Source organism: Sorangium sp. So ce124 (assembly GCF_051525235.1).
Taxonomy (GTDB): Bacteria; Myxococcota_A; Polyangia; order Polyangiales; family Polyangiaceae; genus Sorangium; species Sorangium atrum.
In genome coordinates this window covers 4,400,983-4,458,653 of record NZ_CP150312.1, presented here as the reverse complement: position 1 = coordinate 4,458,653, position 57,671 = coordinate 4,400,983, and the positions used below count along the sequence as shown (strand labels likewise).

44 protein-coding genes and 1 pseudogene (2 of these 45 only partly in view) are annotated in these 57,671 nt (G+C 72.7%); 22 read left to right on the top strand and 23 right to left on the bottom strand.

Annotated features, from left to right (window positions below; all coding sequences use genetic code 11):
- From lon to WMF19_RS16815, 4 genes are all read right to left on the bottom strand, one after another.
- A protein-coding gene (lon, locus tag WMF19_RS16830; protein WP_437329614.1) for an endopeptidase La crosses the window boundary here: on the bottom strand, positions 1–215 show its start. It extends 2,203 nt beyond the left edge of the window; the window shows 215 of its 2,418 coding nt (coding positions 1–215); it begins with the start codon at positions 213–215; the stop codon falls past the left edge of the window.
- Positions 216–267: 52 nt separating this feature from the next.
- Positions 268–1,149: a hypothetical protein gene (locus WMF19_RS16825; protein WP_437900052.1), complete on the bottom strand. Its 882-nt coding sequence runs from the start codon at positions 1,147–1,149 to the stop codon at positions 268–270.
- A 76-nt stretch (positions 1,150–1,225) separates the two neighbouring features.
- Positions 1,226–3,187: a hypothetical protein gene (locus tag WMF19_RS16820; protein ID WP_437900051.1), complete on the bottom strand. Its 1,962-nt coding sequence runs from the start codon at positions 3,185–3,187 to the stop codon at positions 1,226–1,228.
- A gap of 5 nt (positions 3,188–3,192) precedes the next feature.
- Positions 3,193–4,242 (bottom strand): PEGA domain-containing protein, encoded by a 1,050-nt coding sequence (locus WMF19_RS16815; protein WP_437900050.1) that lies wholly within the window; start codon positions 4,240–4,242, stop codon positions 3,193–3,195.
- 198 nt (positions 4,243–4,440) lie between these two features.
- On the opposite strand from WMF19_RS16815, the gene WMF19_RS16810 reads away from it, so the two are divergent.
- Together WMF19_RS16810 and WMF19_RS16805 are read left to right on the top strand one after the other, a co-directional pair.
- Positions 4,441–5,655: a hypothetical protein gene (locus tag WMF19_RS16810; RefSeq protein ID WP_437900049.1), complete on the top strand. Its 1,215-nt coding sequence runs from the start codon at positions 4,441–4,443 to the stop codon at positions 5,653–5,655.
- A gap of 61 nt (positions 5,656–5,716) precedes the next feature.
- The gene (locus tag WMF19_RS16805) at positions 5,717–7,831 is read left to right on the top strand and encodes a thrombospondin type 3 repeat-containing protein (protein ID WP_437900048.1); all 2,115 of its coding nucleotides are present in this window, start codon (positions 5,717–5,719) and stop codon (positions 7,829–7,831) included.
- An 18-nt stretch (positions 7,832–7,849) separates the two neighbouring features.
- Here WMF19_RS16805 and WMF19_RS16800 read toward each other — a convergent pair whose 3' ends face one another.
- The 4 genes from WMF19_RS16800 to WMF19_RS16785 all read right to left on the bottom strand — a co-directional run bounded on the left by WMF19_RS16800 (position 7,850) and on the right by WMF19_RS16785 (position 13,083).
- Positions 7,850–8,698 carry a hypothetical protein gene (locus WMF19_RS16800; RefSeq protein ID WP_437900047.1) on the bottom strand — a complete coding sequence of 283 codons (849 nt, stop codon included), beginning with the start codon at positions 8,696–8,698 and terminating at the stop codon, positions 7,850–7,852.
- A 733-nt stretch (positions 8,699–9,431) separates the two neighbouring features.
- Entirely contained in the window at positions 9,432–10,340 is a 909-nt protein-coding gene (locus tag WMF19_RS16795; RefSeq protein WP_437900046.1) for a hypothetical protein, read from the bottom strand.
- The gene (locus WMF19_RS16790) at positions 10,337–11,473 is read right to left on the bottom strand and encodes a PEGA domain-containing protein (protein WP_437900045.1); all 1,137 of its coding nucleotides are present in this window, start codon (positions 11,471–11,473) and stop codon (positions 10,337–10,339) included. Before WMF19_RS16790 ends, WMF19_RS16795 begins: the two co-directional genes overlap by 4 nt.
- The gene (locus WMF19_RS16785; protein WP_437900044.1) at positions 11,470–13,083 is read right to left on the bottom strand and encodes a serine/threonine-protein kinase; all 1,614 of its coding nucleotides are present in this window, start codon (positions 13,081–13,083) and stop codon (positions 11,470–11,472) included. The genes WMF19_RS16790 and WMF19_RS16785 overlap by 4 nt, the downstream gene beginning before the upstream one ends.
- 178 nt (positions 13,084–13,261) lie before the next feature.
- On the opposite strand from WMF19_RS16785, the gene hisB reads away from it, so the two are divergent.
- Positions 13,262–13,849: an imidazoleglycerol-phosphate dehydratase HisB gene (gene hisB, locus WMF19_RS16780; protein ID WP_044964903.1), complete on the top strand. Its 588-nt coding sequence runs from the start codon at positions 13,262–13,264 to the stop codon at positions 13,847–13,849.
- 3 nt (positions 13,850–13,852) lie between these two features.
- Positions 13,853–14,530, top strand: coding sequence for an imidazole glycerol phosphate synthase subunit HisH (hisH, locus tag WMF19_RS16775; protein WP_437900043.1), 678 nt, complete (start codon positions 13,853–13,855; stop codon positions 14,528–14,530).
- A 10-nt stretch (positions 14,531–14,540) separates the two neighbouring features.
- Here the strand turns inward: hisH and WMF19_RS16770 are convergent, their stop codons facing one another.
- The gene (locus WMF19_RS16770) at positions 14,541–15,470 is read right to left on the bottom strand and encodes a sensor histidine kinase (protein ID WP_437900042.1); all 930 of its coding nucleotides are present in this window, start codon (positions 15,468–15,470) and stop codon (positions 14,541–14,543) included.
- Between the two features lie 380 nt (positions 15,471–15,850).
- On the opposite strand from WMF19_RS16770, the gene WMF19_RS16765 reads away from it, so the two are divergent.
- Positions 15,851–16,327: a pyridoxamine 5'-phosphate oxidase family protein gene (locus WMF19_RS16765; RefSeq protein ID WP_272098031.1), complete on the top strand. Its 477-nt coding sequence runs from the start codon at positions 15,851–15,853 to the stop codon at positions 16,325–16,327.
- An 81-nt stretch (positions 16,328–16,408) separates the two neighbouring features.
- On the opposite strand, the gene WMF19_RS16760 is transcribed toward WMF19_RS16765, so the two are convergent.
- The 4 genes from WMF19_RS16760 to WMF19_RS16745 form a co-directional block, all read right to left on the bottom strand.
- Entirely contained in the window at positions 16,409–17,161 is a 753-nt protein-coding gene (locus WMF19_RS16760) for an HAD-IB family phosphatase (protein ID WP_437900041.1), read from the bottom strand.
- 96 nt (positions 17,162–17,257) lie between these two features.
- Positions 17,258–18,295 carry an aldo/keto reductase gene (locus WMF19_RS16755; RefSeq protein WP_437900040.1) on the bottom strand — a complete coding sequence of 346 codons (1,038 nt, stop codon included), beginning with the start codon at positions 18,293–18,295 and terminating at the stop codon, positions 17,258–17,260.
- Between the two features lie 288 nt (positions 18,296–18,583).
- Positions 18,584–19,126 carry a non-canonical purine NTP pyrophosphatase gene (locus WMF19_RS16750; RefSeq protein WP_272098028.1) on the bottom strand — a complete coding sequence of 181 codons (543 nt, stop codon included), beginning with the start codon at positions 19,124–19,126 and terminating at the stop codon, positions 18,584–18,586.
- 11 nt (positions 19,127–19,137) lie between these two features.
- Complete coding sequence (locus WMF19_RS16745; protein WP_437329589.1) at positions 19,138–19,980, bottom strand: SIR2 family NAD-dependent protein deacylase; 843 nt, start codon at positions 19,978–19,980, stop codon at positions 19,138–19,140.
- A 335-nt stretch (positions 19,981–20,315) separates the two neighbouring features.
- On the opposite strand from WMF19_RS16745, the gene WMF19_RS16740 reads away from it, so the two are divergent.
- From WMF19_RS16740 to WMF19_RS16710, 7 genes are all read left to right on the top strand, one after another.
- Positions 20,316–21,434: a formylglycine-generating enzyme family protein gene (locus WMF19_RS16740; protein WP_437900039.1), complete on the top strand. Its 1,119-nt coding sequence runs from the start codon at positions 20,316–20,318 to the stop codon at positions 21,432–21,434.
- Between the two features lie 113 nt (positions 21,435–21,547).
- The gene (locus WMF19_RS16735) at positions 21,548–23,110 is read left to right on the top strand and encodes a protein kinase domain-containing protein (protein ID WP_437900038.1); all 1,563 of its coding nucleotides are present in this window, start codon (positions 21,548–21,550) and stop codon (positions 23,108–23,110) included.
- A 76-nt stretch (positions 23,111–23,186) separates the two neighbouring features.
- Positions 23,187–24,182, top strand: a complete 996-nt coding sequence (locus WMF19_RS16730) for a hypothetical protein (RefSeq protein WP_437900037.1) — start codon at positions 23,187–23,189, stop codon at positions 24,180–24,182.
- A gap of 74 nt (positions 24,183–24,256) precedes the next feature.
- Positions 24,257–24,982: a 1-(5-phosphoribosyl)-5-[(5-phosphoribosylamino)methylideneamino]imidazole-4-carboxamide isomerase gene (hisA, locus tag WMF19_RS16725; protein WP_437329585.1), complete on the top strand. Its 726-nt coding sequence runs from the start codon at positions 24,257–24,259 to the stop codon at positions 24,980–24,982.
- 37 nt (positions 24,983–25,019) lie between these two features.
- Positions 25,020–26,702, top strand: a complete 1,683-nt coding sequence (locus WMF19_RS16720) for a tetratricopeptide repeat protein (protein WP_437900036.1) — start codon at positions 25,020–25,022, stop codon at positions 26,700–26,702.
- Positions 26,692–27,348: a CDP-diacylglycerol--glycerol-3-phosphate 3-phosphatidyltransferase gene (gene pgsA, locus WMF19_RS16715; RefSeq protein WP_437299845.1), complete on the top strand. Its 657-nt coding sequence runs from the start codon at positions 26,692–26,694 to the stop codon at positions 27,346–27,348. The genes WMF19_RS16720 and pgsA overlap by 11 nt, the downstream gene beginning before the upstream one ends.
- Positions 27,349–27,392: 44 nt before the next feature.
- On the top strand, positions 27,393–27,860 hold the full coding sequence (locus tag WMF19_RS16710) for a hypothetical protein (RefSeq protein ID WP_437900035.1): 468 nt from the start codon (positions 27,393–27,395) through the stop codon (positions 27,858–27,860).
- Between the two features lie 141 nt (positions 27,861–28,001).
- Here WMF19_RS16710 and WMF19_RS16705 read toward each other — a convergent pair whose 3' ends face one another.
- Positions 28,002–30,263, bottom strand: a complete 2,262-nt coding sequence (locus WMF19_RS16705; protein ID WP_437900034.1) for an MYXO-CTERM sorting domain-containing protein — start codon at positions 30,261–30,263, stop codon at positions 28,002–28,004.
- A 364-nt stretch (positions 30,264–30,627) separates the two neighbouring features.
- Between WMF19_RS16705 and epmA the strand changes: the two genes are divergently transcribed.
- The 3 genes from epmA to WMF19_RS16690 all read left to right on the top strand — a co-directional run bounded on the left by epmA (position 30,628) and on the right by WMF19_RS16690 (position 32,823).
- Positions 30,628–31,815, top strand: coding sequence for an EF-P lysine aminoacylase EpmA (gene epmA / locus WMF19_RS16700; protein ID WP_437900033.1), 1,188 nt, complete (start codon positions 30,628–30,630; stop codon positions 31,813–31,815).
- Positions 31,812–32,363: a hypothetical protein gene (locus WMF19_RS16695; RefSeq protein WP_437900032.1), complete on the top strand. Its 552-nt coding sequence runs from the start codon at positions 31,812–31,814 to the stop codon at positions 32,361–32,363. Before epmA ends, WMF19_RS16695 begins: the two co-directional genes overlap by 4 nt.
- 67 nt (positions 32,364–32,430) lie before the next feature.
- Positions 32,431–32,823, top strand: coding sequence for a DUF423 domain-containing protein (locus WMF19_RS16690; protein ID WP_437329579.1), 393 nt, complete (start codon positions 32,431–32,433; stop codon positions 32,821–32,823).
- Positions 32,824–32,850: 27 nt separating this feature from the next.
- On the opposite strand, the gene WMF19_RS16685 is transcribed toward WMF19_RS16690, so the two are convergent.
- From WMF19_RS16685 to WMF19_RS16660, 6 genes and pseudogenes are all read right to left on the bottom strand, one after another.
- The gene (locus WMF19_RS16685) at positions 32,851–36,171 is read right to left on the bottom strand and encodes an efflux RND transporter permease subunit (RefSeq protein WP_437900031.1); all 3,321 of its coding nucleotides are present in this window, start codon (positions 36,169–36,171) and stop codon (positions 32,851–32,853) included.
- A gap of 1 nt (position 36,172) precedes the next feature.
- The gene (locus WMF19_RS16680) at positions 36,173–37,441 is read right to left on the bottom strand and encodes an efflux RND transporter periplasmic adaptor subunit (protein WP_437900030.1); all 1,269 of its coding nucleotides are present in this window, start codon (positions 37,439–37,441) and stop codon (positions 36,173–36,175) included.
- Positions 37,442–37,732: 291 nt separating this feature from the next.
- Positions 37,733–38,611, bottom strand: a complete 879-nt coding sequence (locus WMF19_RS16675) for a hypothetical protein (RefSeq protein ID WP_437900029.1) — start codon at positions 38,609–38,611, stop codon at positions 37,733–37,735.
- A 375-nt stretch (positions 38,612–38,986) separates the two neighbouring features.
- Complete coding sequence (locus tag WMF19_RS16670) at positions 38,987–43,438, bottom strand: DEAD/DEAH box helicase (protein WP_437900028.1); 4,452 nt, start codon at positions 43,436–43,438, stop codon at positions 38,987–38,989.
- Positions 43,439–43,578: 140 nt separating this feature from the next.
- Positions 43,579–43,929 carry a hypothetical protein gene (locus tag WMF19_RS16665; RefSeq protein ID WP_437901805.1) on the bottom strand — a complete coding sequence of 117 codons (351 nt, stop codon included), beginning with the start codon at positions 43,927–43,929 and terminating at the stop codon, positions 43,579–43,581.
- Positions 43,930–44,382: 453 nt separating this feature from the next.
- Positions 44,383–44,631 (bottom strand): annotated as a pseudogene (locus WMF19_RS16660) (toll/interleukin-1 receptor domain-containing protein); the annotation flags it as partial.
- Between the two features lie 439 nt (positions 44,632–45,070).
- Here WMF19_RS16660 and WMF19_RS16655 point away from each other — a divergent pair.
- Positions 45,071–46,393, top strand: a complete 1,323-nt coding sequence (locus WMF19_RS16655) for a hypothetical protein (protein WP_437900027.1) — start codon at positions 45,071–45,073, stop codon at positions 46,391–46,393.
- A gap of 405 nt (positions 46,394–46,798) precedes the next feature.
- Here the strand turns inward: WMF19_RS16655 and WMF19_RS16650 are convergent, their stop codons facing one another.
- Positions 46,799–47,542: a 2TM domain-containing protein gene (locus WMF19_RS16650; protein ID WP_437900026.1), complete on the bottom strand. Its 744-nt coding sequence runs from the start codon at positions 47,540–47,542 to the stop codon at positions 46,799–46,801.
- Between the two features lie 75 nt (positions 47,543–47,617).
- Here WMF19_RS16650 and WMF19_RS16645 point away from each other — a divergent pair, with 75 nt between their 5' ends.
- The 6 genes from WMF19_RS16645 to WMF19_RS16620 all read left to right on the top strand — a co-directional run bounded on the left by WMF19_RS16645 (position 47,618) and on the right by WMF19_RS16620 (position 54,986).
- Positions 47,618–48,805 carry a serine/threonine-protein kinase gene (locus WMF19_RS16645; RefSeq protein ID WP_437900025.1) on the top strand — a complete coding sequence of 396 codons (1,188 nt, stop codon included), beginning with the start codon at positions 47,618–47,620 and terminating at the stop codon, positions 48,803–48,805.
- An 85-nt stretch (positions 48,806–48,890) separates the two neighbouring features.
- Positions 48,891–49,649, top strand: coding sequence for a CDP-alcohol phosphatidyltransferase family protein (locus WMF19_RS16640; RefSeq protein ID WP_437329568.1), 759 nt, complete (start codon positions 48,891–48,893; stop codon positions 49,647–49,649).
- Between the two features lie 149 nt (positions 49,650–49,798).
- Entirely contained in the window at positions 49,799–50,203 is a 405-nt protein-coding gene (locus WMF19_RS16635; RefSeq protein ID WP_437900024.1) for a hypothetical protein, read from the top strand.
- A gap of 295 nt (positions 50,204–50,498) precedes the next feature.
- Complete coding sequence (locus tag WMF19_RS16630) at positions 50,499–51,737, top strand: hypothetical protein (protein ID WP_437900023.1); 1,239 nt, start codon at positions 50,499–50,501, stop codon at positions 51,735–51,737.
- Between the two features lie 77 nt (positions 51,738–51,814).
- On the top strand, positions 51,815–53,506 hold the full coding sequence (locus WMF19_RS16625; protein ID WP_437900022.1) for a L,D-transpeptidase: 1,692 nt from the start codon (positions 51,815–51,817) through the stop codon (positions 53,504–53,506).
- A 178-nt stretch (positions 53,507–53,684) separates the two neighbouring features.
- Positions 53,685–54,986, top strand: coding sequence for a UDP-glucose dehydrogenase family protein (locus tag WMF19_RS16620; protein WP_437900021.1), 1,302 nt, complete (start codon positions 53,685–53,687; stop codon positions 54,984–54,986).
- A 45-nt stretch (positions 54,987–55,031) separates the two neighbouring features.
- Here the strand turns inward: WMF19_RS16620 and WMF19_RS16615 are convergent, their stop codons facing one another.
- Positions 55,032–56,642, bottom strand: a complete 1,611-nt coding sequence (locus WMF19_RS16615; RefSeq protein ID WP_437900020.1) for a sigma-54-dependent transcriptional regulator — start codon at positions 56,640–56,642, stop codon at positions 55,032–55,034.
- On the bottom strand, positions 56,639–57,671 hold the 3' end of the coding sequence (locus tag WMF19_RS16610; protein WP_437900019.1) for an ATP-binding protein. 1,331 nt of this gene lie beyond the right edge of the window; only the last 1,033 of its 2,364 coding nucleotides appear in the window; its start codon lies off the right edge, out of view; it ends in the stop codon at positions 56,639–56,641. The genes WMF19_RS16615 and WMF19_RS16610 overlap by 4 nt, the downstream gene beginning before the upstream one ends.

Here is a 57,671-nt window from a genome sequence, read left to right as displayed (position 1 = left end):
GGCTCGTCCACGTCGGGCGACCTCTGGCTGATCACGCCGACCAGCGCGCGCTCGCGGCCGAGGAGATCCTCGACAAGGCGCACGCTCCGCGGCCGGCCGACGTTGATCGGCACGACCGACATCGGGAACAGCACCGAGTTGCGCAGCGGGAGGATCGGGACGCTATCCGCGTCGGGCGAGGGAGGCGTTCGCGAAGAAGGATCGCCGGTCGGCATGCAGACAACCCTAGTACAGCGCTCTTCTCGAAGCCATGACGCGGGCGCGCCGCTAGAAGTCCTTGATCTTCCAGACCCCGTGCTCGCGCGTGAAAGCGACCGTACCGCCGGCGCCGTAGGCCATCGACGCGCTGTCCCCCGTCTCCTCGATGGTCGCGGTCGGCAGCGCCGCCTTGATCGCCTGGACGACCCGGTTGATCTGCTCCTTCTGCGGCCCCTCCCAGGCGCTCTTCAGCTTCTCGGGCGTGAGCTGCCCGGCGTCGGCCGCGGCCTTGACCGTCCCGGGCCGACCGCCCGGCTTCTGCGCCGCGTCAGCTCTCGCGCCGGGCGGCGCGGCTCCAGGTCCGGCTCCCGCGCCGGGCGGCGCGGCTCCAGGTCCGGTGGGCTGCGCCGGGCCCTCGCCACCCCGCGCGGAGCTCGCCTCGCCGGGCGCGCCCGCCTCGTCGGGCGCAGCGCCTGCGGGCTCGACGAGGCCTTCCCGCTCGGCGTCGGGAACGTAGCGCATGATCACGTCGTAGCGCCGCCGCTCGAAGGCCCGCAGGAACCCCACCAGCGCCTGCCGGGGCGTCGCCTGACCGTAGAGATCGACCGCCGCCGCGTCGAGCCGCCAGCGGCCGCCCTCGAAGACGAGCAGGAGCTCCTCGCCGTTCGGCATGGTGACCGTCGCGGTCACCACCGGATCGGCCGCGGGCCGCGCGATGGCGCGGGCGATCTCGAGCGCGTCGTCCGGGTTGTCCCGCACCGCGCGCCGGAAGGCCTCGAGCGACATCGACCGCTTGGCCTCGTCCGAGAGCAGCCGGTACGCCGCGTCGACGCGCCCCTCCTGGAGCGCCTGCGCGTAGGCCCGGAGCGTGTCGCTCGGGCCCTGCTGTGCGTAGCTCGATCCGCACGCGGGGAGCGCGAGGGCGAGCAGGAGAAGCGCCGTGCGTTTCACGGATCGGCCCATAGCACACGCGGCGGCGAGCGCGCAGACGGCGCGGCGCCGCCCCCTGCGCACGCCGCCGCCCCCGTCACTTCGCGCGCTTCAGCACCGCCCCGTCCCTCACCGGCGCGCCGTCGCTGCCGTCCGGCGATCCCTCGTTGATCCAGTAGACGGTCGCCTCGTCCACAGCGATGTCGCCCGGCCGCGCCTGCCCCGAGGCCAGCACCTCCTGCTCGCCGCCGCCCTTCGGCATGCGCACGACCGTCCCCGCGTCGCGCCGCGTCCAGTACACGTGCCCCTCGTCCACCGCGAGGCCGTTCAGCTGGCCCTGATCCGACGCGATCTCCTCGGGCGCGCCGACCTCCGCCCCGCTCAGATCCGCCCGGAAGACGCTGCCGCCCTCGAAGCTCGCCCAGTAGACAGCCGCCGCGTTCCCCTCCCCGTCCACGTCGAGCGCGATCTCGCGCGGCGTGAGCTGCTCCGCCGCGATCGTCACCGAGGTCTCACCCACGCGGCACGCCACCGCCCCGTCGGTCCTGCCCAGCGTGCCCTGGTACGTCCAGCACACGGTGCCCCCCGCGCTGGCCACGCGGTAGGGCGACGAGAACGCCGTGCCGGTCGGCGTCAGCTCCTCCGGCGCGCCGAGCTCGACCTCCGCGCCGCTGCCGCTCAGCTGCGCCCGGAACACGCCGCCTCCCCAGAGCTCGGTCCACGAGAGCGCGCCGCCCGAGAGCGCGAGCCCCTCGGGCTGCTCCAGATCCGCGAGCAGCACCCGCGGCTCGCCGCCCGCGAGCGGGACCACCCTCAGCGTGCCGTCCTCCGCGTTCGTCCAGAAGGCCACCTGCCGCGCCTCGTCGATCGCGAGATCCCGCGGCGAGGCCTGCGTCGCGCCGAGGATCAGCGGCTCCCCGCCGTCGACGGGCGCCGTCTTCAGCTCTCCGTCCTCCTGGGCCATCCCCTCCCCGTCGAACGTGGCGCCCGCGATCCACGTCACGCCGCCCGCCGCCACCTGCAGCGACACCGGGTGGACCTGCGCCACCGCCACGGGGACGGGCGCCGACGCGTCGGGCACCGTGGACTCGCCGCCCTGCAGCGCCGACCACGGGCCGCACGTCGGCAGGTCCGTGCCCTTCCTGCGGCACTGCCCCTCGCCCGCGGCCGCGATCGCGAGCCCCGCGAGCTTGCCGCTCTGCGCGCGCCTGCACACCTCGACGGGCAGCCGGAGCACGTTGCCCTCCTCCACCCGGAAGCCCGCGTCGCTCTCCGCGTCGAGCGGGACGAAGCACGCGCTCTCGCCGCAGATGCCGCCGCCCTGCGTGAGCAGCGCGACGTTCACGTCGCCGCTCGGCGCGGCGGCCCGACAGACGGTGCCGTCCGCGGCGAACGCCTCGAGATCGACCGGCGCCGACGCGGCGGCGGCGAAGCACCGCAGGGTGTCGAAGCAGAGCCCGTCGCCGTCGCCCGATCCGCCGCCGAACACGGCCACGGCCTCGTAATCGGGCAGCTCGCGCGAGTCGACCTCGCGCGGCACGCACGAGCCCGCGACGCAGCTCTGGCCCTCGGGACAGCTGTTCTTGACGAGCACGTTGCCCTCCGCGTCGCGCAGCGCGTTGCCCTGCGCGTCGCGCTCGACCTCGGCCGAGCCGTCGCACAGGAACTGGATGGGCATGTGCAGCGTCGCCGTGCGCCCCTCGGGCACGGTCGTCAGCACCTCGCGGAGCAGGCGCACCCCGTCCTTCCCGCCGCGGCTCGCGATGACGCGCACCCGGAGCGCCTGCGACGGGTCGTCGGGCGTGAGGAAGCCCAGCGTCGCCGGCAGGCGGATCGACCCGTCGCTCCCGAGCCGCTCGAACGTCTCGTCGTAGACGACGGACCCGTCGAGCGTCGCCTCGATCCGGACCGTATCGATGTCCTTCGGCAGCGACATGTCCGTCTGGAAGACGACCATGAGCTGCCCCTTCTCCCCGCCGCAGGCCGAGAGCCCAGCCGCCGCGGCGAACGAGAGCCACACCGCCGCCGACATCGACCTGGTCCGCTTCGTCCGTTTCATCCGCATCAACGTCTCCCTCCGAAGCCCAGCGGGACCGTGCCCAGGCTGCCCTGCTCCACCGGCGTCCCCGGCTCGAAGAGCAGCGCGCCCGCGACGAGCGCGCCCGCGAAGATCGCCGCGCCGCCGCCGATCCAGAGCCACTTGCTCGCGCCGCCCCGCTGCGCGGCGCGCTCCAGCGACACGTCGATCCGGCGGCGCTGGTCGTCGCGGACCAGGATCTGCGCCTCGTGCGGCGCCATCCCCGGCGCCGTCACCCGCAGCGCGTGGGTCCCGCTCTGCACCGAGCCCTCCCAGCGGCCCTTGCCCACCACCTTGCCGTCGATCGCGATGAGATCGTCCTGCCCCGCCGCGATGGCGAGCCGCCCCCGGTGCACCGCCCGGTCGAGCCGCGCCACGAGCGCGACGCTGTCGCCGCCCACGACCTTCACCTGGCGGACGAAATCGACGAAGCCGGGCTTCGACACGCGGATGCGGCGCTCGCCGATGTCGATCGGCACGGGCGCGGCGAGCGGCGTCGTCCCGACGCGCTCGTCGTCCACGAACACCGCGGCCCCCGGCTCGCTCGCCGTGATCTCGAGGAGGGACACGAAGTTCCCGGCGGCCTTGAGCAGATCGGCGATGTCCTGCCTGTCGCGCGCCGACAGCGCGGCGCCCCCCTCGGCCTCCAGCCGGCGCAGCGTCGCGAGCATCGACGCGTAGCGCCGCAGGTTCTTCTGGCAGAGCGCGATCTTCCAGAGCAGCCGGTGATCGCGCGACAGCTCGTAGGCGCGCTCGTACCGCGCGAGCGCGCCCGCGTAGTCGCCGTCGTCGAACAGCGCCGCGCCCGCCCCGTGCTCGGCCCTGGCCATCCCGGTCAGCGACTCCGCGAGCGGCGTCTCCGCGGGCGGCGCGGGCGGCGTCGCCGCGGGCGGCGTCGCTGCGGGCGGCGCCTTTGCGGGCGGCGCCTTTGCGGGCGCGGAGCGCGCCGGCTGGGCCGCGGCCGCGCCCGCCGCGAGCCCCACGCCGAGCGCGGCCGCGACGGCGCGCCCCCAACGGCCCAGGTGCTTCCCTCGCATCGATGCTCCTTGCTGGCGGAGGCACACCGCGCGGGCCGTGCTCCGACTCTCCGATTCTCCGACTGGGATCACCGCGATTCTCCGGCTGGGATCACCGCGATGCTACCCGATGCGCGCGCCGCGCAAGCAACTGTTGGAAACGTCTCGGACAAATCGCCTTTGCTCCGCTTGCGGTGGCGGGGATACCATCCGGCGCCCATGAGAGGCCTCATCACGGTGGGCGCGGCGCTTGCGGGCGCGCTCCTCGGCATCGCCCTCGGCCCTTCCTCCGCGCGCGCGGAGGGGCCTGGCGCCGTCGCGCTCAGCCGGTTCGAGCCGACACCGGCGGGCGATCCGCTCTTCGGTGTGCCGTCGCCGTTCATCGGAGGGCACCTGGTCCCGCGCGGGCTCGCCCTGTTCGACCACGCGGAGGACCCGCTCACGCTCTCCGATGGCGCCTCGCCCGAGCGGGTGATCGTCGGCAGCCAGTCGCTCCTCCACGTCGGCGGCTCCCTCTCGCTGTGGGATCGGCTGCTCGTCTCGGCCTCGCTGCCGCTCGCGCTCGCCCAGAGCGGCGACGGCGCCGCGGCGGCGGCCGGCGCGGGCGCGCCCGAGGCTCCGTCGTCGCCTGCGCTCGGCGATCTGCGCCTCGGCGTGCGCGTCCGGCTGCTCGGCGACGACGGCGACCCCTTCCAGATCGGCACGAGCGCGTCCCTGCACCTGCCCACGGGCAGCTCGGACGCGTACATGGGCGAGGGCGCGGTCCGCGTCACGCCGCAGCTCCTGCTCGGCGGGCGGGTCGCGCGCGTCGTGTGGAGCGTCGCGGCCGGCGCGGTGATGCGGAGCTCCGAGAGCCCCTCGACGCTCGCTTATGGCGGCGGCGCGGGCGTGCTCCTCTGGGACGAGCGGCTGCAGGTCGGGCCGGAGGTGTACGCCGAGACGATGCTCCAGGGCGGCTCCCTGTCGCTCACCGCGCGCGAGCGGGTCGAGGTGGAGAGGACGACGAGCGCCGAGCTCCTGATCGGCGCCCGGCTCCGCCCTCTCGCCGGCCTCGTCGTCGGGGCGGCCGCCGGGCCGGGCATCGGCGACGCGATCGGCACGCCGTCGTTCCGCGCGATGGGCACGGTGGCGTGGGCTCCCCCGGCGCGGCCGCCCGCCGGCGCGGCGGCGGACGCCGAAGCGAACGCGGATCCGGACATGGACGGCATCCCCGGCGCGCGGGACGCGTGCCCGTACGCGCACGGCCCGGCCAGCGCCGACGCGAAGAGGAACGGCTGTCCCGTCGACGACGAGGACGAGGACGGCGTCGCCGATCAGGACGACCTCTGCCCCCGGACGGCCGCGGGCTCCGCGGGCGGCGACCCGGCGCGGCGCGGCTGCCCGGAGCAGGCGCAAGGCGAGCAGGAGCCGGCCGCGGGCGGCGCGGCGCGGTGACGAGGACGAGCGTGATCGGGCCATGCGACGCGGCCCTGCGTGGCGAGAGAGGGTGAAGAGGATGAAGCGAACCGTGATGGCCACCGCGCTCGGCGTCACGCTGGCGCTCGCTGCGGCGCCGCGTAGCGCGGCCGCGCAGTGCTCCGCCGCGGGCCCCTTGCAGGACCTCATCGATGGTCTCTCCTTCCGGTGGGACGTCGGGACGGACGGGGTGATCGGCGACGGGACGAACGACGCCTTCGACACCGGCATGATGCTGCGGGTGGACGGGAGCACCTTCCCCTCGTCGACCCGGGCCGAGGAGATGGACGGGCGGCAGCTCGTCCACGGGCCGGCGCTGATGGGCGAGCTCGAGGTCACCCGGAAGATCTACGTGCCGACCGACGAGGGCTGGGCGCGCTTCCTGGAGATCCTCCACAACCCCACCGCCAGCGAGCGGGTGACGGTCGTGCGGATCGAGACGAACGTCGGGTCCGACAACGGCACCACCATCACGCAGTCGTACACGGGCGATCTGGAGTTCACGCCGGCGGATCGATGGCTCGCCACGGACGACGCCATCGACATGGGGGGAGATCCGAGCCTCCACTTCAACTTCTACGGGCCTTCCGCGGCGATCGTGCCGGGGAGCGTCGGGATGACCACCTTCGACTGCGCCGCGACGCAAGGGCCCGTCGTCGAGTTCACCCTGAAGCTGCCGCCCGGGGCGACGCGGATCGTCATGCACTTCGGCGGCCAGCGCGCGAGCCGGGCCGATTCCCACGCGGGCGCGGCCCACCTCGACGCGCTCCCGGCGTCGGCGCTCGCCGGGATGTCGGTCCGCGAGCGGGCCTACGTCGTCAACTGGGACGCGGACGGCGACGGCGATGACGACGACGACGGCGTGAAGGACCTCGACGACAACTGCCCGTCGGCGCCGAACCCGGATCAGGCCGACGCCGACGGCGACGGCGCGGGCGACGCCTGCGATCCCGACGACGACGGCGACGGCGTGCTCGACGGCGACGACAACTGCCCGCTCACGGCGAACCCCGATCAGTCGGACCTCGAGGGCGACGGCGCGGGCGACGCCTGCGATCCCGACGACGACGGCGACGGCGTTCCCGACGACATCGACAACTGCCCGTCGACGCCCAACGCGGGGCAGGAGAACAACAAGGACGAGTCGCCGCCGGACGACAGCGGCGACGCGTGCGACGACGACGACGACAACGACGGTCTTGGCGACGAGGTCGACAACTGCCCGCTCGTCCCCAACCCCGATCAGGCCGACGGCGACTCGGACGGCCGGGGCGACGCGTGCGACCTGAACGCGCTGGACAGGGACGACGACGGCGTGGAGGACGGTGTGGACAACTGCCTCTCCGTCCCGAACCCCGACCAGTCCGATCTCGACCGCGACGGCGAGGGCGACGCGTGCGACATCGACGACGACGGCGACGGCGCGCCCGACGACGGCGACAACTGCCCGCTCGTGGCCAACCCGAGCCAGAGCGACGGCGACGGCGACGGCTACGGCGACCGGTGCGACGACGACGACGACGGCGACGGCACGCCCGACGCCGACGACAACTGCCCTTTCCTCTCGAACGAGGGGCAGGAGGACGTGAACGGCGACCACGTGGGCGACGCGTGCGACTGCAGCGCGCCGGCGAAGCCCGACGGCACGCCCTGCGACGACGGCAACCCCTGCACCCGGAACGACGCCTGTGACGGCGGCGTCTGCAAGGGCGGCGATCCGGTCGTGTGCGCGCCCTCCGGAAACGTCTGCACCTCCGCGCAGTGCCACCCGAGGCACGGCGAGTGCGCGCTCCTCCCCAAGGAGGGCGCCCGCTGCCCCGGCGGCACCTGCGTGGCCGGCGGCTGCGTGCCCGACGACGCCGGCAGCGGAGGCGGCGCGGGCGGTGAAGACGGTTCGGGCGGCGGCGACGCCGGTGCGGGCGGCGGCGACGCGGGCCCGGGCGGCGGCGGCGACGGTGCGGACGGCGGCGAAGGCCACGGCGGCGAAGGCGGCTCGGGCGGCGAGGGCGCCGCCCCCAGGCCCCTGCGCGGCGACCCCCGGGCGCACGGCAACGGCTGCGGGCTCGCGGCGGGCACCGACGGGGCGGCAGGCTCGGCGGCGGCGTGGCTCGCCGCCGCGGCGCTCCTCGCGCGGTGGCGGCGGCGGCGCGGGTGACGCCGCCGGCGGCGCGCGTCACTCCACGGGCGGGCTGACCCCGGGCGCGCCCCCGGCGGCGGCGCCCCCCTCCCCCGCTGCCGCCGGCTGGCGAGGCCCTTCGGCGCCGGCGCCCCCGGCCTTGCCGCCGGCGTAGCGCCTGCCGGCTCGCTCGGACGCCTTCAGGACGGGGCCGCGGATCGTCTCGATGGCCTCCGCCGGAGCGCTGGAGATCTCCAGGTTGGAGAGCACCGCGGCGACGACGCGGAGCCATTGATTGCGCGCCGCCAGGATCGTCGCGTTCACGACCGGCGCGGTCTTCTCCTTGGCGGCGAGCGCGTCCCGCCGGTGCTCGATCGTCGCGAGCTCCTTGCCCGACGCGATCCACCGCTGCACCGTGTGGAGCAGCGTCGCCTTGCCCGGCGCCGGGATCGCCTTGAGGAGCGCGGCGATCGAGGGCTCCTCGTCGAGGAGCCGGGCGATCCGCGCCGTGTTGCCCGACTCCGCGGTGGGCGACGCCTTGATGATGGCGAGCCCGGTCGGGAACAGCCGGCCCTGGGCCTGATCACACGCCTCCGCCCCCCCGACGTCCGGCGGCTCCTCCGCCAGACAGTGCTCCCGGTGCGCGTCGATGCCGTACGAGACCGCCTTGGCCAGGTGATCGTGGCGCTCGTCGACCTTCGCGAGCTCGTCGTTCAAGGCCGTCATCCCGGCCGACACGCCCGTCTTGCTCGGGCGAACCGCCAGCACGGCGCCGTGGACCTCGGCCACCTTGTCGTGCAGCCCGGCGATCTCCGGGATCGACAGGAACAGCCGCTTCCGCTGGGCATCCTCGATCCACGGAGCGACGAGGGCGACCATCTCTTCAATCATCAGGTGTTTCAACATGGGACAGACCTCCACGTGGGGGACAGCGCGTCGTGCCAGGGAAGCGCCGGTCTCATGTCCTGTCGATGACACCCGATTACAGGAGCAACCGCGGAGCGCGCAGCGCGGCCCCAAGGCGCGCTTCGGGGCGACCGACGTGAGGTGACGGCCCTCACAGGCGCTCGTCATGGGCCGAGGCTCACGAGAGCCGGAGGAAGGCGGCCCCGATCTGGCGCTCAGCGTAATTTTGAAGGGAAGCCCAGGTGTGGACCTGGGCACAGCGTTCGCGGCAATGTCCTGGGAAGATCGCGATCTTGCCGGCACGTCGAGCTCCGGCGCTCGGGCTGATCGCGATCTGGGCGAGCGCCTGATGACAGGCGTCGGCTCAGGTCACGTTCTCGACGGGACATCCGGGTTCAAGCGTCCTCCCAGATCGCAACCTGCCGGAACGCTCGACGACGAGCGTCGAGTCAGGTCACGCTCTCGACGGCACGTCGATATCGACCGCTTTCCCAGTTCGCGACCTGCCGGAACGCTCGACGACGAGCGTCAGGTCAGGTCACGCTCTCGACGGCACGTCGATATCGACCGCTTTCTCAGATCGCGACCTGCCGAAACGCCGGACGGCGAGCGCTCGGATGGGTGGAGGGGTACTTCGGCCAAAGGCAGGGTCTTTTGAACCGCCAAGACGCCAAAAGACGCCAAGATTTTTGTGTTTTTCTTGGCGTCTTTTGGCGTCTTGGCGGTTCCATCATCACGGCTTCGCGGAGCCCGACGCCGACCACGGCCCGCACGTCGGCAGGCCCACGGTCTTCTGGACGCACGCGGCCGTCACCGGCGACGTCACGACGGCCGCGATCTTCCCCGCGGCCACGTGCTCACACACGGCGGTCGGCAGCTGGATCCGCCCGTCGTCCTCCACCCGGAAGCCATCGGCGCTGCCGGCGTCGAGCGCCACAAGGCAACGGTCGGCGTCATCGCAGATCCCGTCGCCCGCGGCGGTCTCCAGCGCCACGTTGAGCGGGACCCCGGCCTCGCCAGCGATCGAGCACGCCGCGTCGACCTCCGCAGGCGCCGTGCCCTGGAAGCAGGCCGTCACGTCGAAGCAATCGCCGTCGCCGTCTCCATCGCCGCCGCCATAGACGTCCCCGGGCGCGTAGTCGGGGAGCGCGCCCGCATCGACCTCGCTCGACACACACGCCCCGGCGACGCAGGTCTGCCCTTCCGAGCAGTGCTTGTTCACCACGTCGCCGCTCTCGTCGATCTCGCCCGAGTCGTCGCAGAGGAAGTTGAGCGGCAGCGTCAGCAGCGCGACGCGGTTCTTCGGGATCCTCGTGACCGCCTCGCGCAGGACGCGCACCGCGCCGAGCTCGTCCCCGATGCGGGCGCTGACCTTGATCCGGATCGAGTCGCCGCCGCCGCTCGCGGAGAAGAAGCCGATCGTCGCCGGCAGGCGCGCGGCGGCGTCGGACTCGCCGAGCCGCTCGTAGGACGCCGAGAACTTGGGCGTGCCGCCCTCGAACACCTGCACCTGGAGGGCGCTGAAGTCGTCGGGCATGGCGAGATCCGTCGAGACGGCGAGCATGATCTCGTCCGGCGGAGAGCACCCGCAGGCCGCGACAGCGACGAGCGCGGCGAGCGCCGCCCGGGCGACGGCGCTCATCGGCCACCTCCGAAGGGGATCGTGAACGTGGCGACGCCCTTCCGGGACAGGGCGACCGAGCCGGGCGACGTGCGGCCCTCGACCGGCGGCTCCGGCCCGAAGACCCCCGTGGCGACGAGGACCGCGCCCGCGGCCACCAGCACGCCGCCGCCGATCCAGAGCCAGGTCTCGACGTTCCCTTGCTTGGGCTGCGGCACCAGCGTGACCTGCACGCGGCGCGTCTGGTCGTCCTGGATCATCACCTCGGACTGGTGCGACACCATCCCGGACGCCGTGACGCGGAGCGCGTGACCGCCGCTCGGCACGGGCCCGTCGTAGCCGCCGCGGCCGACCACGCGGCCGTCGATGGAGATGACCGCGTCCGGCGCCGCCGTGACGATGAGGCGCCCCTGGTGGACCTCCTTCTCCAGCGTGGCCGTGACCGTGACGTCACCGCCGCCCGTCACCTGCTGGGAGACCTCGACGTCCTTGAAGCCCTTCTTGGTCACCCGGATCTTCCGGGTGCCGACGTCGAGCAGCACGGGCTCGCTCAGCGGCGTCTGGCCGACCTCCTCGCCGTCGACGAAGACCGTGGCCCCCGCCTCGCTGGCCTTCAGATCGAGCCGGCTCACGTAGGCCTTCGTCGCCTCGATGAGCGCGGCGGCGTCCTTGCGATCCTGCTCCCCGAGCTGGGGGCCGGCGTCCCTGAGGAGCTTCTCGACCGTCCCGAGGAGGCGCGCGTAGCGCTTCAGGTTCTTCTGGCAGAGGGCGATGTTCCAGAGCAGCCGCGGGTCGCCGGAGAGCTCGAAGGAACGCTCGAACTTGATGATGGCGTTGCGGTAGTCGCCGTCGTTGAAGAGGATCCGCGCGGCCTCGTACTCGGCCTTCGCCTCACCGGTGAGCGTCGCGGACAGCGGCCCCTGGACAGCAGGAGCGGCCGCGCCCGCGGCCGGCGCGCCAGCGGCAGGAGCGGGCTGCGCCGCCACCGGCGCCGGCTGCGCTCCCGCGGGCGCCGGCTTCGCCGCCGCAGGCGCCGGCTGCGCTCCCGCGGGCGCGACGGCCGTCAGCACGGCGCCGCCGATCGCGACCGCGGCGCCGACGCGCAGGCTCCTGCTGCTCCACAGCGGGAGCCGTTCGCTTCCTGGCCAACTCATCTGGGCTTACCTTTGTCGTTCAGCACATCGAAAATGCTCCCCGGCTGCGCGGCGGTCGCGGTCGCGGTCGGCGCGGCGGTCGCGGCCGGCGCGGCCGAGGGCGCGGCGGTGGGCTTCGGCCGAGGCCCCGTGGCGACCGGCGTCGCGCTCGCCGGCGCCTTCGGCCCGGCGGTCGACAGCGGCGCCGCGGTGGCCACCGGCGCGGCGGTCGCCACCGGGGACACGGTCGCCGACGGCGCCGCGGTCGCCGGCGGCTGCGGCTCCGCGGTCACCTCCGGAGGTGCGACAGGAGGGGGAGCCGGCGTCGCGGGCGCCGAGGGCTCGGCGGAGGCGGTCGCCGCCACGGCCGACGGGTCGGCGGGAGGAGCGTCCGCGCCGCCATGGAACGTGACGAAGCGCAGGATCCCGCCGATCACCACGGCGGCGCCCACCACGGCCAGCGCGAGCACGACGCCGCTCCGCGAGCGCGCCCCGGGCGCGGCGCCCCCGGCCGCCCAGCCGGGCGCGGTGCCCGCCGGGCCTGCCGTGTGGCCGGCCGCGCCGCCCGCCGTCGCGCCGGCAGGCGGCGCCGCGCTGTGCCGCGCTGTCGCCGCGGGGACGCCGCTCGCGCGGTCCTGCGACGTCTGCCAGGCGGGCGGCGTGCTCATGCGCTCGCGCACGGAGCTCGCCCGGTCCCGGAACGAGACCGCGGGGACGAGCCCCAGCGTCCGCTCGATCCGCTCCAGCGAGGCCAGCGCGAGCGGAGGCCCGAAATCGACGATGGCGCCCGCGAGCTCGGCGACCGACTTGAAGCGCTTCGCGACGTCCTTCTCGAGGCAGCGCAGGATCGCCGCCTCGAGGCCCGGCGGCAGGTCGCGCCGGAACGTCGTCGGGGGCGGCGGCGGCTCGGTGTTGATCATCAGGATGAGCTCGGACAGCGAGCTCGCGTCGAAGGGGACACGCGCGGTGAGCAGCTGGTAGAGGATGGCGCCGAGCGACCAGATGTCCGCGCGCGCGTCGACCGAGCGCGCCGAGCGCATCTGCTCGGGCGCCATGTAGAGCGGCGAGCCGAGCACCATCGACGTCTTCGTCAGCCCGAGCTCCGGCTCGGCCCCGGCCGTCGACGGGTCCGCCAGCGCCTTGGAGATGCCGAAATCGAGCACCTTCACCATGCCGCTGCCGTCCGCCGCGCGCGTGAGGAAGAGGTTCGCCGGCTTGAGATCGCGGTGGATGATGCCGGCCGCGTGCGCCTCGGCGATGGCCTCGCAGGCCTCGAGCACGTAGCCCACGGCCTCCTCCAGCTCGAGCGGGCCGCTCCGCCGCAGCGTCTCCTGGAGGTCGCTGCCCTCCAGGTACTCCATCACCATGAACGGCGCGCCCGTCTCGAGCGTCCCGACGTCGAGCACGCGCGCGACGTGCTCGCTCTTCAGGCGCACCGCCGCGCGCGCCTCGCGCACGAAGCGCTCCACCATCTCGTCGTTGGCGCCGGGGTGGAGCAGCTTGATGGCGACCCGCTGGTGGAGCTGCTCGTGCAGCGCGGCGACGACGACGCCCATGCCCCCTTGCCCGAGGATGCGCTCGACCCGGTATTTTCCCGATAGAATTTGACCTTCGGTGACCGGTGAGCTCACGGACGCTCCTGCGCTGGGGCTGCCTTCAGGGCGCCACCACCGCCACGTTATTCAGGGGGCCACCTTATGCGATCCGACGCTCGCATCCAAGGCCATTGCCGCGTTACCTGCCGCGTCATCGGGAGTCATCGGGATCACGCCGCTTCCCTTGCCGCCAAGCGCGACTACCCTACGCGCCATGCCCCGCATCGCCAACGTCGAGCGCAAGACGCGCGAGACCGACATCCGCATCGAGATCGATCTCGACGGCCAGGGCCGCTCGGAGATCAAGACGCCGCTCCCCTTCCTCACGCACATGCTCGATCAGATCGCCCGCCACGGCCTGTTCGACCTCACCATCCACGCCGAGGGCGACGTCGAGATCGACGGCCACCACACGACCGAGGACTGCGGCATCACCCTGGGCACGGCCGTGCAGAAGGCGCTCGGCGACAAGGCGGGCATCGCCCGCTACGGCGAGGCGACGCTCCCCATGGATGAGGCGCTCGCGCAGTGCGCGCTGGACCTCTCCGGCAGGCCGTACTTCGTCTGGCGCGTGCCGCTGCCCAAGGCGAAGCTCGGCACCTGGGACGTCGAGCTGGCCCCTGTGTTCTTCGAGGGCTTCGCGCGCGGCGTCGGCGCGAACCTCCACGTCCGCCTCATCGAGGGGGACAACCTGCACCACATCGTCGAGATCTGCTTCAAGTCGTTCGCCAAGGCGCTGATGAAGGCGACCCGGATCGAGCCGCGCGTCGCCGGCATCCCGTCCACCAAGGGGAGCCTCTGAGCCATGCAAGCCATCGCGCTCGTCGATTTCGGGATGGGCAACCTGCGCTCCGTGGAGCGGGCGCTCCTCCAGGCCGCCGAGGACTCCGGCGCGCCGTGCGCGGTGACGCGCACGGGCGACCCGGAGATCATCGGCCGGGCCGACAAGGTGGTGGTGCCCGGCCAGGGCGCCTTCCGCGACTGCGCCGCGGCGCTGCAGAGCGGCATCGGCGAGGCGCTGCGCGCCCAGATCCGGAAGGGGACGCCCTACCTCGGCATCTGCCTCGGCATGCAGGCGCTCTTCGACGGGAGCGAGGAGGCGGAGGGCGCGCGCGGGCTCGGCGTGTTCTCCGGCACCGTCAAGCGCCTCACGCCTCAGCCGAGCGCGGCCGAGGCGGACGCGGTCGCAGGCCAGCCGTGGGTCGGGATCAAGATCCCCCACATGGGCTGGAACCGCATCGCGTTCGCGCGCGAGGTGGCGGGCCCGCTCGGCGTGTTCGCGGGCGAGCGCCCCTTCGTCTACTTCGTCCACAGCTACCACGCCGTCCCGCTCGACCCCGCGCTGGTCGCGGCGACGACGGAGCACGGCCCGCACCGCATCACCGCCGCGATCGAGCGGGACAACGTCACCGCGACGCAGTTCCACCCCGAGAAGAGCCAGGCCGCCGGCCTGCGCCTGCTCGCCCGCTTCCTCCACGGCTGACCGGCGAGCGTCAGTGCGGGCGCAGCAGGCGCTGGTGCACCTGCTTGACCTGCGCGAGCTTGAGGCGCGCCCCCCGGGGAAGCTCGGGCGCGCGCGCCGCGCCCGCGCCGCGCCGCGCCCGCGCCGGGCGTGAGGGGGGAATCGGCGAGGAGGACGAGGAGCGCCGCGCCGCCCTCACCCGCTGCGACCGCCGCGGGGCGAGCGGGAGATCGACGATGAACGCCGCGCCGCAGCCGAGCTCGCTCTCGACGCGGATCGCGCCGCCGTGCGCGCGCGCCGCGACGTGCGCGATGTACAGGCCGAGCCCCAGGCCCCCGAAGCGCTCCACCGGGACGGCCCGCTCGAAGCGCGCGAAGATCCGCTCGTGGTCCTCCCGGGCGATCCCCATGCCGTGGTCGCGCACGATGAGCCGCGCCCGCGCGCGCGTGGCGCGCACCTCGATCGCGATCGGCTTGCCCTCGCCGAAGGTGATCGCGTTCTTGATCAGGTGGAACGTCATGCGCTCGATCTGGGACCGATCCCACCAGCCGATCACCGAGCCCTCGGCCGCGACCGAGATGGCGCCGCACGCGGCCGGCCGATGCGCGACAGCCGTCGCGACCACCTCGCGGATGAGCCCGACGAGATCGAGCGGCTGGCGGGTCGGGGCGCCGTGGGCCAGGCCGCCGTGCCTCGCCTGGAACATGTCGTCGCAGAGCCGGGCGAGGCGGCCGAGCTGACGGTCGAAGACGGCCAGCATCGCCGCCGCCCACGCCGGGGTCTTCTCCGGCTCCTGCTCGCTCATCCGCTTCGTCAGCTGGAGCTGCAGGAGGAGCGAGGTCACGGGCGTCCTGATCTCGTGCGCGGCGAGCACGAGGAAGTCCTCCCGGATCCGGGCGGTGTCGTCCCGGATCGGGACGGCGGGGATACGAGGGTCGAAGTCGTCCAAAAACGCGGTCATGGCAGAGCCTGCTGGGCGGTGTTGTGGTGTGCCCCCGCGCCGGCAAACGCATGGAGTGTGCCACCCCCGTAGGGCTCGCGGATTGGCACTTCTGGCGGCAGGAGAACGCCACGTCTGCCGAGCGGACGCGCGTCAAGGCGTCGCATTGCGCCGTCCACTGCGCAAAACCCCGCGAGGCGAGCCGAGCCGCCTGGACCGTGAGCCAGGGGCGGCGCCTCGGGTCGCGCCGGAGCGCCGCCAGGCTGCAGCGGTACACGGGTAAGGGCGCACCCCTGCTTGCGGGCCAGGGTCCGCGGAGCAGCTTTGTCCGCATGCAACACCAGAGTGAAGAGCAACACCGGAGTGTGGAGCCGGGTGCCAAGGCTCAGGTCCGTGGATCGATGAGCGAGCTGCACGCGCTCCTCAGGGAGTTCGACACTGCCATGCTCGTCACGATGACCCCGGAGGGGCTGATGCGAGGGCGGCCCATGGAGATCCAGGAGCCGGCCGAGCTGATGGATTGCGATCTCTGGTTCGTGACGGAGGACGAGGCGGCGAAGACAGGCGAGATCACCCGCGAGCACCAGGTGGCGGTCTGCTGCTACAGGCCGCGGGACCGGGCGTACATCTCGATCTCGGCGCGCGCGACGGTCGAGAGGAACGAGGAGAAGATCCGGAGCCTCTGGAAGCCCTCGTGGAAGGCGTGGCTGCCGGCCGGCCCCACCCACCCTCACGCCGCCTTCCTGAAGCTCTATGTCGAGCGCGCCGAGTACTGGGAGCCCGAGGGCGGCCGGCTGCGGGTCCTCTACGAGAAGGCCAAGGCGCTCGTCCAGCGGAGATCGGCGGAAGACAAGCTGAACCCGCCGAAGCACATCTGAGCCGCGCCGCCCCTGCGGCGGCGATCGAGGTGGCGTGACCCGGGGCGAGATGGCCCCTGGGCTGGATGAACCCCGGATGGATCAGCCGGCTGTCGGCGTGGCGCCGGCCGCGCGCCGTGCGCGCTCCCCATCGGGGGTGCCGCCGCCCTCGAGCGCCGCGCAGATCTCGGCGAAGCTGTCGAAGGGGGTGTACGGTATCCCGTCGCGGGCGCAGAGCGCGTCGAGGGCGCTGTCCCGCACCGCGAACACGTGATCGCAGCACCGCGCCGCGGGGTAGTCCAGCCGGCCGTCGCCGATGTAGACCGTGGAGGTCTCGCCGGTGGCCGCCTTCAGCTGATCGAGCACGCGGATCTTGAAGTCCTCGCCGGGGCCGAGCGGCACCGCCTCCGGCACGGTCACGCGCCAGCGCCCATCGAAGACGGCATCGAAGCAGGAGAACGCGGTGCCCGGCGGCAGGAACTCGCGGATGTAGAACGGCAGGCCGTGGCTGATCACGTGGAACACCCACGCCCGGTGGGCGCACAGGGCCAGGAGATCCTCGAAGCCCGACCGCAGCCCGGCGTGCGGGCGCAGCTCGGCCAGGAGCTCGGCGGCCGGGCGATCCACGTCGGCGTAGCCGCGGCGGAGGAGCTCGAACGGCGTGAGCTCGCCGCCGACGGCAGGCGCGAGCAGCACTTGCCGCCAGTCATAACGAAGGTGGGCGTCCCAGACCCGGTTCGTCAGGTCGTCGCGGGTGATGGTCCCGTCGAAGTCGCAAAGAATGAGCACGACCGCTGATTTGCACGCCGCCACGCCGGACGCCACCGCCGCGCTGCCCTGACCTGCCCTCGCCACGGGATCGCCTTCCACGGCGAGGGTTGGCCGCCCCGTGCCGGGCCTCCGCGCAGGATCAGGCGCCGTCAGGCTCCGGTCGCGGCCGGGGCGCGACCGTCACAGCGCGACAGGGAACGGATTGCGCTCGTCGAAGCCGGCCTGGTGGAAGTAGGGATACGGCAGCTTCGTCTTGCTCGCAGCGTCCAGCTTCGCGATGTGCTCTGGCGCGAGGGTCCAGCCGACGGCCCCGAGGTTCTGCCGGAGCTGCTCCTCGTTGCGAGCGCCGATGATCACGTTCGCGACGCTCGGCCGCTGCAGCAGCCAGTTGAGCGCGATCTGCGGGACGGTCTTGCCCGTCTCCTTCGCCACCGCGTCGAGCGCGTCGACGACACCATAGAGGTACTCGTCGTCGATCTGCGGCCCCCCCTCGACAGACAGCTTGTTCCGGAGCCGGCTGACCTCCGGCAACGGCTGCCCGCGCCGGATCTTCCCCGTGAGCCGCCCCCAGCCCAGCGGGCTCCAGACCACCGCGCCGACCTTCTGATCGAGCGCCAGCGGCATCAGCTCCCACTCGTAGTCGCGCGCCACCAGCGAATAATACGCCTGGTGCGCCACGTACCGAGAGAGGCCATACTTCTCCGACACCGCGAGCGACTTCATCAGGTGCCAGCCGGAGAAATTCGAACAGCCGAGGTAGCGGATCTTCCCCGCTCGCACGAGATCGTCCAGCGTGCCGAGCGTCTCCTCGAGCGGCGTGACCGCGTCGAAGCCGTGCAGCTGAAAGAGATCGATATAATCCGTCTGCAGCCGGCGCAGGCTCCCCTCGATCGACCGGATCAGGTGATACCGCGACGAGCCGACGTCGTTGGGGCCCGGGCCGCTCCGGAACGTCGCCTTGGTGGAGATGATGACCTTGTCGCGCCTGCCCTTGATCGCATGGCCGAGGATCTCCTCGGCCATCCCGTCGGAGTAGATGTCGGCCGAGTCGAACATGTTCATCCCGGCCTCGAGCGAGACGTCGACCAGCCGAGTCGCCTCGGCCACGTCGCTCGCGCCCCACCCCCGGAAGAACTCGTTGGAGCCACCGAACGTCCCCGTCCCGAGACTCAGCACCGGTACCTTGAACCCTGACCCGCCGAGCTGTCTGAACTCCATGAATCGCCTCCGCGCCAAATGGGGACAACCTCTGAGCGCGGGGGAGCGGAGCGCCGGACACCAGGATCTCGCCCCCTTGCCGCGGTCGTGGACGGTTAGGAACTCCAAAGCGATCCGGAAGTCAAGCCCCGCCGCGTCCAGCACACGGCGGTGCAGGGCGCGCCGCGGGGGCCTGCCAGCACGGCCCGTCCGGCGCGAGGTCCCGGCGACGTGAGGAGGAGCCGGCGCCGCGGGAGGCGGCGTCGCGGCCGCGCGCGTCTCGGCGAGCGCGAGCGCCGCGCTCCGCGATCACAGCCCGAGATCGAACCGGAACGCCCGCAGCGCCTCCGCGCTCGCAGAGCACCGGAGACGCTCGTCACGAGGCATCTGCCCGAGCGTGCGCGTGTGCCCGGCCGGGATGAACATCGGCTCCCAGTGGATGCCCTCGTCTCCCCGCCGCTCGCAGGCGATCTCGCCGAGGACGCTGCCCGTGTAAACACGGAGCGTCCGGCCGTCGCAATAACACACCTTCTGGACGACGTGCGCTGCGCGCGACTGCCCAGGAGGGATGAGGGAGCAAATCCGGTCCTGCAGCCGCTCCCAGAACGGCATCACGAGCGGGCCCGGAAAGCCGTTCAGGTGCTCGATGAAGAGCCCGCCGTGCTCGACGAAGAGCGGAACGAGGGAGAGCCGGTAGGCGGCGAGGGCCTCCTCGCGTACGACGGTGTCGAGATCCGACGAGAGGATCTGGGGCACGTCGAGCCGGAGGACGCGGAGCGGCGTCGGGGCGTCCTTCCATATATAGGTCATGTCCGCGAGCTTGCGGTGGTTCGAGGAGACGAAATAGACCATGACCACCGCCCTCACCCGCCCAGCGAATCGAGCAAGTCCACGACGCTCTTCGTCTTGTCGTTCGGGTCGAGCTCGATGACGTCGATGTGCCAGTCCTCGAGCAGCGCAGGCTGGACGAGCCCGGCGCCGAAGGTCGCCCAGTAGCCGCGGCGGTTCGACGCGCGCTTCGCGAGCTGCGGGCTGCCCTCGATGCGCATCTGCTCCATGCGGTACCAGATGTACCGGATGTCGACGTCGCCGAAGCTGTAGCCGAGGAAGAGGAAGCTGTTGCTGAGCAGATCGGCCCGCAGGCGCTGATCGGGCGCCGCCTCGAGCCGGAGGCGGCTGAAGTACTGGGATTCGGTGAGCACCACCGTCTCGGGCCAGTCGAGATCGCCATGAAACTTGATGACGTGGCACGCCCCCTGCGCCGGGCACCGCGCGAAGTCGTCGAACCTGGCGAGCGCCACGGCCTCCTTGCCCGCGTCCCGCAGCGCCTCCTCGATGTGGTGCTCGAAGTTGGTCGTGTAGATGGTCGAGAATTCGCGGCGCGCCAGGGCCTTGTGCTGGCACGAGCTCCTGCGCCGCTCGTCGACCTCCCGCGCGTGGAAGCGCGCGCGCATCTCGGCGATGAAGCTGTCGAGGCCGCCCGCGCACTCCCGGGCGAAGAAGCCGGCGAGCTGCGGGGGCAGGCCGTGCAGCTCGAAGAGCGCTGGCTCGAAGCCGAGCGCGGCGCCCATCCACCCCACCAGCTCCTTCCACATCGGGAGCTGGAGCGGGGCAGAGAAGCCCGCGCCCAGAAAGGGAATGAGGCGGCCTTCCCGGTACGCCTGTCGGAGCGGGATCGCCGCTTGCTCGAGCGTCAGTACAGCCATCTTCAGCGAGCGATGGTATCCGCCCGCCGACCTCGCGCAACCAGCGCCCGCCGGGCCGGAACGACTCGCCCCGAGCGGATGTCGGCGCGGACGTCGGCCGGCGCTCATGGACAGAAGCCGCGATGAGCCAGGACACACGCGGCAGAGCCCGGCGCTGCGGAGGAGGGCGCCGGTCGCACCTCGCTCCCCACGGCGGCAGAGCGGCGTCGAGCGGGTCCTCTCGCGAGCCGAAATGTCAGTAGAATCCTGCGCATGGCGATTCTTGGGACGGTGGCTCGGCGGCCGCTGCGCGCGGCGCGGTCCGCGCCGGTCGAGCGCCTCGGAGCGCGGCGCTGATGCAGATCGCGGCGGCTGCGGTGGCGATGTGGACGGGGGCATGCCTCGTGATCGGGGGCTGCACGGCGATCGTGGGTGTGGACAAGCCGTACCACCTGGCGGGCGGCGGAAGCGGCGGTGGGGACGTCGAGACGTGCACGCCGGACGAGGTGCGGTGCGCGCAGAACAGGCCGCAGACGTGCGACGAAGCCGGAGCGTGGCAGGACGAAGCCGAGTGCCCGGCGGAGGCGCCCTCGTGTGATGACGGGCGCTGCACCGTCCCTCGGAGCTGCGAGAAGATGGACGCGATCTGCGGGCCGCGCGGAGACGAGGGCTGCTGCGGGAGCCCCGTGGTGCCCGGAGGCACGTTCGATCGGGGCGACGCCGAGCCGCGCCTGGCGACGGTGAGCGACTTCCGGCTGGATCGATTCGAGGTGACGGTGGGGCGGTTCCGGGCGTTCCTGTCGGAGTACCCGGCGAGCTGGCCGGCGGTGGGCGCGGGAGCGCACCCGAAGATTCCGGACAGCGGGTGGCGCGCTGCGTGGGACGCCGACCTGCCCGTGGACCGGGCGGCGCTGTCGGCTTCGCTGCACTGCGAGGATCCCTATTTTTCATGGACCGACGAGGTGGGCGAGCACGAGCTCCTGCCCGTGGCCTGCGTGAGCTGGTACGTGGCGTTCGCGTTCTGCGCGTGGGACGGCGGTCGGCTGCCCACGGCAGCGGAGCGGCGGTACGCGGCCGCCGGCGGGGAGGAGCAGCGAACGTATCCATGGTCGGGCCCGGAGAGCGCCCCGGAGCCCGACGAGAGCTACGCGGTGTACGGGTGCGGCCTCGATGGGTCGTGCGAGATCGCGGACCTCCAGCCGGGCGGGTCGAGGTCGCCGCGGGGAGACGGGCGGTGGGGACAGGCGGACCTGGGGGGAAACGTGTGGGAGTGGGTGCTGGATTCGTTCGCGACGAACGACGCGCTCCCGCTCGACTGCGAGGATTGCGCCGTCATCACGCCCGACACGAACCACATGATCTGGGGCGGGGGCTGGCGCAGCGAGGAAGCTACATTGCTCACCTCGGCCTTCCAGGAGCGCTCGCCGGCCGGCCACTTCGCCGGCGCGGGGCTGCGGTGCGCGCGAGCGCGGTGATGCGCGCGGTCGCGCGGTCACGCGTCGGGGCCGCCGCTCCGCGCAGCGCGCGCCGTCCCTGGCGGGGTCCCGGGATCCTTGACGCGACAGCCGCCGCGCGCGACCCTCCCGCCGTGTCGGGCACGCTCGCGGACGGAACGATCTTCGCGCACCGCTATCGCGTGGCGCGCCTCCTCGCCGTGGGCGCGATGGGGTCCGTCTACGAGGTGGTGCACATCGAGACGAACCGCCGCCGGGCGCTGAAGGTGATGCACGCGTACCTCTTCCAGAGCGAGGAGATGCGCAGCCGCTTCAAGCGCGAGGCGCAGATCACGGCGGACATCGAGAGCGAGTACATCGTCGACGTCTTCGACGCGGGCATCGATGAGCCGACAGGCATGCCGTTCCTCGTGATGGAGCTGCTCCGCGGCGAGGAGCTCGGCCAGCGCCTCAAGCGCCTCGGCAGGCTGCCTCCCGGCGAGGTCGCGACGTACCTCCAGCAGACCGCGTCGGCCCTCGACCGGACCCACGCGGCGTCCATCATCCACCGGGATCTCAAGCCCGAGAACCTGTTCGTCACGCAGCGCGACGACGGGACGCCCCGCATGAAGATCCTCGATTTCGGCGTGGCGAAGCTGCTCGCCGAGGGCGGGACGGCGGCCGGCATCACGCGGAGCCTCGGGACGCCCATCTACATGGCGCCCGAGCAGTTCCGCACCGACACGAAGCTCACCAGCGCCGTGGACATCTACGCGCTCGGGATGATCGCGTACACGCTGCTCGTGGGGACGCCGTACTGGAGCCCGGAGGCGCTCAGCGCGAACGACGTGATCGCGTTCGCGCTCGTGGTCGTCCACGGGCCGCAGGAGCCGCCGGTCCACCGGGCGATGTCGCAGCGGGTGGTGCTGCCGCCGAGCTTCGATGGCTGGTTCGCCCGGGCCACGGCCGTCGATCCGGCGGCGCGGTTCCGCCTGGCGAGCGAGGCGGCGCAGGCGCTCTCCGAGCTGCTCGGCCTCGCGCCGGCCAGCAGCGGGCGTTCCCCCCGCCCGACCACGCCGCCCTGGGCCATGGCGAACCCCTCGGCGCACGCGCTCGCCACGCCGGCGCCCGCGATCAGCGCATCCGCGATCACCGCGCCCGCGATCACCGCGCCCGCGATCACCGCGCCCGCGATGATGCCACCGGTGGCGACGAGCATCGGCCCGATGGGGCCCGAGCACCCGTCTCGCGCTCCGGCCGCGCCCCTCGCGGCGACGATGGAGACGTCGGTGACGTCCGTCCCCTCGGGGAACATCGCACCGATAGCGCCGAACCGAGCCCCGCTCGTCGCCGCCGCGGTCGTCTTCGGCCTCGGGGTGCTTGGCGCAGGGACCTGGCTCCTGATCCGCGCCGGATCCCAGGCCGAGCCCGCGGCGGCCGCGCCGTCGGAGAGCCCTGCGCTGGACGCCGGCTCGTCGAGCGCCGCCGCCACCGCCGCGCCGAGCGCGACGACGCCGGCAGAGCCGTCGGCGCCGGCGCCCAGCGCCTCCGCGCCGGCGATCGCCGCGGCCCAGCCCGCGCCCAGCGCGAGCGCCAGCGCGGGGCCGGCCGCGCGCGGGGCGGCGGGCGCTGCCCCGAAGGCGACGCCGAGGCCCGCTTCGAGCGAGCGAAGAGGCTCCCCCGCTCGCCCCAAAGTCCCTTTGCTCGGACGAGATTGAGGCCGATGTCCGCCTGGCTGCCGGTCCGATCCTCGCCGACACCGCTCGACACCTTCTCTCGTGGATGCCCCAGAACATGACACGTCGCCTGCGCCGGTTGGCCCCTCTCGCTCTCGTCCTCTGGCCGCTCGCCGCCTCGACGCCCGCCGCGGCGCAGGACAGCGCGACCGCGGAAGCCCTGTTCAACCGGGGCCTCGCCGAGATGGAGGCAGGCCGGTACGAGGCGGGCTGCAACGCGATCGCCGAGAGCCACCGGATCGAGCCCAAGCCGGGGGCGCTCTTCACGCTGGCCATCTGCGAGTCGAGGTGGGGCCACGTCGCGACCGCGTTCGCGCACTTCGGGGAGTACCTCGCGCTCCACGAGCAGCTGACGCCGGAGCAGAAGCGCCGGCAAGGAGAGCGGCCCAAGGTCGCCAGGGAGGAGCGCGAGAAGCTGGCCCCGCTCGTGCCGGAGCTCGCGCTCTCCCTCCCGCCGGGAGCCCCCGCAGGGACGGTGGTGAAGCGCGACGGTCGCGCGGTGGACAGCGCCGCGCTCGGCGCGAGCGTGCCGGTGGATCCGGGAGAGCACGTCGTGTCGACGCAGGCGCCGGGAGGGCCTCTCCAGGAGACGCGGATCCACCTCGCTCACGGCGAGAAGAAGCGCGTCGAGCTGCAGGTGAGCGGCGCCGCGGCGCCGCCCGCCGACAGCAGCCCTCCGGGCCGACGGGCGGCCGTGTACGTGGCCGGCGGCGTCGGCGTCGCGGGGCTCGTGCTCGGCGGGGTGACGGGCGCGCTCACGCTCGGCAAGAAGAGCGTCGTCCGCGAGCACTGCGGCAGCGGGATCGGCCTGAGCGACCCGACGGCCTGCGACCAGACGGGCCTCGACGCGGCGGAGAGCGCGAGCACCACCGGGCTCGTGAGCACGATCGGCTTCGGCGTGGGGCTGGCCGGGCTCGGGGCGGCGGCGATCCTCTACCTGACCGAGCCGACGCAGAGCGACATGACCGCCGGCGCGACGTCAAGGCGGATCCGCGCAGGGGTGCTCGCGGCAGGCCCGGAAGGGGTCGTGCTCGGGGCGAGCGGGTCGTGGTGACGCGGCGGCGCCGCGGACCTTCGCCGCCTTCGCCGCCTCTACCCGCCGGCGCAGAGGCGCGCTAGACCCGCCGCGTGCAGCTCATCCCCGCCATCGATCTCCTCGGAGGCCAGGCCGTGCGCCTCCATCAAGGGCGCTACGATCAGGTCACCGTCTACGACAAGGACCCGGCGGCGCTCGCCGCTCGCCTCCGCCGTGCCTGCGCTCGGCTGCACGTGGTCGACCTGGAAGGGGCCCGCGCCGGCCTGCCCGTCCAGGCCGACGCCGTCCGCGCCGTCATCGCGGCCTTCGGCGTGGAGGGCGGCAGCGTGCAGGTGGGCGGCGGCATCCGCTCCGCCGCCGCGGCCGAGAGCTACCTCGCGCTGGGCGCCGATCGCATCGTGCTCGGGACCGCCGCTGTGAACGATCCCGCGCTCGTGCGCGATCTCGCCGGCCGCTTCCCGGGGCGCGTGGTGGTCGCCGTCGACGCCAAGGACGGGCGCGTGGCCGTGCAGGGCTGGGAGCAGGTCTCCTCCGTCACCGCCCTCGACGTCGCCCGCGCGCTCGCCGGCGCCCCGGTCGCGGCGCTCCTCTACACCGACGTGTCCCGCGACGGCACGCAGGTGGGCCCCAACCTGGAAGCCACCCGCGAGCTCGCCGCCTCCTGCGGCTTCCCCGTCCTGGCCTCCGGCGGAGTCGGAGCGCTCGCTCACCTGCGCGCGCTCGCCCAGATCCCCGGCGTCAGCGGCGTCATCGTGGGCCGCGCGCTCTACGAGGGGGCCTTCACGCTCGCCGAGGCGATCGAGGCGGCGAGCGCCTGACGGCGTGTGTGCGTTTTCGTGTACGATCCATCCGACGATGCACGAGCGCGACGACCCACGGCCCTCCACACGCGAAGTCGCGGCGGAGGAGTTCCTGTTCCACCTGCACCGGGGCAGCGAGCTCCTGCAGGACAACCGGGTCCACGCCGCGAAGGCGGAGCTCGAGCGCGCGCTGTCGCTCCAGCCGAGCGATCCCAAGGGGCAAGACCTGCTCGGGATCGTCTACTTCCGGCTGGGGCTCTACCCGCGGGCGATCGCGATCTATGAGCGGCTGATCCAGGCCCACCCGGAGGCGGTCGAGCCGCGCATCAACCTCGCGCTCTCGTACCTCAAGACCGGACAGCCGGCGCAGGCGCGGTCCGAGCTCGAGAAGGCGCTCGAGCAGAACCCGAAGCACCAGCGCGCGTGGGGCTACCTGGGGCTCGCGTTCCAGCGCATGGGCGATTACGAGCGCGCGAGCCACGCGTTCGCGGCGGGCGGCCACGACGCGATGGCGCGCCGCCTGCTCGACATGACGGGCGGCGCCACGGGCCGGTACTCGATGGAGCCGCCCGACACCGAGGATCAGCCGCCGATCGAGGCCAAGGCCGAGGTGCAGCGCGCTGCAGGCGAGGCGGTGCAGGCGCTCGATCGCGCGGGCGCGGGCTTCCGGCACGACTCGGATCTGCCGCGCATCCCGTCGGGGACATGGTCGGCCATCGAGCCTGGCCGCGAGATGATGCCGACCATCCCGGCGCCGCCGTCGTTCAAGAGCCTCGGGGCGGACCGCGCGGGAGGCGCGACGAGCGCGCCCGGCGCGAGCAGGGCTCCCGGTCCGAGGGTCGGCGCGGCGCCGACGGTCCCGTCGATGCCCGCCGTGCAGGCGCCGCCCGGAGGGAGCGTGGCCCCGACCGTGCGCCGCAGCACGATGGCGCCCGAGGAGCCCTCCGCGACGGGCCGCTTCGCGATCGCCGTCCCCGCGGCGGCGGACGCTGCGGCGGCGAGCAGGAAGGCGGCGGGGCGACCGTCGTCGTCCTCGCTGCCGCCTCCCACGGCGGCGCCCGCCGCGCCGCCGCCGGCCGCGACGCCGTCGGCGGCGCAGCCGCTGGAGACGCTCTCGGCGCTCGCGCGCGAGCGGCTGCTCGTCTTCCCGCGCGAGGCCGCGGTCACGCGGCACCCGACCGGCGTCGTGCTCGTGCAGGCAGCGAAGGGCTTCGTCGCCCGGCTCGACGCGCTGCGCACGATGAGCGTGCACTCCGGGACCGCCACGCACGTGCTGAAGCGGCAGGCGCGCGGGCGCATCTTCGACGAGCCGCTCGGCGGGCCGAGCACGCCCTTCGTCGAGATCGGCGGGCGCTGCGAGCTCGTGCTCGGCGCGCCGGAGGGGCGGCGGCTCCACCCGGTGACGCTCGGGGAAGAGCCCATCTACCTGCGCGAGGATGTCCTCGTCGGCTTCGATCTGCCGATCGGCTACGAGAACGGCCGCCTGCCGGCCGGCGAGGGCGAGGCGGTCGCGATGGTGCAGCTCCGCGGCCGCGGCCACATGGTCCTGTCGGTGCCCGAGCGCGCCGCCGCGCTGGAGATCACCCCGTCGCGGCCGACGTCGACGCGCGCGACCGCGGTGCTCGGGTGGATGGGCCGGCTCCTGCCGCGCACGCTTCCCGCCTCCGAGGCGCCTGGAGGGATGCAGGGCTTCGTGACGTTCGGCGGAGAGGGGATGGTCCTCGTCGATGGTCGCTAGCGCGGGCACGTCCCTGCGGGGCATCAAGGCGCAGCGGCGGCGCACGCTCTGGGAAGACGCGCGGAACCTCCCGAACCTGCTCACGTTCGCCCGGATCCTCATGATCCCGGCCGTCCTCTTGCTGCTGTCGAGGGGCGCGCCGCGCGACTGCTTCTGGGCCGCGGGCGTCTACTCGCTCGCGGCGATCACGGACATGCTCGACGGCTACCTGGCGCGGCGGCAGGGCCTCGTGAGCGTGCTCGGCAAGTTCCTCGATCCGCTCGCCGACAAGCTCATCGTCGCCGCCACGCTCGTGTGGCTCGTGCCGATGGGCCGGATCCCGGCGTGGGCGGTGGTGCTGCTCATCTCGCGCGAGATCACGATCACGGCGCTCCGCTCGATCGCCTCGACCGAGGGGCTCGTCATCGCGGCGGGCGACGGCGGGAAGATCAAGACAGCGCTGCAGATGATCGGGATCGTCTGCCTGATCCTCGGCTACCCGTACCACATCCACCTCGGCGTCGACTTCGGAGAGGTCGACGTGGTGCACGTCGGACGGCTGCTCATCTATCTATCGCTCGTCTTCTCGATCACGAGCGCCGCGCAGTACATGGGCCTGTTCATCGACGCCATCGACGCCAAGAACCGGCCTACCCCTCCGCAGTAGATGGGCAATAGGCAAGCCCGCGTGGTTCTGCTAGACCAGCGCGCGTGAAAGCCCCGAAGACATCGCGCAACGCCTTGCGCCCCGCGCTCCTCCTGGCCGCGCTCGCCGCGGCGATCGTCGCCTCCACCGCGAGCTGCAGCCGGCAGCAAGAGGGCGAGCCCTGCGAAATCGCGAACGGCAACGATGACTGCGCCGATGGCCTCGAGTGCATGGGCATCGGTCAGCAGCAGCAACAACATCGTTGCTGCAGACCGGATGTGACCACGCAGGTCTGCGATCCGAACCAGAACCCGACGACGGGCAGCACGAGCAGCACGAGCGGCAGCGGCGGTGGCACCGGCGGCGACGGGACGGCCGGAGGCGGCGGTGCGGGCGAGGGCGGAAGCGGCGGCGGTACGGGTGGCGCCGGTGGCACGGGTGGCGCCGGCGGTGCGGGTGGCGCCGGTGGCGACACCGGCGGTGCGGGCGGTACCGGCGGCGCGGGTGGCACAGGCGGCGCGGGCGGGCGCTAGCGCAGCGAAAGCGGCCCCGTATCCCACTCAGAGCAGCGACACGCGCGAGCGCTCCGAGCCTCGCGCTCGCGTAGAGGGCAGGCGCCACGGCGGCGCGCGTCGATGCGTCGCCCGCCGCGTGGCGCCAGCGGCCTCAGCCCCTCAGGCCTTCACTTCACGACGCGCCCGCGCACGCCGCCTCAGCACGGCAGCTCCGGCGAGCGCGACCCCGGCGAGCGCCGTCCACGGCGCGACGGGCGCGCTCGGCTCGGCGGCGCGGCAAGCGCACCCCACGACCGTCTCCGGTTCGGGATCCTCGATCGGATCGGTCGGGTCCGGCGTCGCGCCGCCCGTGGAGCCGGCGGGCTCCGGCTCGACGGGATCCGTCGGATCGACCGGCGGCTCCACCCCGAGATCTTCGCTCTCCACCGTCACGGACGAGGACGGGCAGTTCTTGTGACCGATCACCAGGTAGTACGTCTGCGTGGGATCGAACGGCGGATCGGAGCTCTCGTCGATGACGAGCTCACCGCTCGTCTCCGTGATCCCCTCGACGCTGTAATCGTAGTTCGTGGCCTCCGGCAGGAGCTCGCCCAGCCTGAAGCCGACGTGCCGGCCGGTCCTCACATAGATGCTCCACTCGACGTCGTGGCCGCGGTCGGGATCGACCTGCACGGTGAAGCGGACGCCCTTCGCGGCCCGATCCGGCTTGCTCTTGAAGTGGAAGAGGCTCTGCAGGCTGAGCTGCGAGCGGTAATCCGCGCACGACGCCCCGGTGCCGAAGACCAGCGAGTCGATCCCGAGCATGTTCGTCGTCTGCGACTTGCCCCCGGTCAGATCGAGCACCTCCTCGCAGTCATTCAGGCCCCGGCTCTCGATCAGCGCGTCGACGGCGCCGGCGTCCGCCTCCGTGAGCTCACCGGCGGTCACCAGCTTGTCGGTCGCCCTCTTCAGCGCCTTGGCGAAATCGCCGAACGAGGCGTTGGGGGTCAGCAGCGTCACCGCGCCCCAGACGAGCCTGTCGCCCACCTTGGCCCCGAATTTCTCGCGCAAGGACCACGCGAGGCTGCCGATCAGCTCGCCGTCCTCGTGCACCTCGCCCACCAGATCGCCGGGGCACGTCTTGGTGTCCTTCGCGAGGTCGCGCGCCGCGCCGAACGGCGCCAGCGTCGCCTCGCCGAGCGTGGAGTCGCCGTTCACGGTGCAGGCGAAATAGTCCGCGATGCCCTCGTCGATGCTGCCGGCCCAGGGGGAGAGCCCGTATTCGTTGATCGCGAACTGGCCCCCATTGTAGCCGACCGCGTTGGCGGAGACGTAATGGGTGAACTCGTGGAGGAACACGTCGGAGTCGTCCGAGAAATCGAAGAACGAGCCCTGGCCGATGGCGATGAGGTTCGGCGCGCGAAAGGGCTCGCCCACGCCCTCTCCCGAGAAGAACGCGTTGTCCATCGGCCGGCCCGCCTCCAGCATGTTGGCGACCGCGACGAGCTTCCAGCTGGGCGCCCCCATGTCGATGTGGTGGGTCGACACGAAGTAATCGCGCATCCGGGTGAGGTGGTAATAGATGCCGACCTGCGCGAACTGGTCGTGCGCGTCCTCCGCGCTCGTGGGCGGGTCATAGAGGAAGTCCTCCCCTGCGTTCGGCCCGACGCTCTGCTCCAGGGTGAGCGGGACGCCGGCGGCGAGGTCGCCGTCCACGTAATTCACCACCTTGAAGTTGCCGTTCCAGCCGCTCAAGGTCTGGGGATCTGCCGCGTCGAGGCTGCTGAGCTCGAGATCCTGCACCTCGGGCGTGACCGCCGAGCTGATGGGATAAACGCGCCCTCGCGCGTGCACGGCCAGCGAGCGCCTGTGGACGAGCTTGCCTGTGTGCGCGTCGACGAGGTAGCGCTCCCCGCCGCGATCCGACCGGACATCGACCACCCAGACGAGCTTGCCGCCCGTCTCGGCCTCGGGAAACACCGCGAGCGCCGCGTTCGGCCGCTCCGAGAGCGTCATCCCATACGTCGCCTCGACCGCGCGCCGCGCGGCCTCCTCCCCGTGAGTCGGCGTCGTCGCGACCGACACGTCCCGCGCCACGTTGAGCACCACGACCTCGGCGCGGTTCTCCCGAGTGACGTCGATCGCCACCGCGGCGCCGAGCACGGGCAGTCCGGCGTGGACCTGCGCAAACCGGACGGTGCGGTGATCGCCATCGACGAGCTCGCTCTGGTAACGCAGCGAGACGCCCTGGAGGCGGAGCTCTGAAGCGGCGTGCTTCAGGGCCGCCTCCGCCGCGCCCCGCGCGCCATCCGCGCCGCGGAAGGACAGGTCCGCTGCCGGCGAGCCCTTCCGCAGCGTGTGCCACTCGGACGCGGCGGCGGGCCCCGCAGCGGCCAAGGCTGCGAGTGCGGTCAACGGAAGCAAGAGCGGCAGTCGTCTCATGGGTTCTTCTCTCCGGCTGGATTTCTGCTGGCTTTCTGCAAGCAGCGCTCGCGTGAGGCGCGGCAGGGCCGGACCGACGAGCGCGACCAACGTAACGAGTTGCGTTGGCTCATCAAGGAGAAGCGACGCGGCGTCCTCGCTGAAAATCAAGGAGTTGTGGCCGCGATTGCCTCGTTACGTGACCTCCCTGGTCAACCTGCGTGGTATGTCTCCGGCACCTTCAACGCAGGCTCCCGTGGCTCTCTCTGAAACAAACACCTCCATTGGATTCCCGGCGACGTTCGCCCCGAGCGACATCGTCTCCGCCTGTTCCCCGTGTCCCGCCGGTGCGCCGCTGCCCGGAAGGGTTCGCGTCGGCGGCCGCGTGCTCGAGGTCGCGGAGGGCGCGGTCATCCTCGGCGACGCGTTCAGCGCGTTGCGCGTCGCGCTCGAGGGCGCGCCCGCGCCGCCGCTCGAGGTCGGCGATCTCGCGATCGTCGAGGGCGCGCCGGCGCCGGCGCCGACCGACTGCGCGCTCGCGTCCGCGCGGATCGTCGAGCGGATCGCGCCCCGGAGGCCGCCGCGGGCACGCGCGGGCGCCGCGGCGCCGCCGTCGAGCGAGACGGAGCGCGCGATCCATCGCGGGCGCGGCGCGGCGCTCGCGCAGCGCGCGGCGGCGCTCGCCGCGGTGCGGGCGCTGTTCGCCGAGCGCGGCTTCCTCGAGGTGGAGACGCCGAGCATGGTCCCCTCCCCCGGGCTCGACCTGCACCTCGACGCGTTCGCGGTGCAGGCGGCGCGCCCGACGTTCCTGATCACGAGCCCGGAGTACCAGATGAAGCGGCTGCTCTCGGGAGGCGTCCCGCGCTGCTTCCAGCTCGCGCGTTGCTTCCGGCGCGGGGAGCTCGGGGACAGGCACAACCCGGAGTTCACGATGCTCGAATGGTACCGCGCCTTCGCCGGCGTGGACGAGGTGATGGCCGACACCGAGGCGATCGTGCAGCGCGTCGCGGGCGCGCTCGGCGCGGATGGCACGATCTCGACGTCGGGCAAGCAGGTACGTTTGGAGCGGCCGTTCCCGCGGATCTCGATCGGCGAGGCGTTCGCGCGCTGGGCGGGCGTGCCCGCGGACGACGCGATCGCGCTCGCGTCGAGCGACGAGGAGCGGTTCTTCCGCCTGCTCGTGGACGCGGTGGAGCCGGCGATCGCCGCGCTGCCCCACCCGGTGTTCCTCGTCGATTTCCCCGCGCCGCTCGCGTCGCTCGCGCGGCTCAAGCCGAGCGATCCGCGGGTCTGCGAGAGGTTCGAGCTGTATGTCGCGGGCGTCGAGCTCTGCAATGGCTTCGGCGAGCTGACCGACCCGGTCGAGCAGCGCGCGCGGCTCCTCGCCGATCAGGCGGCGCGGGCCGCCCAGGGCAAGCCGGTCTATCCGATCGACGAGCGCTTCCTCGACGCGCTCGAGGAGGGCATGCCGCCCGCGGCGGGAAACGCGCTCGGGGTCGATCGCCTCGTCGCGCTGTGCCTCGGCGCCGCGTCGATCGGCGACGTCCTCGCGTTCCCCCACGGCTGGCTGTGACCGGCGCGGTGGAGCCCGGCGGCGACACGCGCCTCTCACCGGAGGTCCTGTCGCAGCTCGCCCGCAAGTACCTCACGCTCGCCGAGCTCCGGCGCGCGCGGGCGGCCGGGGAGCCGATCCCCGGCAAGGAGGTGTTCCGCGCGCTCGCGGGGGAGTTCCCCGGCGCGCTGAACGAGCTCGACAACCTGCCCTTCGACGAGATCGAGCGGCGCCACGGCGCGCTCTCACGGGCCCTCGCCGGGGGCCCGGAGGAGCGCTGGATGGCGTGGATGCACGGCTACCACACGCTGATGCGGGCGGCGCTCTACGTGAAGATCCGCGTGGCACGGCGAGAGGAGCTGTCCGACGCCGCCGCGGCGGCGCTCGCGGAGCGGGCGGCGAGGCACGCCGGCACGCCGATCGACGCCGCGTTCGTGATCGCGGTCAAGGCGCCGCCGGACGGCCGGCTGAACCGCCTCGTCCTCGGCCGGCTCGCGGCGACGTTCGGCGCGTCGATGGCGGAGATCCGGGGGACGATCTTCCCGCGGCGGCGGGCGGAGGGAGGCTGACGCGCGCCGCACCCCAGCCAAGCGCCCCTCGTGACGAGCTCCGGGCATGGACTAAGCTCCGCGCCCGATGGAACGTCTCTTCTTCCTGCTCTCGGGCGTTTACGGGTTCCTCGCGGTGGCGCTCGGCGCGTTCGGCGCCCACGGGCTCAAGTCGACGCTCGACGCACAGGCGGACGGCGCGCTGCGCCTCTCCTGGTGGCAAACGGGCGCCCAGTACCACCTCGCCCACGCGCTCGCGCTGGCGCTCGCCGCCCACCTCGCCGCGCGCACCGGCGGCGTTGCGGCGACGGTCGCCGGCTTCTGCTTCGCGGGCGGCGTGCTCCTCTTCTCCGGCAGCCTCTATGCGATGACCCTGACCGGCGTCCGCGTCCTCGGCGCCGTCACGCCCTTCGGCGGGCTGCTCCTGCTCGCGGGCTGGGGCGCGGTGGCCGTGGCCGCGCTCGGGATGGCGAAGGGCTGAGGCGCGCGGCAGCGGGCGCCGCCGCGCCTACGTCGTCCTGCGCGCGAAGAGACGGCCGAACCGCGCGGAAGCGCGCTCTCGGAGGGAGGCCACGCGGGACCGGACCCGCCCCCAGCGCTCGCTGCGCGCGAGATCGTCGAGCAGCGAGTACGAGACCGGCGTGACGATCAGGGTGAGCAGCAGGCTCAACGACTGGCCGCCGATGACCACGACGGCGATCGTCTGACGCTCCTCGGCCCCGGGCCCCGTGCCCAGCCAGAGCGGGAGCATGCCCGCGACAAGGGCCAGCGTTGTCATCAGGATGGGCCGCAGCCGATCGCGGTTCGCCTGGAGGATCGCCTCCTCGCGCGGCATGCCCTCGCTCCGCAGCTTGTTCATGTGGTCGACCTGGAGGATCGAGTTCTTCTTCACCACGCCGAACAGCACGAGGAAGCCGAGCGCAGAGTACAGGTTCAGGGTGTTCCCGGTCGCCCACAGGCTGAGCAGCGCGAACGGCACCGAAAGCGGCAGCGAGAGCAGGATCGTCACCGGGTGCACAAGGCTCTCGAACTGCGACGCCAGGATCATGTACATGAGCACGATCGACAGGAGGAACGCCCAGATGAACTCGCCGAACGTGCGCTCGAGCTCCGCGCCGCGGCCGCGCACGCTGGTCGTGTACGCCGCGGGCATGTCCATCTCCCGGGCGGCGCCGCGCAGCGCCTCCAGGCGGTCGGCCAGCGCATAGCCCGGGGCGACGCCGGCGCGCAGGCTCGACACCCGCTGGCGATCGAGCCGGTCGATGCGCGACGGGCTCCTCGCCTCCTCGATGCGCACAAGGTTGTCGAGGCGCACAAGGTCGCCCCGGAGCAGCGGCGTCCCGGCCGGGGGCGCCGTCGCGCCGCCGGCGCCGCCCGGCGACGGCGCGGCCGACGCGCGCGCCGTCCGGGGCACGTACAGGCGGCGGACGGCCGCCACCCGATCGCGGTCCTCCTCGATGAGGCGCAGCTGCACGTCGTAGTTCTCGTTCTCGGCCTCGTCCCGGAAGCGCGAGACCGCCTGATCTCCGCCCACCATCAGCCGCAGCGCGGTCGCGATGTCCTGCGTCCGGACCCCGAGCTGCGCCGCGCGATCGCGCTCGATGAGCACCCGGAGCTCCGGCCTGTCGATCTTCAGCGTCACGTCGGCGTCCACGATGCCGCCGAGGTGCGCGGAGCGCTCGCGGAGCTCGTTCGCATAACGCTCGAGCTGCTCGATGTCGGGGCCCTGGATCGCGAAGTCGATCTCGAAGTTCCCGCCGCCGATGTTGAACGACGGCACGTTGCGCACCGAGATCCGGAGATCGGAGTATTTGCGCAGCTTGCGCCGCACCTCCTGCATCACTTCCTTCTGCGAGTAATTGTCCTTGAAGGCGCGCCATGGATGGGCGGAGAGCGTCTCCCGGAGCAGCCGCGTCAGGGAGAACGTGCGCTCGTCGTGCGGGGCGATCCGCACGAAGGCCTCGCCCGCGCTGACGCCGCCCACGAAGCCGCCGCCCGCGGTGGCGAGCACGCTCCGCACCCCGCGCACCCCGCGGACGTCATCGCTGATCTGCCGCATCACGTCGTCCATCGCGCCGATGCTCGCGCTGAGCGGGGCCGTGACGCGGATCTCGAACTCCGCGTCGTCCGCGCCCGAGGGGATGTACTCCTGCTTCACGAGCCCGTAGAGCGGCACGGCCGACGCCATCACGAACGCCCCCGAGACGGCGACGAGCGCCCGGTGCCGCATCGCGAACGCGAGGGCGCGCGTGTACCTGGCCTCGAGCCTCCCGTAGAAGCCCTCTCGCGTCGCCGCCTCGCTCCCGCCGCCGTGCGCGCCCGCCTCGCCCGCCGCGTGCGCGCGGGCGCCCTCCTCGCGGAGCAGGCGCGCGCTCATCATCGGGGTCAGCGTGAAGCTGACGAGCAGGCTCACGAGGATCGCGACCGTGGCCGTGATCCCGAACTGGAACAGGAACCGCCCCGAGATCGACGACATGAACGACACGGGGACGAAGATGACGACGAGCGACAGCGTCGTCGCGAGCACGGCGAGCCCGATCTCCTGCGTCGCCGCCCTGGCCGCCTCGAAGGAGTCCATCTTCTTCTCCTCGACGAAGCGGAAGATGTTCTCGAGGACGACGATGGCGTCGTCGATGACGATGCCCACCATCAGCACGAGCGCCAGCATCGTCACGCTGTTCAGCGTGAAGTCGAGCAGCCACATCATGCCGAACGTCGCCACGACCGACGTCGGGATGGCGACGCCCGCGATGATCGTGGACCGCCACGACCGCATGAAGAGCAGGACGACCGCGCACGCGAGGAGGCTGCCGAGGACGAGGTGCACGTTGATCTCGTGCAGCGCCGTGTAGATGTAGCCCGACTGGTCGCGGATCACCTCTAGTCGCACGTCCCCGGGCATCTGCTCGGAGAGCTTCGCCAGGTTGGCCTTCACGGCCTCGATCACCGCGACGGTGTTGGCGCCCGACTGCCGCACGACGTCGAGGACGACGGTGGGCTTGCCGTCGAGGCGGGCCAGCGAGCGCTGCTCGTAGGTGCCGTCCTCGGCGCGGCCGATGTCGCGCACTCGGACGGGCCGCCCGTCGACCGTGGCGACGACCAGATCGTTGAACGCGCCCGCGTCCTCGATGCGGCCCATCGTGCGCAGCGTCCGCTCCTCCTCCTTCCCCGTGACGTTCCCCGCGGGGATGTTCGCGTTCTGCTGCACGATCGCGTCGCGGACGGCGGTGATCGGGAGGCCGTACGCGGCGAGGCGATCGGCGTTCAGCCAGATCTTGATGGCGCGCTCCTGCCCCCCCACGACGCGCACCTCGCCGACGCCCGACGAGCGCTCGAGCTGCACCCGCACGAGCTTGTCGGCCACCTCGGTGAGCTCCCGGATCGATCGATCGGCCGAGAGGGCGATCGACATCACCGGGGTCGAGTCGTTGTCCTGCTTCGCGATGACGGGCGGCTCGGTGCCCACGGGGAGGCGGCGCAGCGCCGCCTGCACGCGATCGCGGACGTCCTGAGCCGCCGAGTCGATGTCCCGGTCGAGGTTGAACGTGGCGACGACGACGGAGGTGCCGCTCGTCGAGATCGAGCGGAGCTCGGTGATCCCCTCGACGGTGTTGACCGCCTCCTCGATCTCCTCGGAGATCTCCGACTCGACGTCCTCGGGCGCGCCGCCGGGGAGCGAGGTGCGGACCGAGACCGTCGGCAGGTCGACGGCGGGGAAGCGATCCACGCCCAGCTTGAAGTACGCCACGGCGCCGACCACCACGAGGGCGAGCGTGAGCATGGCGGCGAACACGGGCCGCTGGATGCAGATCCTGGCGAGCGCTTGCACCCTAGCCCCCTTCCACCACGCGCACCGGCTGCCCTTGCTGGAGCGACCCGGGCCGGGCGACGACGGACTCCCCCACCGCGACGCCGGACACGATCTCGACCCGATCCCCCGACGTCCTTCCCGTGGTGACCTGCTTCTCCTTCGCCTTGCCCTCCTCGACCGTGATGACCTTCGCGAGGCCGGCGAACCGGACGACGGCGGTCGCCGGCACGGTCGGCACCGGCCTCGAGCTCACGACGATCTGCGCGCTGACGAGGCTGCCGGGCCGCAGGTGGCCTGGGTTCTTGATGTCGCTCTCCACGAGCAGGGTGCGGCTCTGCGGGTCGAGCGCGGGCGCGAGGCGCGCGACCGTCCCCGGATAGGTGGCGCCGTCCCCCTGGAGGGTCACGCGCACGGGCTGGCCTGCGCGCACGGCGGCCGCCTCGAGCTCGGGGATGGCCACGCGCAGCCGCAGCGGGTCGATCCGGACGACATCCACGATCGGCGCCCCCGCGGCGAGGTACTGGCCGACGTTCGCTCGCCGCACCTGGACGACGCCATCGAGCGGCGATCGCACCATCGTGTCGGTGAGCTGCTGCCGCGCCATGCGCAGCTCGGAGCGCCGCTGGCGGACCGCGGCCTCGCGGATGCGCACCTCCTCCCGCGCCGACTGCACGGCGGTCTCCGCGCGGACCGCCGCCGCCTCGGCCGCGTCGAGGTCCATGCCCGACATCAACCCTTCCCTGGCGAGCCCCCGCGCCCGGACCTGGTTGGCCTGCGCTTCCTTGAACGTCGCGAGGGCCTGCCTCACGATCGCCGTGCCCTCGATATCGAGCTCGCTGTCAGGCCCGTCCGGGGGCAAGCCGAGCTGGGCGCGGCTCTGCGCCAGCGCGGCCGTGGCCTGCTCGATGCGCAGCTCGTAGTCCCGCGCCTCCAGCTGAGCGATGACCTGATCTCGCTGGACCGGGCTCGCCAGGTCGACCGAGATCGAGGCGAGGCGTCCGGCCACCTTGGCCCCGAGCGTCACCTGCTCGTCGGCGTCGAGGGTCCCCGAGATGTCGACGGCCTGTTCCATGACGAGCTCCGTCACGGGGGCGAGCGTCACCTCCTTGACGCTGGCCGCGGGCTTCTCCGCCTTCGCGCCGCCTGGCTGAGACGCTCCCTGGTTGCATGCGAGGCACTGCAGAGCGGCCGCGAACGCGACCGGCAATGTCCAGAGCCCCCTTGGCGGGCCGGAGGCGCGGTGACGGGAGTTGGCAGGCTGGCGAAGCTCGGGAAGGACAGTCCACATGGCGGCGGCCTCAGATGACCAGGAACGCCCCCCCGAGCGCGTGTTCGCCGCACGATATTGACGCATCAGGGTTGGAGCGCAACGTGCGCTCGAGCACGCCGCAGCGGTGTCCGCTTCACGAAAGCGGCTTGGATAGGGCTCTCGACGTGTCGGATCGCCCTGCGATCCTATCGGATTGGGCCGCACCCGTGTCCGATCGCGTTCCCGGCGTGTCCGATCGCGCTCTTGCCATGTCGGATCGGGCTCCCTGCATGTCCGATCGCGCTGCCGACGCGTCGGATTGCGCTGCCGTCAGGTCGATTCAGGCTCAGGCGCTGCCGGTGTCGGGCTCGATCCAGTCGTCTCGGGCTCATCCTGCTTCACTGCGCGCCGACGCGCGCGGGCACGCGCGCTCGATGTGCGGAAGAGCGCGAGCACCTTGCGCTCGTCGCGGTAGACATAGCGGCCTGCGGCGCGGATGTCGTCCATGGCCTCGCGCAGCCACCAGAAGGCGCGATTCCGGAGTGCCATCGCGGCGTTGCCCTGGGGATCGACGGCGCGCTCCGCCGCGCCGCTGCTGAGCGCCGCGGCGAGCTCACGGGCGCGCTCCGGGGCGCGCTTCGGAAGATCGGCCCTGGCCAGCGCGTCGCGGTGCTGCTCGAGCAGCTCCGCGAGCTGGCTCAGATCGCTCACCAGATCGGCGACGCCGGTGCCAAGGACGATCCCGTCGACGCGCCGCTCCACCTCCTCGTCCGCCGCGAGGAAGTAGCGGAGCGCCGCGATGGCGTCGCGCTTGAGGGCCTCCGCGTCCTTGCGCTGCGCGCGCAGGTCGGAGGAGAGCGGGAGCGTGCGGACCTCGGTCCAGGCGGACTCGGCGGCGGCGAGCAGGTCGCGCCGGGCAGAGATCGAGGTGCCGACCTCCTTCGAGAGCCTGCTCTTCTTGTAGATCTCCTTGCCGAGCTTGCTCAAGGCGACCTCGAGCTCCCGCGCCTCCTGCAACGTATCGGAGACGGGGTGGTCGATCGGCGCCTCGTAGGCGGGATCGAGATCGAGCAGCTCCTGCCGCTGGGCGGCCGTGAGGGCCGCTTTCTTCTTGCCGCCGCGCGGCGGCTCGGCAGAGGGCTTCTCGCCCTGCGTGTCCGTCTCCGAGGCGGCCTCGGTTCGTGATTTCTTCTTCTTTTCTCTGGTCATCGGCGTGAGAGTACGGCAGCTCGCGCCATGCGGTCGAGCGTCAAGGACGCCTGCGGCCCGGCGGCCTTTGGGGCCCTTGGTGTCATGGCGGTTCTCTTCGCCGCCGGCCTCGCGCGGGAGCGGTGGCTGGTCCGGATAGAAGGGAGTTCCCTGGCGTCGTCGATCGAGAGGTGAACGAGCTGCCCCGCAACCAGCGATTCGCCCTCGGGCACGAGCCCGCGGAGGAGCGCCGATATGCGCTCCGCGTCAGCCACCCTCTCTCAGCCGATCGCCCAGCCCAGGGCCAGACCATCGAAGACGAACGCGTTGATCGTCTGCGTCAATCTCGAGGCCATCCCAGGCTTCCTCGACCGAGACGACAGGACTGGGTCGCCCTCACATCGCTGCTCCCGGGGCAACGGCCATCGCCCGTCCCAGCCCGCCCGGCGCGGCCGCGGCCACGGGCAGGAGCGGCACGCCGTCGCGGTAGATGACCACGTTCCCGAGCGCGGCCGGCACCCGGGGCCCCGGCGTGACGATGCCGACCAGGTTCAGCGGGTCGCACGCCGAGAGCTGCACGATCTCGCCGGACAGGGGCTCTCGCCGGACGGCGCGGAGCGCGTCGAGCGCCTCGGGCAGCGCGAAATGCTCCCCCACGAAGCCGGCGACGAGGTGCCCGCCCCGGAGCTGGCCCGCCATCTCGAGCCGCCGGTAGACCCGGAGGAGGTCGCGCCACGCGGGCGGCCGCGGCTCGCGCGCGAGCAGCTCGCGACAGACCACGCCGTAGCGGCGCAGGTACTGGTGCGCGAGCGCCTCGACGGCATCGGGGCCCTCGGCGCCCTCGCCGACGTCGCCGGCAGCGGGCGCGAACGCGTCCGGGCGCGATCGAAGGAGCGACCACCTGCCCGACGCGACGGGGCCGCCTCGGCGCGCCCCGCCGCGCAGGCGGCCCGCGCCCAGCGCGACGGGCGCGCCGCCGCCGCCGAGCAGCGAGCGCAGCGCCGCGAAGCCGTCGCCGGTCACGAGCCCCGCGGCGACGAGCTCCCAGAGCGCCTCCTCGACCTCGTCCCGGGCGCGGCCCGCGCCGCCCGCGCCGACAACGAGGTCGTCGAAGAACGACGCGCCCGCGCGCGTCAGGAACGACAGCACGCCCTGCGCCGCCTCGGAGAGCGACGCCGGCGGCGGCGCGCCCTCGGCCTCCCGCGGCGCGAGGAGCCACGGGAGATCGCGGCGCAGCGCCAGCGTGATCGGCGCCGCGCGCGTGGGCGCCGCCGCGTCGCGCGGGACCACGCGGCCCCACGCCACCTCGCCGGACAGGCAGAGCGCGTCGAGCAGCCCCTCGTCGTAGCCGGCCACGCGCGCGGGCAGCACCGCCTGCTCCCACGCGCCGGCGGCGAGCTCGAAGCCCTGCAGCTGCTCGATCACCCGCCCGAGGCCCCCCGGCCCGCGCGCCTGCGTGCCCGGCCGCACGCCCTGCCACGCAAGGAGGAACCGGAGGAGCTCCGCCGCGGTCGCGGGCTCGATCGCCTTGCGCAGGCCGGTGACGGTGCGGCGGTGGATGCGGGCGAGGAGATGGCGGTCGCACCACTCGATCGACGGGTCGCTCGGGCCCGCGGCGGCCTGCGCCGGCCGCGACGGCGCGCTCGGCAGGAAGCGCCCGCGCAGCGCGCCGCCGGCGAGCTCGATCCGCGCGAGGGCGGACAGCGCCTCGTACGCGGGCACGTCGAGCCGCGACGCGAGATCCTCGGTCGAGATCGGCCCCGCGGCGCTCAGGAAGCCGCGGACGAGCGCCGTGATCGCGGCGCCGCGATCGACCGCCCCGGCGGCCCCGCGCACCGCGGGCGGCACCGCGACGTCGGGCGCAAACACCGCCTCCGGCCAGATCACCTCGACAAGCGGCCGCCGCTCGGTCGCCACCCAGCGCGGCGCGCGCGGCGCGCGCGGCGCGCCGACGCCCGCGCCCGGAGCAGCGCCGACCTCGGCCGCGCGCCCCGCGGCGCAGAGCGCCTCGAAGTGCCTCGCGAGGCCGCTCCGGATCCCCTCCTCCGCGGGGAGCGCGACCCTGTCGAGCAGGAGCTCGTGCAGCTCGTCCGCGTCGCGCACGTCCGGCCGCGCCTCGGCGACCACCTCGGCGACGACCGCCGGATCGAGCCCGCCCAGCCGCTCGGCGACCTCCGCCGGGAGCCCGCGCCGCACGCGGACCGCCCTCGCGCGGCGCTCCTCCAGCGGGGCGTCGTCGAGGAACGCGTAGGGGTTCGCGTTCAGGATCTCGTGCGAGAAGACGCTCGGCTCCGGCGTGTCGAGCGCGACGACCCGGATCGCCCCGCTGCGCAGGCCGACGAGCAGCGCGCGCAGCCCCTCGACATCCATCAGCTCGGTCAGGCAGTCGCGCAGCGCTTCGCGGACGAGCGGATGATCCGGCGGCTCGACGTGCGCGAAGAGCCCATGGTTGTCCTGGCAGCCCTGCTGCTCGGGGAAGATCGAGAGCAGGAGGTCGTCGGCGCGCATGCGCTGGAGCGCAGGCGGCACCCGCCGGCCCCCGCGGAACCGGAGCAGCGCGAGCGCGCGGGACGCGGCCCAGCGGAAGCGCGTGCGGAACATCGGGCCCTGGAGAGCCGCCTGGACGAGCACCTCCTCGAGGCCCTCGGGGCGGACCAGATCGAGCACCTCGTCGATCGGGATCCCGTGCTCCGCCGACAGCGAGAGCAGCACGCCGTCGTCGGTCGCCGCCGCCTGGAGCTCGAAGTCGAACGACCGGCAGAAGCGCTTGCGCAGCGCGAGCCCGAGCGCGCGGTTCACGCGGCCGCCGAGCGGCGTGTGGACGACGATCTGCTGCCCCCCGGCCTCGTCGAAGAAGCGCTCGACCACGACGGTCGCGCCGCCCGGGACCGCGCCGAGCGCCGCGCGCCCCGCCTCGATGTAGTCGCGCACGAGCAGCGCCCCGCGCGCGTCGAGCGCGCACGCCTCCATGAGCCAGCGCGCCGCCCGGGACCGCGCCGCCCGCGCCTCCTCGCCGCCCTGGCCCCGCTCGGCCGCCGGCCGCGCCCCATCGGCCCGCTCCTCGTCGAGGCGCGCCGCGATCTCGGCGCGGAGCGCGGCGACCTCGGCGGAGAGCTCCGGCGTGCGCGCCGGCGCCTCCCCTAGCCAGAACGGCACCGTGGGCGCGGCGCCGTGGGCGTCCTCGACCCACATCTGGCCGCCCTCCAGCCGGAGCACGCGCCAGGAGGTGTTGCCCAGCAGGAAGACGTCGCCGCCGGACGACTCGATCGCGAAATCCTCGTCGAGCGTGCCGACCTTGGTGCCGTCGGGCTGGAGCACCACGTCGACGGCCGCGATGTCGGGGATCGCCCCGCCCGAGGTGAGCGCCGCGAGCCGCGCGCCGCGCCGCCCGCGCAGCCGGCCGCCGATCGCGTCGCGGTAGACGAGCGACCCGGCCCGCTGCCGCGCGCCGCGGGCGGCGGACGCGCCGTCGTCCGCCGCGGCGGCGCCGCCCGAGACCATGGCCACCACCGCGTCGAAGTCGCGGCGCGAGAGGCCTTCGTAAGGCGCGGCCCGGCGGACGAGCGCGTAGAGCCCCTCCTCGTCCCGCTCCTCGCACGCGCACGCGGCGATGATCTGCTGCGCGAGCACGTCGAGCGGCCCCTCGCGCGACGCCATCCGATCGAGCTCGCCGCGGCGCGCTGCGCGCACGATCGCCGCGCACTCGACGAGCTGGTCGCGCGTCAGCGGGAAGAGCCGCCCGCGCGGCGTCGCGGCGAGGGCGTGGCCCGAGCGGCCGATGCGCTGGAGGGCGACGTTGATCGACCGCGGCGAGCCGACGAGGCAGGCGAGGTCGACCGCGCCGACGTCGATGCCGAGCTCGAGCGACGCTGTCGCGACGACGACGCGGAGCTCCCCGGCCTTGAGGCGCCGCTCCGCCGAGAGCCGCCGGGCCCGCGAGAGGCTGCCGTGGTGGGCGGCCACGACGTCCTCGCCGAGCCGCGCGCCGAGCGCGTGCGCGACCCGCTCGACGAGGCGGCGCGTGTTGACGAACACCAGGGTCGACCGCGCCCCCTCCGCGAGCGCCGCGATGCGGTCGTAGATCTCGGTCCACTGCTCGTGCGTACAGACAGCGCCGAGCTCGTCGCGGGGCACCTCGATGGCGAGATCGAGGTCCCGCCGCTGCCCGACGTCGACGATCTGGGGCAGCTCGCGCGCGCCGGCGACGAGCCGGGCGGCGATCTCGATGGGGCGGACCGTGGCGCTGAGGCCGACGCGCTGCGGGCGGGCGCCGCCCTGGCCGACCACGAGGTCCTCGAGCCGCTCGAGCGAGAGCGCGAGGTGGGCGCCGCGCTTGTCGCCGGCGATCGCGTGGACCTCGTCGAGGATCACCGTGCGCACCCCGGAGAGCGCGCGTCGCCCCGACGCGCTGGTCAGCAGGATGAACGCGGACTCCGGCGTGGTGACGAGCACGTGCGGCGGCCGAGCCGCCATGGCGCGCCGCTCCTGCGCGGGGCTGTCGCCGGTCCGCACGACGGCCCGGATGCCCGGCGCGGGCAGGCCCGCCGCCTCCATGGCCGCCGAGATCTCGGCGATCGGCTGCTCGAGGTTGCGGTGGACGTCGTGGGAGAGCGCCTTCAGCGGAGAGATGTAAAGGACGTCCGTGCGGTCCTCGAGGGCGCCTCGCGCCGCGTCACGGACGAGCCGGTCGAGGCAGAAGAGGAAGGCGGCGAGCGTCTTGCCGGCGCCTGTCGGCGCGCTGATCAGCGCGTCGCGGCCGGCGGCGATGACCGGCCAGGCGCGCTCCTGCGCCGGGGCGGGGGCGCCGAAGCGGTCACGAAACCACCGGTCGACGACGGGGTGAAACATCCCGTCGAGGGTAGCCCGCCGGGGGGAGAGGCGGAAGCGAGAGGGGCGGGCGCGTGGGGCGAAGGCCGCCCCCGCCATGGCGCCGTCTTTCACGGGGAGGGCGTGCAGGATCTACACCCTGCGAGGCGCCCGGTGGGACGTCACCGTCCAACAGCTCGATAGGTCCCGTTCTCGTCCCTGGTCCACCAGCGCCCTCCCTCGTCCAGGCAGACCGTGGCAGAGCGCGCTTCGAGCGTCTGCGCGTCGTACAGACGCAGGCAGCCATCCTTCGAGCGCGTTTCATGCTGATAGCCCACCGCGACCAGGACACGTCGGTCTCCCACCGTCGTGTACAGCAGCCAGTTGTCTTTTCCCGCGGAGCTCGCCGCGTCCAGCCGCGCATCGACAGGCAGACCGGCGAAGCCCCGCACTTCTGCGCTCTTCAGGAGGTTGAGCTGGGCTTGCAGCCACGGGAGGCCACGAAGATCGCTGCACTGTCGATAGCCGACCATGGGCTGCTTCTGACCGCAGTCCGCTGGAGCCCACAGGAGATGGCTCAGCCTCATGGTGTCACGTGGCTCGGGCGCCCTCACGCTGTCAGCTGGCTCGGGCGCCCTCACGCTGTCACGTGGCTCGGGCTCCAAACGGAGATACAGGAGGGTCGCTCCGGCAGCGGCGAGAGCCAGCGCCAGCGCCGTAGCACCGAGCGTGCGGCTCGCCGGCGTCTCCCTGCGAGGGCGGCCTGGCGTGCTCTCACCGGCGATGGCGAGCCGCGATGAAGGGCGCACGACCATGGACCGGAGCTCGCGCGCGACCTGCTCCCAGGCCTCGTCGTGGTCCGGATGACGCGTGATGGCTCGCCCGTCCGGAGGAAGTTGGCTCAGCGCCGCAAACGGAGCGCCGCGCCAGTCGACAGGGCGCACCAGGATGGGCACCACGCGCGCCGCGCCGAGGCGATGGCGCACCATCGCCTGGGCCGCCTGCTCGTTGCACTCGTCCGATGCCACGAAATCCGGGGTGACCAGCAGCAGGACGACATCGGAAGCCTCCATCTGCCTGCGGATCGCCGCTCGCGCATCCTCGCCTGGATGGACCATGCGGTGATGCCAGAGCGTGATCAGATGCTCGCGGCAGAGCGACGCCAGATGGCGCTCCAGGAGCTGGCAATGCGATGAATCCGCAGCGGCGTGGCTGATGAAGATCCTCGACGGCACGCTGTTCCCTCCGCCTGGCGCTCACCTCGCGCTGCCTGCCGGAAGCCTCCGCTTCGATCTCGCCGGCGAGGTACCGGGAGCGCCCTGGTGCAGGCCCATTCGGCGGCCATGGTGCCCCGGTTGCCGGCAGCGGTCACCAGGATCGGTCGAAACCGGCCACGCGCGCTCCTGCGCGGGGGCGGGGGCGCCGAAGCGGTTACGGGATCACCGATCGACGACGGGGTGAACCATCCCGTCGACGGTAGCCGGCCGGGGGGGGGTGAGCCAGACGCGAGAGGGATCGACCGTCGGGCGGTGCGGGGCGCGGGGCGAAGGCCCGCGGCGACCTGGGTGACAGCCCACGGCGACCTGGACGAGCTCCTGAAGAAAAAATCGACCGACCCCCGTCGGGTTCTTCTCTGACCTTTCGGATGAAGGAGTGAAGCGCGCGGAGGGCGGGGTGAGACGCACCCCGATACCGCTCATGCTGCCGGAGCGAGGCTCACACAACGCCTCTCTCCAACCCCGAGAGGAGAACCTCGATGCCTACCCCACCACCGCCGAAGTGAAGCTCCCCAACATTCAACCCCAGCGCACCGAGGCCATGTACCTCGCAGCTGACGAGTCGCTGATGCAGTTCGTCGTCGACTACTACTACCGGCGTTATGACGAATTCTTCGAGCAGGAGGGCACGCTCCCGGACCTCGGCGTGAGCTATCTTTACTCCATCCCGGAGTCGCCGATGCTCAACCTCGCGCCGCTGCCGCCTCAGGTCCAGGCCGGCAGGTCCAACACGCTCTGCACGGTGGACACGATCCACCTTGCCCTCACCTTCCCGGGCCGAAAGCTGCAGTTCATCGCCAGGGCCGACATCCTGGCGACGTGCGCTGTGGCCGGTCCGCGGCTGATCATGAAGGTGGACAAGGCCGTGGCCACCACGCAGGGCGAGGTGGATCCCGTCGCGACCCAGGTGCTCGACAGGGTGGTGGTGCCGGCCCTGGTCAAGTGGCTTGAGCGCCTCCTGATCCCCGAGCTGACGCAGGGGCTCGGCGACATCCGGGCGACCTTGATCAGCGCCCAGGTGGAGGACGATCAGATCAACGGATATGCACGGGTCTTCGGCGGGAACCAGGCCACGGCGCCAGGCGCGGCGATCCCGCGCACGGACCTCACGCCGATCGAGGGGGCCGGGCGCGTTCGGCTCGTCGCCCGCGAGGACGCCATCAACATGGCCTTCGAGGGGCTGGTCCAGGATCCCTCCTGGAAGGAGAAGGAGAAGGCCAGCTACTCGGTCTTCTCGGGCGAGGCCGAGGTGAAGGCGACAGTCTATTCCCCCAACCTCGAGATCTCCGAGGGGAAAGTCACGTGTACGATGCGCGTCAAGGCGTACGCCAAGGTCTCGGGAAAGGTGGCTGGAATCGGCGAGTCCATCAAGCTGGACGGGGAGTGTGTGCTCAAGCCCGTCGTGCGGTTAGAGCGCCTGGACGGCGACGCGAGGGCGGCCATCAACCTCGACGTGAAGCGCTCGGACGTCGATATCAAGCTCGAGGGGAGCTGGGGCCCGCTCGACTTCGCCCGCAAGTCGCTCAACAAGACAGTCGGCGCCCTGCTGGACGCGGTGCTGGACCAGGTGGCGCGCTACGCCTCCAACATCCAGCTCGTCGCGTTCGACATGAACAAGCTCGCGAAGTCGGCCGGCCTGGACGTGGCCATCGGCCTGGACGAGCTGAGCTTCAAGAAAGAGATGCTGTGCTGGCAGTTCACCCTGCGCGAGCGTTCCTGAGGCGACCAGGGCTCCGCTCGTACACTCCTATGCAGCCCCGCCGACCCTCCTGTGCAGCCCCGCGCCCCGCCTCTGCAGCCCCGCCGCCCCTCCTATGCAGCCCCGCCGACCCTCCTGTGCAGCCCCGCGCCCCGCCTCTGCAGCCCCGCCGCCCCTCCTATGCAGCCCCGCCGACCCTCCTGTGCAGCCCCGCCGACCCTCCTGTGCAGCCCCGCCGACCCTGCTGCACACCCATTTTCGTGTCCTACGCCACAATTGCACGGCTCCAGCACAGCCTCGACGCCCTTCCTGCGCGCCCATGTTTGTGTCCTGCGCAACCATGAATCAGCGCCAGCGCCGCCCCGCCACCCTCCTGCGCCGCCCGTTCTGTATCCTGCGCAACACTTCCCCCCTCCTGCGCCCCTCTCAGCGCTCGCCGCGGCCTCGTCGGGCCGCGCGATCCGCCTCTTCCTCGCCGAGCGCCTCCGACTCGTCCTCGTCCGCATCGAGCGGCGCGATCCGCGACCTCTTCGACGCTCCTTCGGCCGGCGCCGGCGCCGGCGCCGGCGGCGGCGCGCTGCCGCGGATCTCCTGCGCGATCCGCGAGAGCACCGTCGCGACGCCCTCCTCGACGGCGTGCCCGAAATCCTCCGCGCTCTGCTCGAGGCGCTGCTTGCGCTCGAGGCGCTCGGCCCTGCGCTGCTCCTTCAGCCGCCGGTGCTGCTCTTTCCGCGCCTGCGCGGCGCTGCGCTCGAGCTCCCGGTGGATCTGCCGCGGGGACACCTCGCTGGAGAGCGCTCCGAGCGCGTGGAAGGCGAGCCCCAGGCCGCACCCGAGCAGCGGCCAGAAGAACCACCACGGCCCGTCCGTGAGCGCGTTCACAGCGAAGAGGAACGCGTTCACGAGGAGGAACGAGAACAGGTGCGTGCGGAAACCCTTGCGCCGGCGCGCGAGGATGGCCTCGCGCGCCGCCTCCTCGCCCCGGACATGCTCGATGTCGCGCGACGCGGCCTCGATGACGCCCCGCGAGATGCCGATCTCGTCGGCCGCCGCGACCAGCTCGTCATGGCTCACGCCGCGCGCCTGCGTGTCCCGGAGGGCGCGCTCCAGGATGGCCCGCACCTCGGCCTCTGTGTACTGCCGCCCGCTCTGCTTGCCCGGTCTCGTCATCGCTCTCCTCGCGACCGCGCGGAGCATACGCTTGACCGCGTGCGGCCGCGCCGCTTCCATGAACGCAAGGACCCCATGAGCAGCGAAACCGCCTCACACCGCGTGGGGACCACGATCCGCAACAAGTGGACGCTGGAGCGGCTGCTCGGCGCCGGCGGCATGGCCGCCGTCTACGTCGGCGTCCACCGGATCGGCCGCCGGGACGCGCTCAAGATCCTGCACCCGCAGGCCGCGCAGTCGAAGGAGATCTGCGACCGGTTCGAGCGCGAGGCCCAGGCCGCGAACCGCTTCCGCCACCCGGGCGCCGTCGAGATCCGCGACATCGACGTCGCCGAGGACGGGGCGCCGTTCCTGGTGATGGAGCTGCTCGAGGGCGAGTCGCTCGCCCAGCGCGAGCGCCGCCTCGGCGGCCTCCCGCTGGCCGAGGTGCTCCGCTTCACCGCGCAGGTGCTCGACACCCTCGCCGCGGCGCACGCGCAGGGGATCATCCACCGCGACATCAAGCCGCCCAACCTGTACGTCGTCGGCGACGGCGCGGGGGACACGCCCGCGCAAGGCGGCGGCCCGCGCATCAAGGTCCTCGATTTCGGGCTCGCGCGGATCCGCCAGGACTCGAGCCTCCAGGGGGAGCTCACGCGGATGGGCCTGGTGCTCGGCACGACGCCGTACATGCCGCCGGAGCAGGCGAAGGGCCGCGACATCGACGCCCGCGCCGACCTGTTCGCGGTCGGCGCCACCATGTTCCGGCTGATCGCCGGCCGCCACGTCCACGAGGCGAGCACCGACTTCGACCTCCTGCTGAAGATGGGCAGGGAGCCGGCGCCGCCGCTCGCGCAGCGCGCGCCGTACGCGCCGCGCGACGTGTGCCTCGTCGTCGATCGCGCGCTCGCCTTCGACCGCGATCAGCGCTACCCCGACGCGCGCCAGATGCTGGAGGACGTGCGCGCCCTCCTGCGCAGCGAGCCGCCGCCGTGCGCGTCGCGGTTCGCGCACGCGCTCGCTCCGGACGCGATCACGCTGCGAGAGCAGCCGTCGCCCCGAGGCGCCGCGGACGAGGGCGGGCCCGCCACGATCGCGGTGCACCCCGCGAGCGTCTCGACCTCCATCGCCGTCGACTGGAGCGACGAGCCTCCCGTGAGCGGCGGCTCCATCACCAAGGAGTGGGTGCGCCCCGACGCCGCCAAGGAGGACTCGATCGCCGTCGACTGGAGCGACGAGCCGCTCGACGCGGCCGCGCCCGCCTCGCGCCCGGCGCGGCGCTGACCGGGCGGCGGGCGGTCCGTCAGCCGGCGGCGAAGGCGCCGCCGCCCGAGCAAGACGCGAGCCGCTCGGCTAGGATGCGCCGGCCATGCTCGGCGAAGCGAAGCGGATCTACCTGGCCACGCGGAAGAAGCACGATCAGCTCTTCAACACGTACCTGATGCGTCCGCTCGCCGGCGGCGTGGTCGCGCTGCTCGCGCGGACCTCGATCACGCCGAACCAGGTGACGCTGCTCAACCTCGCCGTGTTCGTGGTCGCGGCGGCGCTGCTCGTCGCGCTGCCCACGGCGGCGGGGGGCCTCGTCGCCATCGCCGTGCTCGAGCTGAGCTACCTGCTCGACTGCGCCGACGGGATGCTGGCGCGGCACAAGCAACTCGCGTCGAAGGAGGGCCACCTCTTCGACTTCTTCACGGACGAGCTCAAGGCGGTGCTCCTCTCGGGGGCCCTCTCGATGCGCCTCTTCAGCGCCGGCGGCCTCGGGCTCGACGGCGGCCGCTGGCCCGGCGGAGACCCGCGCTTCCTGCTCGCCGGCGTCGTCGGGGTCGCGGTGATCGCCTCGGCGATCTCGCTGACGAACTTCGTCCGCCGCCCGGAGATCAGCGGCAAGGAGACGTCGGTCTCCGCCTATTACGAGACCGCCACGGAGGAGCGGCCCCGGTCGCCCGCCGCCCGGGCGGCGGCGCTGGTGATGACGTTCCTGCGCTTCCTGAACCACTACCCGAGCCACATCTGGGCGTTCGCGCTCGCGGACCGGCTCGACGTGTTCTTCTGGATGTATGTGCTGATCAACCTCCTTTACCTCGCGAAGGGCTGGCTCGGGCTGCTGCTCAGGTTCGGACGGTCGTAGTCTCTCATCGCCCCCCGCCGTAGGGCCATGTCATAGGGTCAATGCATCGAGGCGCCCCACCCCGCGTTCGTGTGCGGGATAACCGAGCAGCGTGACCCGCCTCGACGGACCGATGGATGTCTTGAGCCCGGTTGCGGTATGAACGCACGATGGAGATCCAAGAACTTTCCGACTTCCTGCGCGCCGATCCTCGCTTCACCACCCGTCGCAAATGGCTGATCCTGAGCGAGTTCGTGTACACTTCCACGGGTGAGAAGGTGGAAGAAGGCTTCCGCTACTTCACCTGCCCGATCGGAGCGCTCACCACCGCCCTGGAGAGGCGGGACTTCGCCGCCATCGCGAAGCTCCCCTTCGCCCTCGACGAGGACGGCGACCCGGACACCTCCGCGGTGCGCCTGGATCTCGCCTACACCGCGTCCGGTGCGCTCGCCGCCTTCCAGCCCGTGGAGTTTCGCGACCACGCGCCCACGCCCCTGTCAGCGCCCGTGTTCCTCGAGCGTGCCGAGGCCCAGGCGCTCCGCGACACGGTGCGAGAGCTCGACCAGTCTGCCTAGCACTGCAGCCGCGGTTGGAGGGCAGCACCTTTGGCACGCACGCAGCCGGGTGCTGCTCCCTCGCGCCACGCGGCCATGCTGGCAGCCGCTCCTTGCATCCTTGCAAGCTCCCCGGAGGCTCGGTTAAAGCGCCTCGATGCGGAGATCCCTTTCCTGGCTGGCTTGCTTCACCCTCGGCCTCGGGCCTGTCGGCTGCGGCACAGAGGGGGATGACACGACCCCGGCCACACCTGCGGAGTACAAGCACCCTTTGGCGGAAGGCGAGAGCATCTGTGGGCGAGCCGACTTCGAGGAGATGTTTCCTTTCTCCCTTCGATCCTCGACGCTCCCGGTGCTCGTCCATCATTACAAGGCGGAAGAGCGCGACACCGCGCGCCAGGTCCTCGCGTTCGTCGAGGAGGGCTGGGACTATCATGTGAACCAGATCGGCATGCGCCCGCCGATCGGCGATGGTGGAGAGTGCGGACCGGACGACGCGTTCGACGTGTTCGTGTGGAGAGGCCACCGCAGCTGCCTCGTCGACGTCCTCGGAGGCGAGCCGTCGACCTCGTGGGACGACCGGCATCCCACCATGATCGTCGATCCGTGGGGGCCTTACGGCGGCTCCGCGCTCGAGGAGACCGTGGTGCACGAGATGGCGCACGCCTCGCAGGCCGCCGACGACTGGAGCGAGAGCCCCGTCGTCTTCGAGATGTCGGCGTTGTTCCTCGACCAGGTCCGCGCGGATCACTACGCGGGCGAGAGCCTGGCCGATTTCCAGAGACACCCGGACTGGGCCATCGACCACAACGATCATTACGAGACATGGTCCATGTACGGCGCCTCCATGGTGCTGCTCTACCTCAAGGATCGGTTCTTCGACGGCGATCCGCGGTTCGTCTCGCGCATGTGGCTCGGGTCGCGCGACGCTGCCGGCCCAGGCGGCGGCGCGCAGCCCAACGAGCCTGACTTCGTCGATGCGCTCGATGCGATGCTCCGAGAGGCGGCGGGCACAAGCTATGTCGAGGCCGTCCCCGAGCTCGCGCGCTGGCGCTGGTACACCGGCGATCACATCGACGATCGCCATTTCCGGCACTTCGCGGGCGGCCTGGAGAACCTCGCGGCGGCCAAGCTCTCGCTGGCGGCCCAGGTCGAGGCGAGGCCGGGCAGGATCGACATCCGCGAGCGCGCGCCGATGTTGCTCGGCACCAGCTATATCGAGCTCTCGGCAGGAGTGGACACGCCTCGACCGCTCCGGGTGTCGCTCGAGGCGCCCGACGACGCGAGGCGCCGCTTCGTCGTCCAGGCCGTCCCCGGTCTGACGCCCGACTCGGACGGCGAGATCCTGGATCTGTCGTCCGGCTCCGCGGATCTGGAGCTCGCGGCGGACGGGAAACGAACCCTCGTGGTGACCGCGCTGCCCACCGGGGCCTACGATCCCGATACGAGAGGTGAAGAGCGGTATCCGTTCACCCTGATCGTGCACCACGACGCGGCCGCCGTCGCCGACGTCGAGGCGCTTCGAGGGCGGCTCTCGGCGCCCGATCCGAGGTGAGGCGCCGAGAGCCCACCTCCATCCGCCTGCCGAAAACTGGCCCTCCTCCCCCTCCTGTGCACTACGGTCGGCGCGCCATGGACACGCCGCCTCGAACGCGCGCCGCAGCCACGCTCGCGGCGAGCCGCCATGCGCTCGCCCTCCTCGCGCTCGCCGCGTCCCTCTCGGCCTGCGGCCGCTCCGGGGGCGCCGCCGACGCGCCCATCGAGCTGCCCGGGGCCGCCGGAAGCCAGAAGGCCCAGGGCGCCTCCGCCGCCGCCCTCGCCTCCCCTGCGGCCGTCGCCTCGTCCGCCCCGGCCGAGGACGAGCCGCCGCCCGGCCTGCCCGAGGGCCCGCCGATCGTCTCGCTCGGCGGCGTCGCCACCCCGCCGGCGCCGATCCCCGAGGGCCGCCCGCGGCTCGCCAGCACCTCGATGCTCACCCGCGTCCTTGCGCGGCCCAGCGCCGACGCGAAGCCCGTCGGCTTCCTGCGCGCCGGCGCGGTCGTGGAGATGGATCCCGAGCCCGCCGGCACGTCCGGCTGCCCCGGGGGCTTCCGCAAGATCAAGCCGTTCGGCTACGTGTGCGTCGGCCCCGATGCGACGCTCGACCTCGACGACGAGATCGTCCGCGCTGCGGCCCGCCGCCCCGACGTCACCCACAAGCTCCCGTACATGTACGGGACCGTCACGCGCGGCGGCCCCGCCTACGCGCGCATCCCGACCGAGGAAGACCTCGCGCGCTTCGAGCCCAACCTCAAGAAGCACCTCGATCGCTGGGCCAAGGACGAGGAGAGCGGCGCCACCTACGGCCTCGACGTCTGGCTCAAATGGAGCGCCGAGCCCGCCCCGCCCGCGCTCGACGCGCTCGCGCAGCGCATCACCGATCGCGAGATCCCCTGGTACCTGCGCGACGGCCGGCGCGCCCCCAACCTCTCCGGCCTCATCAAGACCAACGACGCCGTGAAGATCGACGAGGTCTCGCGGCGCAACGGGATGGCCTTCCTCGAGTCGTTCCTCCACGAGGGCCGGCGCTACAACGTCACCACCGATCTGCGCGTCATCCCGGCCGACAGGTTCCGCCCCATCCGCGGCTCCGAGTTCCACGGCGTCGAGATCGGCAAGGACGTCGACTTCCCGTTCGCGCTCGTGCGCCGCGCCGGGGGCAAGCGGTGGCGCGTCGTCGGCAAGAAGCTCGTCGACGGCGGGGAGCTCGAGTGGCGATCCGCCGTGCCCCTCACCGGCAAGCAGCAGTTCTTCGGCGGCAAGCTGCACTACGAGACGAAGGACGGCGACTGGGTCGACGACCGCCACGCCGGCCGCATCGACCCTGCCAAGAAGATGCCTGCCTGGGGAAAGAACGGCGAGAAGTGGCTCGACGTCAACATCACGAAGCAGGTGCTCGTCGCCTACGAGGGCACGAAGCCCGTCTATGCGACGTTGATCTCGAGCGGTGAGGCAGGGCTCGATGATCACGAGTCCAGCACCGCGACCAAGCGCGGGATCTTCCGTATCCACACGAAGTTCGTCACGAGCACCATGGACTCGGACACCGTCGGCGAGGAGTTCGAGCTGCGCGACGTGCCCTATGTGCAGTACTTCGAGGAGGGGTATGCGCTGCACGGCGCGTACTGGCACGACAAGTTCGGCCGGCCCAAGAGCCACGGCTGCATCAACCTGTCTCCAGAGGACGCCCGCCGCCTGTTCTTCTGGACCGAGCCGGCCGTCCCGCCGGGATGGCACGGCGCAGCGCGCTCGCTGACCGGCACCGTGGTGTTCGTCCACCCCTGAGCCGCGCGGCGCCTCTGCCGTGGAGCGCCCGGCAGCCCCCTCTGCTCAGGGAGGGCAAGGGCAGCACGAACGCTCGGCGCGCGCGCGCACGCGAGAGGAGTAGGACAGATCGATCGAGGGTCACAGTCCGTGCGACTGCCGGCTCGAACGGCGCCGGGGTCGTGGTAGCGTCCCGCCCATGCAGCTTGCCGTCGTGGGAACAGGGTATGTCGGCCTCGTCGCCGGCGCGGGGTTCGCGGATTTCGGGAATGACGTGGCGTGCGTCGACGTGTCCGCTGCCAAGATCGAGATGCTGAAGCGCGGAGAGGTGCCGATCTACGAGCCCGGCCTCGACGTGCTGATCGCGAAGAACACGCGCGACGGCAGGCTCCGGTTCTCCACCGACGTCGCCAGCGCCATCCGCGACGCCGAGATCGTCTTCATCGCCGTCGGGACGCCCCAGGCGGACGACGGCTCCGCCGACCTCTCCGCCGTCGAGGCCGTCGGCGAGACGATCGGCAAGAACCTGAACAATTTCAAGGTGATCGCCACGAAGAGCACGGTCCCCGTCGGGACGGCGGACCGGCTCCGGCAGATCATCGGCGCGAACGCCACCCAGCCGTTCGCTGTCGCGTCGAACCCGGAGTTCCTCAAGGAGGGCGACGCGGTGAACGACTTCATGAAGCCCGACCGCGTGATCATCGGCTCGGACGACCCGAAGGCCCGCGAGATCCTGCGCCACCTCTACAACCCGTTCGTGCGGGCGAGCGACCGCATCCAGCTCATGGACGCGCGCTCGGCCGAGCTCACCAAGTACGCCGCGAACGCGCTGCTCGCCTCGCGCATCTCGTTCATGAACGACCTGGCCGTGCTCGCGGAGAAAGTCGGCGCGGACATCGAGCTCGTGCGCAAGGGCGTCGGGGCCGACCCGCGCATCGGCACGAAGTTCCTGTTCGCCGGCCCGGGGTTCGGCGGCTCGTGCTTCCCCAAGGACCTCTCGGCCATCCTCTACACAGCGGGCTCCGTCGGGCACGATCTGGAGATCGTCCGGGCGACGGAGCGGATCAACGCGCGGCAGAAGCGGCTGCTCGCCGGCAAGGTGAGCGCCCACTTCGACGGCGCGCTGAAGGGGAAGACGATCGCGGTCTGGGGGCTCGCGTTCAAGCCGCAGACGGACGACATCCGCGAGGCGCCGGCGCTCACGCTCATCGACGCGCTGCTCGAGGCGGGCGCGACGGTCCAGGCGCACGACCCGCAGGCGATGCCGAACGTGCGCGCCATCTACGGGAGCCGCATCCTCCTGAGCGACGGCATGTACGGCGCGGCCGAGGGCGCGGACGCGCTGGTCGTCGTCACCGAGTGGCACGAGTACCGGCGCCCGGACTTCCACCGGCTGAAGCGCATCCTGAGCTCCCCGACGCTCTTCGACGGGCGCAACATCTGGGAGCCGGACGAGCTCCGCGGCATGGGGTTCGTTTACACGGGCATCGGCAGGAAGTAGCGCGCCCCAGCCCGATAGCGCGGCGCACCGGCGGCGCCGCGCCGCTCAGGCGTCGTCGTGGCCTGGCGGCAGCACCTGGCGGCGGGTGGTCGGCGCTTCCTCGCCGACGTACCGCGGCACGTTCGCGGGCGTCTGGCTGCGGTTGCCCGACAGCTCCTCGCCGAGGTGCCGCGTCCCGTTCGCGGGCGTGTGCCGCCGGCTGCTCGGCGGCTCCTCGCCGAGGTGCCGCGCGGCGAGCGGCGTCGGCATCGACATCCGCCGGCTGCTCGGCGGCTCCTCGCCGGTGTGCCGATCCCAGCGCCGCTCGAGCATCTTCCGATCGACGCCGATGAGGCGCGCCGCCGCCGCCTTGTTGCCGCCGCAGCTCTCGATCGCGTGGTGCAGGACGGCGCGCTCGATCACGCGGAGCTTCGATCCCAGCCGCTCGGGCAGCGCGAGCAGGGCGCGCGCCAGCCGGTCGATCTCCGCGGTGGCGTCCACGACCGGCCGCTCGCGCGCGAGCTCCTCGAGCGTGGGGACGTCGATGAGGTCGTCGTCCGCGAGCAGCCCCAGCCGCTCGACGACGTTCCGGAGCTCGCGCACGTTGCCGGGCCAGGGCCGCCGGACAAGCCACGCGATCGCGTCGTCGGTGTAGCGCAGCTTGCGCGGTAGCTCCGCGCTGAACGCGAGCAGGAGCTCGATGAGATCGGCGTCGCGCTCGGCGAGCGACGGGACGTGCACCGTGACGACGTTGAGCCTGTAGAAGAGGTCCTCCCGGAAGCGCCCCTCGCTGATGCGCTTCTCCAGGTCGACGTGGGTCGCGGCGAGGACGCGGGCGCGCAGCGGGATCTCCGACTCGGCGCCGAGGGGGCGGAAGCGGCGATCCTCGACGACGCGGAGGAGCTTCGCCTGCAGCTCGCCGGGCATCTCGGCGATCTCGTCGAGCAGGATGGTGCCGGCGCCCGCGAGCTCGAGCTGGCCGCGCATGCGCTTCTCGGCGCCGGTGAAGGCGCCGCGCTCGTGCCCGAAGATGAGCGACTCGATGAGCGTCCCCGGCAGCGCCGAGCAGTTGACCGCGACGAACGGCTCGCCGCGGCGCGAGCTCATCTCGTGCAGCGCGCGGGCGACCATCTCCTTGCCGCTGCCGGTCTCGCCGCGGATGAGCACCGTCTTGTTCGACTCGGCGACCCGCTCGATGATCCGGCGGACGCGCTCCATCCCCGCGGACGAGCCGAGGAGCGCCTTCGTGCCGAACGTGCGGTCGACCCGCTCGCGGAGCCGCACCACCTCGCCCTTCAGGAGCAGCCGCTCGCGCTGGCCCTCGATGATCGGCAGGAGCATCTCCGGGCAGAGCTCGTCCTTCAGCACGTAGTCCTGCGCGCCGAGCCGCATGGCCTCCCGGATCTCGGAGAGCTCGCTGACCGACGTGACCATCAGCGCGGGCGTGCTCCGCCCCGAGGCCCGCACGCGCCGCAGGATCTCCAGGCCGCCGCGATCGCGCGGATCGTCCGACAGGCGCACGTCGAGGAGCAGGAGGTCCGGCGCGCTCCGCTCCACGGCGGCCATCGCGTCGTCCAGGCCGACCGCCTCGATCACCTCGACCTCGTCGAGCGCGGCCAGGATCTGCCGGAGCGTGCGGCGGCCGCTCCGCTGATCATCGACGATCAGGATCTTCACGCGACCTCGTCCTCCGCGGTCATGGAGACGTCGGCGGCGGGGATCGAGATCACGAACCGCGTCGTGCCGTCGCGCCGCTCCGGCTCGATCAACCACCCGTGGGCCCGGACGATGCGGTGCGTGATGGCGAGCCCGAGCCCGGTCCCGCGCGGCTTCGTCGTGTACCAGGGCGCGAAGAGGCGCGACGCGTCCCCCGAGATGCCGGGCCCCGTGTCCCACACGACGAGCTCGGCGCCGCTCTCGGTGGTCTCCCAGACGACGCCGATCGTCCCCTTGTCGCCGGCCGCGTCGAGGCCGTTCGAGAGGAGGTTCACGAGCACCTGCGTGGCCTGATCGGGATCGCAGCGGAGCCTCGATCCGGCGCTCACGCGCGCCTCGATCCGCCGCTTGCCGAGCTGATCGCGCAGGAGCATCTCCGCCCGGCTGACGAGCTCCTCGACCGCGAGGCGGCGGCGCTCGAGCTTCCTGTGCGTCACCCGGCGCAGCCCCATCACGAGGCGCTCGAGGCGCTCGACCTCCTCGCAGCCGATCTCGACCTCCTCGGCGTCCAGGCTCTGGTTGCTCGATCCGCGCTTGAACACGGAGCGGAAGAAGTTGATCGGGTAGCGCACCTCGTGGGTGATCTCGGCCGCGAGCGTCTCGATGAGCGCCGCGCGCTCGTCGCGCCACGCGGCGGCCTGCTCACGGCGCCGCCGCTCCAGCTCCGCGTAGCTGTGGGCGTGCGCCATGGCGAGCGCGGCCTGGTTGCCGATCGTGCGGAGCAGGTCGAGATCCTCGCTCGTGAACAGGGCGCCGCCGCGCTTCTTGCCCACCTCGAGGACGCCGAGCAGCCGGCCGCGGAACATGACGGTCAGCGAGAGCTCGCTCGCGCTCGCGCTCGCGTCGGGCGGCTCGACCTCGATGACCCGCTCGCCGCTCGACTCGTCCGCCCTCGGCGCCGGCTCGCCGGGCGCGGCGCCGGCGTTGCCCGCGCTCGCGCCGTCGGCCGCGTCGACCGCGATGCGACGGAAGGTGACCCGCTCGCAGGAG

Coding starts and splice junctions, on each gene's coding strand:
- WMF19_RS16620 (WP_437900021.1), top strand. CDS start 53,685: ATGCAGCTTGCCGTCGTGGGAACAGGGTATGTCGGCCTCGTCGCCGGC.
- WMF19_RS16705 (WP_437900034.1), bottom strand. CDS start 30,263: ATGAGACGACTGCCGCTCTTGCTTCCGTTGACCGCACTCGCAGCCTTG.
- hisH (WP_437900043.1), top strand. CDS start 13,853: ATGCAAGCCATCGCGCTCGTCGATTTCGGGATGGGCAACCTGCGCTCC.
- WMF19_RS16665 (WP_437901805.1), bottom strand. CDS start 43,929: ATGGTCGGCTATCGACAGTGCAGCGATCTTCGTGGCCTCCCGTGGCTG.
- pgsA (WP_437299845.1), top strand. CDS start 26,692: ATGGTCGCTAGCGCGGGCACGTCCCTGCGGGGCATCAAGGCGCAGCGG.
- WMF19_RS16730 (WP_437900037.1), top strand. CDS start 23,187: ATGACACGTCGCCTGCGCCGGTTGGCCCCTCTCGCTCTCGTCCTCTGG.
- WMF19_RS16690 (WP_437329579.1), top strand. CDS start 32,431: ATGGAACGTCTCTTCTTCCTGCTCTCGGGCGTTTACGGGTTCCTCGCG.
- WMF19_RS16765 (WP_272098031.1), top strand. CDS start 15,851: ATGAGCGAGCTGCACGCGCTCCTCAGGGAGTTCGACACTGCCATGCTC.
- WMF19_RS16810 (WP_437900049.1), top strand. CDS start 4,441: ATGAGAGGCCTCATCACGGTGGGCGCGGCGCTTGCGGGCGCGCTCCTC.
- WMF19_RS16645 (WP_437900025.1), top strand. CDS start 47,618: ATGAGCAGCGAAACCGCCTCACACCGCGTGGGGACCACGATCCGCAAC.
- WMF19_RS16650 (WP_437900026.1), bottom strand. CDS start 47,542: ATGACGAGACCGGGCAAGCAGAGCGGGCGGCAGTACACAGAGGCCGAG.
- WMF19_RS16635 (WP_437900024.1), top strand. CDS start 49,799: ATGGAGATCCAAGAACTTTCCGACTTCCTGCGCGCCGATCCTCGCTTC.
- WMF19_RS16770 (WP_437900042.1), bottom strand. CDS start 15,470: ATGACCGCGTTTTTGGACGACTTCGACCCTCGTATCCCCGCCGTCCCG.
- WMF19_RS16625 (WP_437900022.1), top strand. CDS start 51,815: ATGGACACGCCGCCTCGAACGCGCGCCGCAGCCACGCTCGCGGCGAGC.
- WMF19_RS16640 (WP_437329568.1), top strand. CDS start 48,891: ATGCTCGGCGAAGCGAAGCGGATCTACCTGGCCACGCGGAAGAAGCAC.
- WMF19_RS16800 (WP_437900047.1), bottom strand. CDS start 8,698: ATGTTGAAACACCTGATGATTGAAGAGATGGTCGCCCTCGTCGCTCCG.
- WMF19_RS16805 (WP_437900048.1), top strand. CDS start 5,717: ATGAAGCGAACCGTGATGGCCACCGCGCTCGGCGTCACGCTGGCGCTC.
- WMF19_RS16670 (WP_437900028.1), bottom strand. CDS start 43,438: ATGTTTCACCCCGTCGTCGACCGGTGGTTTCGTGACCGCTTCGGCGCC.
- WMF19_RS16815 (WP_437900050.1), bottom strand. CDS start 4,242: ATGCGAGGGAAGCACCTGGGCCGTTGGGGGCGCGCCGTCGCGGCCGCG.
- WMF19_RS16680 (WP_437900030.1), bottom strand. CDS start 37,441: ATGTGGACTGTCCTTCCCGAGCTTCGCCAGCCTGCCAACTCCCGTCAC.
- WMF19_RS16755 (WP_437900040.1), bottom strand. CDS start 18,295: ATGGAGTTCAGACAGCTCGGCGGGTCAGGGTTCAAGGTACCGGTGCTG.
- WMF19_RS16675 (WP_437900029.1), bottom strand. CDS start 38,611: ATGACCAGAGAAAAGAAGAAGAAATCACGAACCGAGGCCGCCTCGGAG.
- WMF19_RS16745 (WP_437329589.1), bottom strand. CDS start 19,980: ATGGCTGTACTGACGCTCGAGCAAGCGGCGATCCCGCTCCGACAGGCG.
- WMF19_RS16750 (WP_272098028.1), bottom strand. CDS start 19,126: ATGGTCTATTTCGTCTCCTCGAACCACCGCAAGCTCGCGGACATGACC.
- WMF19_RS16820 (WP_437900051.1), bottom strand. CDS start 3,187: ATGAAACGGACGAAGCGGACCAGGTCGATGTCGGCGGCGGTGTGGCTC.
- WMF19_RS16795 (WP_437900046.1), bottom strand. CDS start 10,340: ATGAGCGCCGTCGCCCGGGCGGCGCTCGCCGCGCTCGTCGCTGTCGCG.
- WMF19_RS16630 (WP_437900023.1), top strand. CDS start 50,499: ATGTTTCCTTTCTCCCTTCGATCCTCGACGCTCCCGGTGCTCGTCCAT.
- WMF19_RS16790 (WP_437900045.1), bottom strand. CDS start 11,473: ATGAGTTGGCCAGGAAGCGAACGGCTCCCGCTGTGGAGCAGCAGGAGC.
- WMF19_RS16720 (WP_437900036.1), top strand. CDS start 25,020: ATGCACGAGCGCGACGACCCACGGCCCTCCACACGCGAAGTCGCGGCG.
- WMF19_RS16740 (WP_437900039.1), top strand. CDS start 20,316: ATGCAGATCGCGGCGGCTGCGGTGGCGATGTGGACGGGGGCATGCCTC.
- hisB (WP_044964903.1), top strand. CDS start 13,262: ATGCCCCGCATCGCCAACGTCGAGCGCAAGACGCGCGAGACCGACATC.